The sequence below is a fragment of the Bacillus sp. M6-12 genome, assembly GCF_002860285.1.
Taxonomy (GTDB): Bacteria; Bacillota; Bacilli; order Bacillales; family DSM-1321; genus Peribacillus.
Map to the genome: position 1 here is coordinate 1 of NZ_PGVF01000011.1, position 57671 is coordinate 57671.

The 57671-nt window shown below is 41.0% G+C and carries 55 protein-coding genes and 3 pseudogenes (1 of these 58 running past the window's edge); 47 read left to right on the forward strand and 11 right to left on the reverse strand.

What is annotated here, in order from left to right:
- Window positions 1–694: 694 nt before the first annotated feature.
- From CVD28_RS13345 to CVD28_RS13495, 32 genes and pseudogenes are all read left to right on the forward strand, one after another.
- The gene (locus tag CVD28_RS13345) at window positions 695–2128 is read left to right on the forward strand and encodes a sigma-54 interaction domain-containing protein (RefSeq protein ID WP_374702529.1); all 1434 of its coding nucleotides are present in this window, start codon (window positions 695–697) and stop codon (window positions 2126–2128) included.
- A gap of 135 nt (window positions 2129–2263) precedes the next feature.
- Complete coding sequence (ablA, locus tag CVD28_RS13350) at window positions 2264–3694, forward strand: lysine 2,3-aminomutase (RefSeq protein WP_101592869.1); 1431 nt, start codon at window positions 2264–2266, stop codon at window positions 3692–3694.
- A gap of 15 nt (window positions 3695–3709) precedes the next feature.
- On the forward strand, window positions 3710–3979 hold the full coding sequence (locus tag CVD28_RS13355; RefSeq protein ID WP_101592870.1) for a YokU family protein: 270 nt from the start codon (window positions 3710–3712) through the stop codon (window positions 3977–3979).
- A 1076-nt stretch (window positions 3980–5055) separates the two neighbouring features.
- Window positions 5056–6153, forward strand: a complete 1098-nt coding sequence (locus CVD28_RS13360; protein ID WP_101592871.1) for a TAXI family TRAP transporter solute-binding subunit — start codon at window positions 5056–5058, stop codon at window positions 6151–6153.
- 94 nt (window positions 6154–6247) lie between these two features.
- Window positions 6248–8257, forward strand: a complete 2010-nt coding sequence (locus CVD28_RS13365) for a TRAP transporter permease (RefSeq protein WP_101592872.1) — start codon at window positions 6248–6250, stop codon at window positions 8255–8257.
- 21 nt (window positions 8258–8278) lie between these two features.
- Window positions 8279–9721, forward strand: coding sequence for an aldehyde dehydrogenase family protein (locus tag CVD28_RS13370; RefSeq protein WP_219621197.1), 1443 nt, complete (start codon window positions 8279–8281; stop codon window positions 9719–9721).
- 11 nt (window positions 9722–9732) lie between these two features.
- Window positions 9733–11463, forward strand: a complete 1731-nt coding sequence (locus tag CVD28_RS13375) for a thiamine pyrophosphate-requiring protein (RefSeq protein WP_101592873.1) — start codon at window positions 9733–9735, stop codon at window positions 11461–11463.
- 35 nt (window positions 11464–11498) lie between these two features.
- The gene (locus CVD28_RS13380) at window positions 11499–12701 is read left to right on the forward strand and encodes an MFS transporter (RefSeq protein ID WP_101592874.1); all 1203 of its coding nucleotides are present in this window, start codon (window positions 11499–11501) and stop codon (window positions 12699–12701) included.
- 27 nt (window positions 12702–12728) lie between these two features.
- Entirely contained in the window at window positions 12729–13091 is a 363-nt protein-coding gene (locus CVD28_RS13385) for a Rieske (2Fe-2S) protein (protein WP_180954160.1), read from the forward strand.
- Between the two features lie 14 nt (window positions 13092–13105).
- The gene (locus tag CVD28_RS13390) at window positions 13106–13420 is read left to right on the forward strand and encodes a hypothetical protein (RefSeq protein WP_101592876.1); all 315 of its coding nucleotides are present in this window, start codon (window positions 13106–13108) and stop codon (window positions 13418–13420) included.
- Window positions 13421–13438: 18 nt separating this feature from the next.
- Window positions 13439–14629, forward strand: a complete 1191-nt coding sequence (locus CVD28_RS13395; RefSeq protein WP_101592877.1) for an amidohydrolase family protein — start codon at window positions 13439–13441, stop codon at window positions 14627–14629.
- Window positions 14630–14817: 188 nt separating this feature from the next.
- Window positions 14818–16047: an FAD-dependent oxidoreductase gene (locus tag CVD28_RS13400; protein ID WP_101592878.1), complete on the forward strand. Its 1230-nt coding sequence runs from the start codon at window positions 14818–14820 to the stop codon at window positions 16045–16047.
- An 86-nt stretch (window positions 16048–16133) separates the two neighbouring features.
- Complete coding sequence (locus tag CVD28_RS13405; RefSeq protein WP_101592879.1) at window positions 16134–17588, forward strand: aldehyde dehydrogenase family protein; 1455 nt, start codon at window positions 16134–16136, stop codon at window positions 17586–17588.
- Window positions 17589–17590: 2 nt separating this feature from the next.
- A complete protein-coding gene (locus tag CVD28_RS13410; protein ID WP_101592880.1) occupies window positions 17591–18694 on the forward strand; it encodes an NAD(P)-dependent alcohol dehydrogenase in 1104 nt (367 codons plus the stop codon).
- A 27-nt stretch (window positions 18695–18721) separates the two neighbouring features.
- Window positions 18722–19936 carry an ABC transporter substrate-binding protein gene (locus CVD28_RS13415; RefSeq protein WP_101592881.1) on the forward strand — a complete coding sequence of 405 codons (1215 nt, stop codon included), beginning with the start codon at window positions 18722–18724 and terminating at the stop codon, window positions 19934–19936.
- Window positions 19937–20008: 72 nt separating this feature from the next.
- Window positions 20009–20875 (forward strand): branched-chain amino acid ABC transporter permease, encoded by an 867-nt coding sequence (locus tag CVD28_RS13420; RefSeq protein ID WP_101592882.1) that lies wholly within the window; start codon window positions 20009–20011, stop codon window positions 20873–20875.
- A complete protein-coding gene (locus CVD28_RS13425) occupies window positions 20875–21861 on the forward strand; it encodes a branched-chain amino acid ABC transporter permease (protein WP_101592883.1) in 987 nt (328 codons plus the stop codon). Before CVD28_RS13420 ends, CVD28_RS13425 begins: the two co-directional genes overlap by 1 nt.
- Complete coding sequence (locus tag CVD28_RS13430) at window positions 21858–22613, forward strand: ABC transporter ATP-binding protein (RefSeq protein WP_101592884.1); 756 nt, start codon at window positions 21858–21860, stop codon at window positions 22611–22613. The genes CVD28_RS13425 and CVD28_RS13430 overlap by 4 nt, the downstream gene beginning before the upstream one ends.
- Window positions 22606–23310 carry an ABC transporter ATP-binding protein gene (locus tag CVD28_RS13435; RefSeq protein ID WP_101592885.1) on the forward strand — a complete coding sequence of 235 codons (705 nt, stop codon included), beginning with the start codon at window positions 22606–22608 and terminating at the stop codon, window positions 23308–23310. Before CVD28_RS13430 ends, CVD28_RS13435 begins: the two co-directional genes overlap by 8 nt.
- Window positions 23311–23456: 146 nt before the next feature.
- Complete coding sequence (locus CVD28_RS13440; protein ID WP_101592886.1) at window positions 23457–24257, forward strand: IclR family transcriptional regulator; 801 nt, start codon at window positions 23457–23459, stop codon at window positions 24255–24257.
- A 202-nt stretch (window positions 24258–24459) separates the two neighbouring features.
- Window positions 24460–25036 (forward strand): annotated as a pseudogene (locus CVD28_RS13445) (transposase); the annotation flags it as partial.
- A gap of 130 nt (window positions 25037–25166) precedes the next feature.
- Window positions 25167–25339, forward strand: a pseudogene (locus tag CVD28_RS13450) (YokU family protein); the annotation flags it as partial.
- A gap of 107 nt (window positions 25340–25446) precedes the next feature.
- Window positions 25447–25647, forward strand: a complete 201-nt coding sequence (locus tag CVD28_RS13455; RefSeq protein ID WP_257985864.1) for a hypothetical protein — start codon at window positions 25447–25449, stop codon at window positions 25645–25647.
- Window positions 25648–26099: 452 nt separating this feature from the next.
- Complete coding sequence (locus tag CVD28_RS13460; RefSeq protein WP_257985865.1) at window positions 26100–26321, forward strand: YozE family protein; 222 nt, start codon at window positions 26100–26102, stop codon at window positions 26319–26321.
- Between the two features lie 123 nt (window positions 26322–26444).
- Window positions 26445–26651, forward strand: a complete 207-nt coding sequence (locus CVD28_RS27540; protein ID WP_142384777.1) for a hypothetical protein — start codon at window positions 26445–26447, stop codon at window positions 26649–26651.
- 138 nt (window positions 26652–26789) lie between these two features.
- Window positions 26790–27491 carry a hypothetical protein gene (locus CVD28_RS13465; RefSeq protein WP_101592890.1) on the forward strand — a complete coding sequence of 234 codons (702 nt, stop codon included), beginning with the start codon at window positions 26790–26792 and terminating at the stop codon, window positions 27489–27491.
- A gap of 143 nt (window positions 27492–27634) precedes the next feature.
- On the forward strand, window positions 27635–27805 hold the full coding sequence (locus CVD28_RS13470) for a YozD family protein (protein WP_101592891.1): 171 nt from the start codon (window positions 27635–27637) through the stop codon (window positions 27803–27805).
- Between the two features lie 222 nt (window positions 27806–28027).
- A complete protein-coding gene (locus CVD28_RS13475; protein ID WP_101592892.1) occupies window positions 28028–28798 on the forward strand; it encodes a sporulation protein in 771 nt (256 codons plus the stop codon).
- A 329-nt stretch (window positions 28799–29127) separates the two neighbouring features.
- Complete coding sequence (gene deoD, locus CVD28_RS13480) at window positions 29128–29829, forward strand: purine-nucleoside phosphorylase (RefSeq protein WP_101592893.1); 702 nt, start codon at window positions 29128–29130, stop codon at window positions 29827–29829.
- Between the two features lie 28 nt (window positions 29830–29857).
- Window positions 29858–30718 carry a M15 family metallopeptidase gene (locus tag CVD28_RS13485; protein WP_101592894.1) on the forward strand — a complete coding sequence of 287 codons (861 nt, stop codon included), beginning with the start codon at window positions 29858–29860 and terminating at the stop codon, window positions 30716–30718.
- A gap of 56 nt (window positions 30719–30774) precedes the next feature.
- Entirely contained in the window at window positions 30775–32247 is a 1473-nt protein-coding gene (locus CVD28_RS13490; RefSeq protein ID WP_374702530.1) for a S41 family peptidase, read from the forward strand.
- A 197-nt stretch (window positions 32248–32444) separates the two neighbouring features.
- A complete protein-coding gene (locus CVD28_RS13495) occupies window positions 32445–33362 on the forward strand; it encodes an LCP family protein (protein ID WP_101592896.1) in 918 nt (305 codons plus the stop codon).
- Window positions 33363–33483: 121 nt separating this feature from the next.
- Here the strand turns inward: CVD28_RS13495 and CVD28_RS13500 are convergent, their stop codons facing one another.
- Both CVD28_RS13500 and CVD28_RS13505 read right to left on the reverse strand, forming a co-directional pair.
- Window positions 33484–34092 (reverse strand): GNAT family N-acetyltransferase, encoded by a 609-nt coding sequence (locus CVD28_RS13500; RefSeq protein WP_101592897.1) that lies wholly within the window; start codon window positions 34090–34092, stop codon window positions 33484–33486.
- Between the two features lie 575 nt (window positions 34093–34667).
- On the reverse strand, window positions 34668–36113 hold the full coding sequence (locus CVD28_RS13505; RefSeq protein WP_101593031.1) for a PQQ-dependent sugar dehydrogenase: 1446 nt from the start codon (window positions 36111–36113) through the stop codon (window positions 34668–34670).
- A 258-nt stretch (window positions 36114–36371) separates the two neighbouring features.
- On the opposite strand from CVD28_RS13505, the gene CVD28_RS13510 reads away from it, so the two are divergent.
- Window positions 36372–37037, forward strand: coding sequence for a hypothetical protein (locus CVD28_RS13510; protein WP_101592898.1), 666 nt, complete (start codon window positions 36372–36374; stop codon window positions 37035–37037).
- A gap of 338 nt (window positions 37038–37375) precedes the next feature.
- Here CVD28_RS13510 and CVD28_RS13515 read toward each other — a convergent pair whose 3' ends face one another.
- The gene (locus CVD28_RS13515; protein ID WP_101592899.1) at window positions 37376–38086 is read right to left on the reverse strand and encodes an AlbA family DNA-binding domain-containing protein; all 711 of its coding nucleotides are present in this window, start codon (window positions 38084–38086) and stop codon (window positions 37376–37378) included.
- Between the two features lie 261 nt (window positions 38087–38347).
- Between CVD28_RS13515 and CVD28_RS13520 the strand changes: the two genes are divergently transcribed.
- A complete protein-coding gene (locus CVD28_RS13520; RefSeq protein ID WP_101592900.1) occupies window positions 38348–39265 on the forward strand; it encodes a CobW family GTP-binding protein in 918 nt (305 codons plus the stop codon).
- Window positions 39266–39335: 70 nt separating this feature from the next.
- On the opposite strand, the gene CVD28_RS13525 is transcribed toward CVD28_RS13520, so the two are convergent.
- A complete protein-coding gene (locus tag CVD28_RS13525; protein ID WP_101592901.1) occupies window positions 39336–39581 on the reverse strand; it encodes a DNA alkylation repair protein in 246 nt (81 codons plus the stop codon).
- A 91-nt stretch (window positions 39582–39672) separates the two neighbouring features.
- On the opposite strand from CVD28_RS13525, the gene CVD28_RS13530 reads away from it, so the two are divergent.
- From CVD28_RS13530 to CVD28_RS13540, 3 genes are all read left to right on the forward strand, one after another.
- A complete protein-coding gene (locus CVD28_RS13530; protein ID WP_101592902.1) occupies window positions 39673–39951 on the forward strand; it encodes a hypothetical protein in 279 nt (92 codons plus the stop codon).
- Between the two features lie 378 nt (window positions 39952–40329).
- Window positions 40330–41106 carry a CAP domain-containing protein gene (locus CVD28_RS13535; RefSeq protein ID WP_101592903.1) on the forward strand — a complete coding sequence of 259 codons (777 nt, stop codon included), beginning with the start codon at window positions 40330–40332 and terminating at the stop codon, window positions 41104–41106.
- Window positions 41107–41578: 472 nt separating this feature from the next.
- The gene (locus CVD28_RS13540) at window positions 41579–42043 is read left to right on the forward strand and encodes an SAM-dependent methyltransferase (RefSeq protein ID WP_101592904.1); all 465 of its coding nucleotides are present in this window, start codon (window positions 41579–41581) and stop codon (window positions 42041–42043) included.
- Between the two features lie 392 nt (window positions 42044–42435).
- On the opposite strand, the gene CVD28_RS13545 is transcribed toward CVD28_RS13540, so the two are convergent.
- Window positions 42436–43791 carry an MATE family efflux transporter gene (locus CVD28_RS13545; RefSeq protein WP_101592905.1) on the reverse strand — a complete coding sequence of 452 codons (1356 nt, stop codon included), beginning with the start codon at window positions 43789–43791 and terminating at the stop codon, window positions 42436–42438.
- A gap of 133 nt (window positions 43792–43924) precedes the next feature.
- On the reverse strand, window positions 43925–45043 hold the full coding sequence (locus tag CVD28_RS13550) for a mechanosensitive ion channel family protein (RefSeq protein ID WP_101592906.1): 1119 nt from the start codon (window positions 45041–45043) through the stop codon (window positions 43925–43927).
- A 171-nt stretch (window positions 45044–45214) separates the two neighbouring features.
- On the opposite strand from CVD28_RS13550, the gene CVD28_RS13555 reads away from it, so the two are divergent.
- From CVD28_RS13555 to CVD28_RS28115, 3 genes are all read left to right on the forward strand, one after another.
- A complete protein-coding gene (locus CVD28_RS13555) occupies window positions 45215–46294 on the forward strand; it encodes an undecaprenyldiphospho-muramoylpentapeptide beta-N-acetylglucosaminyltransferase (RefSeq protein WP_374702533.1) in 1080 nt (359 codons plus the stop codon).
- Between the two features lie 65 nt (window positions 46295–46359).
- The gene (locus CVD28_RS13560) at window positions 46360–46509 is read left to right on the forward strand and encodes a YflJ family protein (protein WP_101592907.1); all 150 of its coding nucleotides are present in this window, start codon (window positions 46360–46362) and stop codon (window positions 46507–46509) included.
- Between the two features lie 142 nt (window positions 46510–46651).
- Window positions 46652–46807, forward strand: a complete 156-nt coding sequence (locus tag CVD28_RS28115; RefSeq protein WP_180954161.1) for a hypothetical protein — start codon at window positions 46652–46654, stop codon at window positions 46805–46807.
- Between the two features lie 73 nt (window positions 46808–46880).
- Here CVD28_RS28115 and CVD28_RS13565 read toward each other — a convergent pair whose 3' ends face one another.
- Both CVD28_RS13565 and CVD28_RS13570 read right to left on the reverse strand, forming a co-directional pair.
- Window positions 46881–47441: a GNAT family N-acetyltransferase gene (locus CVD28_RS13565; protein WP_101592908.1), complete on the reverse strand. Its 561-nt coding sequence runs from the start codon at window positions 47439–47441 to the stop codon at window positions 46881–46883.
- A 389-nt stretch (window positions 47442–47830) separates the two neighbouring features.
- The gene (locus tag CVD28_RS13570; protein WP_101592909.1) at window positions 47831–48613 is read right to left on the reverse strand and encodes an undecaprenyl-diphosphate phosphatase; all 783 of its coding nucleotides are present in this window, start codon (window positions 48611–48613) and stop codon (window positions 47831–47833) included.
- 159 nt (window positions 48614–48772) lie between these two features.
- Here CVD28_RS13570 and CVD28_RS13575 point away from each other — a divergent pair, with 159 nt between their 5' ends.
- From CVD28_RS13575 to CVD28_RS13600, 6 genes and pseudogenes are all read left to right on the forward strand, one after another.
- Complete coding sequence (locus CVD28_RS13575) at window positions 48773–49093, forward strand: DUF4870 domain-containing protein (protein ID WP_101592910.1); 321 nt, start codon at window positions 48773–48775, stop codon at window positions 49091–49093.
- A gap of 102 nt (window positions 49094–49195) precedes the next feature.
- Complete coding sequence (locus tag CVD28_RS13580; RefSeq protein WP_101592911.1) at window positions 49196–50005, forward strand: hypothetical protein; 810 nt, start codon at window positions 49196–49198, stop codon at window positions 50003–50005.
- 68 nt (window positions 50006–50073) lie between these two features.
- A complete protein-coding gene (locus tag CVD28_RS13585) occupies window positions 50074–50640 on the forward strand; it encodes a beta-class carbonic anhydrase (RefSeq protein WP_101593033.1) in 567 nt (188 codons plus the stop codon).
- Between the two features lie 228 nt (window positions 50641–50868).
- Window positions 50869–51702: pseudogene (locus tag CVD28_RS13590) on the forward strand (putative bifunctional diguanylate cyclase/phosphodiesterase).
- A 217-nt stretch (window positions 51703–51919) separates the two neighbouring features.
- Window positions 51920–53221: an NCS2 family permease gene (locus tag CVD28_RS13595; RefSeq protein WP_101592912.1), complete on the forward strand. Its 1302-nt coding sequence runs from the start codon at window positions 51920–51922 to the stop codon at window positions 53219–53221.
- 396 nt (window positions 53222–53617) lie between these two features.
- The gene (locus CVD28_RS13600; RefSeq protein ID WP_101592913.1) at window positions 53618–54877 is read left to right on the forward strand and encodes an EAL and HDOD domain-containing protein; all 1260 of its coding nucleotides are present in this window, start codon (window positions 53618–53620) and stop codon (window positions 54875–54877) included.
- An 84-nt stretch (window positions 54878–54961) separates the two neighbouring features.
- Here CVD28_RS13600 and CVD28_RS13605 read toward each other — a convergent pair whose 3' ends face one another.
- Window positions 54962–55252 carry a hypothetical protein gene (locus tag CVD28_RS13605; protein ID WP_101592914.1) on the reverse strand — a complete coding sequence of 97 codons (291 nt, stop codon included), beginning with the start codon at window positions 55250–55252 and terminating at the stop codon, window positions 54962–54964.
- A gap of 96 nt (window positions 55253–55348) precedes the next feature.
- On the opposite strand from CVD28_RS13605, the gene dapF reads away from it, so the two are divergent.
- Window positions 55349–56335 (forward strand): diaminopimelate epimerase, encoded by a 987-nt coding sequence (gene dapF, locus CVD28_RS13610; protein WP_101592915.1) that lies wholly within the window; start codon window positions 55349–55351, stop codon window positions 56333–56335.
- Between the two features lie 53 nt (window positions 56336–56388).
- On the opposite strand, the gene CVD28_RS29290 is transcribed toward dapF, so the two are convergent.
- On the reverse strand, window positions 56389–56700 hold the full coding sequence (locus CVD28_RS29290) for an Lrp/AsnC family transcriptional regulator (protein WP_101592916.1): 312 nt from the start codon (window positions 56698–56700) through the stop codon (window positions 56389–56391).
- Between the two features lie 22 nt (window positions 56701–56722).
- Window positions 56723–57671, reverse strand: the 3' portion of a protein-coding gene (locus tag CVD28_RS13620; protein WP_101592917.1) for a DNA ligase D. It continues 896 nt past the right edge of the window; the window shows 949 of its 1845 coding nt (coding positions 897–1845); its start codon lies off the right edge, out of view; its stop codon occupies window positions 56723–56725.

The window sequence follows — 57671 nt, forward strand, 5'->3', positions numbered from 1 at the left end:
TTCCGGCACTCGCTCATATACATGTAACAAGGAAAGAAAAGCGGAAGCGCCCTGGTCAGCCCCGACAAGCATAAGACGAGCGCTGACAGAAGGCGCTTTTTGCCTTCGGAAGTGATTGGCTAATGACCTCGAGGGGCTGGGCGCTGGAGCTGGACATCAGAGAAAAGCGGAAGCACCCTGGTCAGAGGAAGAACGGCTAAAGTCGCCAGTGTTGTAACTAAATTCGTGTTACAACCTTCGTCCTGTGGCAACGCCGTTCTGACCCACATCCTCACAAAGGAACGTCGACTAAGTTCTGGCACGTCCTGTGCCAATCGTCGACGCCAGCACATCCTGTGCAAGTCCGACAAGCATAAGACGAGCACTGACAGAAGGCGCTTTTTGCCTTCGGAAGTGATTGGCTTATGACCAGGGTTGCGAAGGACACTTTATCGCAACAAAAGATTGTAACGGCACTTGGTAACAACACTCGAGGCCGACTAAGATCGCCAGTGTTGCAACATAAACCGTGTTACAATCTTCGTCCTGTGGCGACGTCGGCACTAGCACATCCTCACAAAGCTGTGGCTTTGTTTCGTGCGATGTATCGCTGCCGCAGCGTTCCTTGTCCTGTGCGTCGTGGCTGGGCGCTTCCGCTAAACATCTGCACTTTAAAAGTTGTATTTTCTTATTTTGCTAATAAAGGAGTGGGATGGTGCCGGAAAAAAGTTTAAATATTACAAATGAAGTGCTGGAGGCCATTTTAAAATCAATTGACGAAGGAATCCATGTAATAGATTTACAAGGCAAAACCATTTTTTATAATGAAGTAGCGGCTCGTCTTGATGGGATGAAAATCGCCGAAGTGCTTGGAAAGCCGCTGCTTGAAGTGTTTCCTTCCTTAACAAGAAAAACCTCTACACTTCTACAGGTTATCGATAGGGGCAAGCCAATATACCATGAAAGCCAATCATATTTGAATCTTCACGGGGAAAAAGCGGAAACAATGAATACAACTTTGCCCATTTATGTAAAAGGCAAATTGATCGGTGCGGTTGAAATTGCCAAGGATTATTCCCGCCTGAGAATGCTGTCAGAAAGACTGCTTGATCTTGAAAGCAAAGTAAAGCGGAAAGAAAAGCCGAAAAGTTCAAATAATGGTGCCATTTATACATTCGATTCCATTATTACTAATGATCCTGTATTCAGAACTGTGATTTCGCGGGGAAGAAAAGCGGGAAAAACATCTTCTCCTGTTCTCGTTTATGGGGAAAGCGGAGTTGGCAAGGAGTTATTTGTCCAGGGGATCCACAACGAGTCTTATAGAAGAAAGGGACCGTTTATCGCCCAGAATTGTGCTGCCCTTCCAGAATCATTGCTGGAAAGCCTCTTATTTGGAACGGCAAAGGGCAGCTATACTGGAGCTTTGGAGAGGCCTGGCTTATTCGAACTTGCAAACGGAGGCACTCTTTTCCTTGATGAACTGAATTCTATGCCTGTGGAGCTTCAGGCAAAGCTGCTTCGAGTGCTGGAGGATGGCCAGGTAAGGCGGGTAGGGGGAGCGGTAAGTATTCCCGTAGATGTACGAGTGATTGCAGCAATGAATATCATGCCTGAACAAGCACTGGAGGAAAAGATCATCCGATCCGATTTATTTTTCAGATTGAATGTCCTGCGCTATGAGCTTCCGCCTTTAAGGAACCGCAAAAAGGACATATTGCTGCTGACCGAGCACTTTATTTCTATGTTTAACACAAATCTGAACTTGAACATTCAAGGTATAGATGAACAAGTTTCAGCAGTTTTTGTCCGCTACAACTGGCCCGGCAATGTCAGAGAGCTAAAACATACGATTGAATATATGATGAATGTATGTGAAGCTGACGTGCTTACAGCCATTGAGCTGCCCGGATCTTTTTCAGGGGCGGGTAAAAAAGCGGGGGCTGACAAGGTTTTTCCTTCACTTCGAAAAGCGCTTCGGGACGCGGAAGTTGAATTAATAAACAAAGCGCTGCTGCAAACAAGCGGAAACATTCTGCAATCAGCCAAGCTGCTTGGCATTCCGCGGCAAACGCTTCAATATAAGCTTGCGAAGCATGGGATGGAAGGGGATTCACATTACATACTGGACAGTAATTCAAAAAATTAAGTCATATTCTGCTCAATCAATATTTTGCTGATTGAGTTTTTTTATTGTAAATTTCCCGCTTTCTTAATTATTTTCTTAAACTTTGGCACGAAACTTGCATTAATAGTTAGTATCAAACCTAATGGAGGAATTGCTATGCTGCATGATTTATATAAACCAAAAAAGCACTGGAAAGAATTTGAACTTTGGAAGGATGTCACTGAAGAACAATGGAACAATTGGCTCTGGCAGCTGACCAATACAATCCGGACTATTGAGGATTTAAAGAAAATAATCAACCTTACAAAAGAGGAAGAGGAAGGAGTCAGGATATCAGTTAAAACGATACCCCTCAATATCACTCCCTACTATGCTTCGCTAATGAATCCGGACGATCCCCGCTGCCCGATTAGAATGCAATCTGTTCCGATTTCAAAGGAAATGTATAAAACAAAGTATGATATGGAGGACCCGCTCCATGAAGATGAGGATTCCCCGGTGCCTGGACTGACACACAGGTACCCGGACAGAGTTCTATTCCTTGTTACAAACCAGTGCTCAATGTATTGCAGGTATTGTACAAGGCGGCGTTTTTCGGGCCAAATTGGCATGGGTGTCCCGAAAAAGCAGCTTGATGCAGCGATTGGATATATCAGGGAAACTCCTCAGGTAAGGGATGTCTTGATTTCCGGGGGTGACGGCCTGCTTATCAATGACACCATACTTGAGTACATTTTAAAAAATCTCCGGGAAATTCCGCATGTTGAAATAATCCGGATAGGCACCCGGGCACCAGTTGTTTTTCCGCAGCGGATTACAGATAACCTTTGCAATATATTAAAAAAGTATCATCCTATCTGGCTCAATACTCATTTCAATACCAGCATTGAGATTACTGAAGAATCAAAAAAAGCCTGTGAAATGCTTGCCAATGCAGGGGTGCCGATCGGAAACCAATCAGTTATTCTTTCAGGAATCAATGACAGTGTAGCTATTATGAAAAAACTGATGCATGACTTAGTGAAAATCCGTGTCCGGCCTTATTATATTTATCAATGTGACTTATCGGAAGGAATCAGCCATTTCAGGGCTCCTGTTTCGAAAGGGCTGGAAATTATCGAGGGGCTGCGCGGCCATACCTCGGGTTATGCCGTACCTACTTTTGTTGTAGATGCTCCGGGCGGGGGAGGGAAGATCGCTCTTCAGCCAAACTACTTGATTTCACAGAGTCCAGATAAAGTAATATTAAGAAACTTTGAGGGCGTCATTACCTCCTATCCGGAACCTGAAAACTACATCGCAGGCCGTGCAGAGGACTATTTTAAAGAAGTTTATCCAGATTACGAGAATAAGAAATCGAACACCGGAATTGCGGCCGTTATGAATGAATCTAAGTTTAACTTGATACCGGAAAACCTGCAGAGATTGGACCGGCGCCATAAGTATCAGGAAGATCCGGAACATACTTCCTTAAAAGCTAAACGGGAAAAACGTGATGAAATGAAGGAAAAGAAGTTCCTGTCACAGCAGAGCAAACTTTCAGGGGCTAATAAAGCGGATGCTGAGAACATTTCAGAAACTGATTAAGGAGGCTCAAGGGAAATGAAATGTGATTGGTGTGGAAGTGAGGCAGCCAAAGGAGAAGATACAGTATATTGGGAACTTCCTGACGGAACCCGAGCGATTGAGATAACCGGGACCCCAGCCGTAATCTGTTCAGGATGTGAAATGGTCTATCAGACTGATGAAATAACAAAAGAAATCGAGGATCAGCTATTTTTAATAGATACAAAGAAGATAGATAAAGTTATTCATTATCAAAAATTGATGTCTCTTCCTAGGCTGCTGAAGAGAAATTACTTTGATTTTTAGTCTTGATATATAGATACTTCTACGAAATTATCTTATCAGACACAAACTGTATAAGAGAAGTCAGTGTCTCAATTGCCCGGGCGAGCATTAAATATAAAAAATAGAATATCAGGTATGGGGCTGTCCCGAAAGTCGGTTTATACTTTCGGACTGCTTCTTTTTTATTCAAAAAAAACACAAAAAAACCGTCACTTCTAGTAACTGTAAGTTACCACCCAAACAATCTAGAAAAGGACGATTTTTAGGAGCAATCCTATCGACTACTATTGAGAATTATACCACGCAAACCAGCCAAAAATGCATCCGGACACGAATAAGGCCACAAAATTTATGAATACGGGGATTGTACAAACTGTCCATTGAAATTACTCTGTACCAAAAGTAAGTGTAACCGCCAGGTTTTTTGGAAAACTTTATTTTAAGAAATGAAAGCAAAGGTAAGGCAGCCCCTTGAATGTGAGGACAAAGCCGCCATTTATGCCCGACGGAAGGCTGAGGTAGAAAGGGTTTTTGGCCATATCAAGGGCAATCATCGTTCTGCCAGTTTGCTCTTCGAGGACATGATAAGGTGCCTATCGAGTACGACATCGTGGCACCCGCCCACAACATGATTAAAGTGGCGGGCATCCGCCTAGCCACTTATAACTCACCGATCCCGACAAAAGAAACTGGCGAAAACGACCTGTTTTTCATCAGCTTTTTTTGTGTTTTAAGGACTTTTTAGAAACCCTTTTTTGAAATTAATAGGATAGTATTCTATCTCTTTTAAAAATGAAAAAATATTGAGGTTTTTTTTATACTAATAAAATGATTAGACAAGCTTTTTAAACTTTACTAATGTTAAAACTAATTTTTGTTGGCGTAAAAAATTATTCTTAAAAAACTAATTAATAGTTTGTAATATTAAACTTTTAAAAATATTTTGACAATTATATTTTCACCATGGTAATGTTAATTAAGAAACTAAATGTTAACAATTATAACGAGATGTTGCTTGGAGGTGTCGAATCAATAAAATGTAAGCGCTTAAAATTCCTTGACTTTGTGTTCAATTTAACTAAAAAGGAGCGGAAGAAATGGGGGCAATACTGGTTAGTAAAAAGGCGGTTGGAATTTTAACATTAATATTGATGATGATTTTTGTAACAGCATGCGGAGGGGCTAAAAGTGATACGGAGACCGCTTCAACAGAAAAAAAGAACTCATCAAAAAGCGGCAACAAGGTTCTCAGTATTGGTACTACTCCAGTTGGCGTGTCCTATAATTCAATTGGAAATGGGCTGGCTAAAGTCATAAGCACAAATTCATCGCTTAAAGTTTCAGTAAAACCATCAAACGGCGTAAGCGCTTGGGGACCGCAAATGAATAAGGGCGAGATTGAATTGGGAGTTGGTTCCGGGCCGGATATGGTCTGGGCATTTAAGGGGGAAAATGGTTATAAACGAACTGAAAATATGCGGCTGGTTGTCAGGGGGAATTACCTGGGTGTAACAGGGGCAGCAGTTCGAAAGAATTCCAATATCAAAACGATTGCTGACTTGAAAGGGAAGCGGGTAGCAGCTGACTATCCTGGTTCAGCAATTGCAAAGATGGTCCTTGAAGCGACGTTAAAAGCTAACGGTCTTTCCTGGGATGATGTGCAAAAAGTGCCGATTCCTACTACTGCTGCAGGAATAGAAGCTCTTCAGGATAACAGAGTGGACGCGGCGTTCGCACTAACCCCAACTACACCAATTGTTCAGGAAGTCCATAACGCGGTCGGTTTAAAATCGATTAATTTCATTGATGATGTAAAACCTGAGGCGATTACAGATATTCCACAGGAAAAGGTGGATGAAATCACATCGGTAGTACCGGGAGTAAGATTGGCTGTTGTAAAAGCGAACGGTTACATTGCAGAAGATGGAGTCGGAATTGAATACCCTTCCCAGCTTGTTGCTGCTGCTCAGTTGTCAGACGAATCAGTATACGAACTGATGGAAACATTGTGGGAAAACTACAAAGAGCTTCATCCAATCCATCTTTGGTTAAAAACATGGGTTCCTGAAACAATGTTCGATCCGAACCCAACTATCCCGTACCATCCGGGAGCTGTTAAGTTCTTTAAGGATAAGGGTCTCTGGAACGATGAAGTAGAGAAAATCCAGCAGGAGCTGCTAAAGCAAGCTGAATAAAAGATTTACAGCCTTAAGGTACGAATAAAAAAAGGAATAGTGTCGGCCTGCCTAGATTTAGGGGGTCGACATTTTATAAGAAAGGAGTTTAAACATGACGGCCAATAATGCAAATAGTAATGAAGAATCTGGCCAAGTCCTATTGGAGCCGGATATAGAATTTCGCAAATACCGTGTTTTCAAAAGCAGGTCAGTTAAAAATTTGTGGAATATCTTATTAGCTTTAATTCCTGTATCTGGTCTGCTCTATATTTTAGGTATTCATCAAAGATTGGGTCTTAGTTTATACGCTGAGCAGTATATTGGTTTATTTTTTGGTTTATTTCTTTCCGCAATCTTTCTGAGTGTTCCAATTAATAGCCGGGCATCCAAGGAAAGTGTACCTTGGTATGATTGGATTCTGGCAGCCCTCGGTTTAAATGCAGGGTTATATATAGTGATCTATTATCCTACCATTGTTCTCGATATCGGAACAGTAACAACTGGCCGTTTTATTTTAAGTGTAATTGCTATTCTATTAATATTAGAAGCCATTCGCCGTGTCCTCGGTAAAGGATTATTGATTGTTGTGCTTATTTTTATGGCATACGGTTTCTTTGCCCCTCATTTTCCAGGAGTTTTTAAAGGTACAGGCACTTCTGTAGAACAATTATTCAGTTATATGTATCTGGATTCTAATAGTTTACTAAGCATGCTGAACGTTGCTGCAACATTAGCCCTAAGTTTTATCTTTTTCGGACAAATATTGCTGTTGTTTGGCGGAGCAGATATTCTGAACGACATTGCCATTTCTGCATTTGGAAGATTTAGAGGAGGGCCAGCGAAGGCCGCCGTTCTTGGATCAAGTCTGGTTGGGACGATTACGGGGGGACCGGTGGCCAACGTTATCCTAACCGGAAATGTCACGATTCCTTTAATGAAGAAAAATGGCTATACAGCTGCACAGGCTGGGGCGGTGGAGTCCGTTGCGTCAACTGGGGGGCAAATCATGCCGCCTGTAATGGGTATTGCGGCATTCATCATTGCCGAAACACTGGGTGTACCATACACGGATGTGGCTTTAGCTGCACTCGTTCCAGCTTTGATGTTTTACATTTGTTTATTTTTCCAGGTGGATTTTATTGCTGGCCGAAGACAGTTAAAACGATTAAGTAAAGAGAATATTCCAGTCTTTACTCAAGTAATGAAAAAAGGGTGGATGATTGTACCTACTTTAGGTTCTTTGATTTACTTCCTATTTTTTCTCGGTACTTCTCCAGCGATTGCAGGTCTTTATGCTTCCGGGATTGCAATTATCTTTTTGTCATTTGAGAAAACGACAAGGCAAAAAATCGTCAGCCTTATTCCTCAAATGTTTGTAGATACCGGAAAAACGATGCTGGAAATCGGTATAGTGCTGGCGGCCGCCGGTTTAGTAGTAGGGATTACCGGTGTAACAGGTTTAGGTTTCAATCTTGGACTGATTTTATCCAGCTTTGCAGAATATGGTTTATTTGTACTTCTGGTATTAAGTGCTATTGTTTCAATTATTTTGGGGATGGGTATGCCATCGGTTGCAGCATATGCACTTGTGTCAGTATTGGTGGCTCCTACTCTAGTAGAACTGGGTGTCGACCAACTTTCAGCACATTTATTTGTTTTTTATTTCTCTATAGTCTCGAATTTTACTCCTCCAGTTGCAATGGCTTGTTTCACTGCAGCTCCAATCGCAAAGGAGAACCCGAACAAAATTGGGTTCCAGGCCATGCAGCTTGGTATCATAGGTTACCTGGTGCCATTTTTGTTCGTGTATGCCCCTGAAATGCTGATCCGTAAAGAGGCAATCGTACCTCTTGGTGAAAGTATTGTTACGATTGGTACCATGGTGCTTGGCTGCTACTTAATGGCCATGGCACTGGAAGGATTTTTCTTTAGAAAAATAAGTACGGTCAAACGAATTGTTGTCGCTGTATTAGCAGTTTGTCTCTTTGTCCCTATCTCAGTTTGGGAGTACAGTCATATACTTAACGGTGTTGCTTTCGTGCTAACAGTATTCTTCATGATCAATGAGTGGAGAACACGAGGAAATGTTCAGGAGGAACTGCCAATAAAAACGGTGGTTTAAGGCTGAGAGGGGGGTAAAGATTTGAGAGCGCATATGTTTATCAATAATCAGGATATAGAAACAGATGAGTATATTGAAGTAAAGGATCCGGGACGTCTTACTGATATTGTGGGCACAGTGTCAAAGGGTACTCCTATGCATGTAGACAAAGCTGTCCAAGCCGCACATCGAGCCTTTCTATCCTGGAAAAAAACGCCGCTTGAAGAACGGATTTCTCTCTTGCTTAAGGTTGCAGACAAACTTTCTGCAGAAACAGAAAAGGTGGCAAAGGTTGTTTCAAAAGAGAATGGAATGCTTGTTAACGCAACCAGATTAGAAATTGGAATGGCTGTATCAGGAATCAAAAATATTGTGGACCTTGCTGAAAATCACTTTCAGCCGAAGATATTTGAAGACGAGTCCGGCTGGGTTAGTGTAGAAAAGAAACCAATGGGTGTGATTGCAGGTATTGTTCCATGGAATGCACCTGTAGTACTGACGATGCAAAAATTGGCACCTGCCCTTATTGCAGGTAATACAATGGTTTTTAAACCTTCTCCTTTTGCTCCGATCGGGGTAACTATGATTCTGAAGATGGCGGCGGAATTCTTTCCGCCGGGAGTCATCAATGTTATCCATGGTGATGGAGATGTTGGAAATGCATTAACTGCACACCGTCTTGTGAGAAAGATATCCTTTACAGGCGGAGGAGCTACTGCTAAACATGTGATGAAAGCTGCTGCAGATACACTTAAGGGAATCCACTTAGAACTGGGCGGAAATGACCCTGCCATTATTCTGAAGGATGCCAATTTTGATGATGTTGTACCAAAAGTCGTAAACGGGGTTTTCCGCCGTTCGGGCCAATTCTGCTATGCGATAAAAAGAATTTATGTTCCCGATTCCAAGTATGATGAGTTTTTCGATAGAATGTGTGAACTTACCAAGGAATATAAGATTGGCCATCAATTAGATGAACGGACCACTTTTGGCCCAATGAATAACCGCAATCAATACGAAAATGTGCAGCATTTGATTGAAAGAATCAAGCAAAGTCCAGCACGATTGGTGGAACTTGGTACAAAGCTGGAACCTGAGAATTGGGAAAATGGCTATTACCTGAAACCTATAGTAGTAAGGGATGTAGATCCGTTACAGGAAATAGTCGCTTGTGAACAGTTCGGTCCTATCATCCCCTTAATTTCTTATCGAACAGAAAAAGAAGTTATCCAAATGGTTAATGACAGTGAATATGGACTTGGCTCTTCCGTTTGGACATCGGATTTTGAAAAAGGATTAAAGATTGCAAGGCAGATTGAAGCGGGAATGACCTTTATTAATGGTGCAGGTCAGACACCGCTGGGACATAAATATATCCCTTTTGGCGGTGTCAAACAGAGCGGGATCGGAAGGGAAAACTCGGAGATGATTTTTGATGAGTTTACCGAAACACATGGAATCAATTATCACAAGGTGATTGGCTAGGGGGAAAAGGCATGGATCAAAAGTTGACCCGTTACACGGCTTCCGATGCATTGTTGGAAGCATGTCAGGAAATAGGAGTTTCGTTTTTGTTCAGTAACCTTGGAAGTGATCATCCAGGGATTATTGAAGGTATGGCGAAAGCGAAAGCGTTAGGCAAGAAGCTGCCGCAGGTGATTATTTGTCCTCATGAATATGTGGCCTTAAGTGCGGCAATCGGTCATTATCAGGTAAGTGGTGAGGCACAGGGAGTTTTTGTACATACGGATGTGGGCACCCAGAATCTTGGAGGAAGTTTGCATAACGCGGCCCGTACACGTGTCCCCGTATTCATCTTTTCAGGTGAAACACCGAGTACAATGGAAGGGGAACTGCCAGGAAGCCGCAATTCACACATTAATTATCTGCAGAATGTATACGATCAGCGGGGAATTGTCAGGCCTTATGTAAAGTGGGAATATGATATCCGTACCGGGAGAAATGTCAAACAGCTGGTTTATCGTGCGATGCAGATAGCCAATACGGAACCCAAAGGGCCTGTCTATTTGACTGGTGCAAGAGAGGTTCTGGAAGAGGATGTTCCTATCACTGAAGACAAATCCCGAAAATGGAGGCCTATAGAAAGAGTGCCACTCTCTGATGAAGGTGTGGAACAAATTGTAAGATCCCTAGCAAATGCAAAAAATCCTGTGTTGGTAACATCCTATCTAGGCAGAAATACAGAAAGTGTGGAACTGCTTGTCCGTTTTTGTGAAAAACTGGCTATTCCTGTAATTGAAGTAAATGCAAGCTATATGAACTTTCCAACTGATCACTCCCTTCATTTAGGATTTGAGGGAGGAGACCTTATTTCCAATGCGGACGCTGCCCTTGTGATAGATTCAGATGTTCCGTGGGTCCCGACTGTAAATAAGCCGGGTGAAGAGTGCAAGGTATTTTATATAGATCCGGATCCGATAAAATCGGATCTGCCCCTGGCGTATATTCCTTCAGAAGGTTTGTTTCAGGCCGATTCATACCGGGCGCTTATCCAGCTTAATGAATATGCAGATTTGATGGATATTGACAGGGAATCTATTAAGCAGCGGTTTGAACAATTGAAAAAGCGGCATCTGATGCAGCGTGAAAACTGGAAATCGCTTGCGATACCTTCCTCTAATGGTGTAATTACTCCGGATTGGGTCACAGCATGCCTAAATAAGGTAATAGATGAAGAAACGATTATTCTAAATGAAACTATTACTAACTCCGGGTCTGTGTCGCGGCAAATTGACCGCAACCAGCCTGGAACGATGTTTGGTAATGGCGGATCGTCTCTTGGATGGAATGGAGGAGGCGCTTTAGGAGCAAAACTGGCAAAGCCAGATAAAACGATCGTCAGTCTTACAGGTGATGGTTCTTATTTGTTCAGTGTTCCGGCCTCTGTTCACTGGATGTCACGAAGATATAATGCACCTTTTTTAACAGTAATTTTTAATAACCAGGGATGGAATGCCACCAAAAATAACACTCTGAAAATCCATCCTGACGGGATTGCAAAGCGTGATGACCAATTCTGGGTGAATTTTGACCAACCAGCAGATTTGGCGAGGATTGCTGAAGCAGCAGGAGGAGCACTGGCATTAACGGTTTCAGATCCCAATGGGGTCGAGGAAGCGTTAAGAAGCGGTATCGATGCGGTTAAGTCCGGCCGTTCTGCGGTTATAGATGTAAAGATTCAGCAAATATCGTATCAGCAGGATTGACACCTTTGAATCCCAAATGGAGAGAAAGGAAACCAATGAAATGTCCAGCAGCCCACATGAGTAATCCTTTATGGACAAAGGATTTTGTCTTCACTACTTTGGCAAATTTTTTCTTGTTTTTCGGTTTTCATATGTTAACACCCACTCTGCCAGTTTATGTTATAGAGATGAACGGAACCAAGTTGGAGGCAGGATTGGTAGTCGGCATCTTCACATTATCCGCATTAATTACCAGGCCTTTTGCTGGTCGTGCATTGGATGTGCTGGATAAAAAGCATGTTCTTTTATTTGGACTGCTGGTATTCACTATTACCGTATTTAGTTGTGGATTGGCATTTTCGATAGCCTTGGTTCTGTTGCTCAGGATTTTACAGGGTGTTGGCTGGGGAGTGGCGACTACTGCGTACGCAACAATTGTGTCAGATTATATTACTGCGGAAAGAAGGGCCGAGGGTATGGGATACTTCGGCCTTTCTATTAATATGGGCATGGCGCTCGCCCCTTTGATGGGCATATGGGTAATGACCCATTGGGGTTTTACTTCTGTCTTTTTTATCGCAACCGCCTCAGTAGTACTTAGCTTTTTTTTTAGCAGATATATTTCTCTTCTAGAGCAGCCATCCAAAAGAGTAAGAGTTAAGGAAGCATCTATATTTGAAAAAAGCAGTCTATTGCCGGCGTTTTTAATAATGCTGATAACATTTGCTCATGGCGGGATCCTAAGTTCCCTTCCTTTATTTGGTTTGGAAGCAGGCATTAGAAATGTTGGATGGTTTTTTCTGGCAGCCGCCATTTTCATGATGATTACAAGGTCTATAGTTGGCAGGATAACTGACAGAAGGGGGCGTGAGTTTGTCTTGCTCCCGGGTGTGGCTGCATTAGTGTTAGGTCTGTTAATGCTTTCTATCTCTCGCAATACCCCTTTGCTGATGACCGCAGCATTATTTTACGGATCAGGTTTTGGCTCCATCCAACCCACCTTGCAGGCCTGGACGATAACCCGTGCAAAACCTGAGCGCAGAGGCATTGCAACAGCAACATATTTTTCCGCGTTCGACCTCGGCGTTGGAATAGGTGCGTTGTTTGTAGGACTCCTGACAAAATGGCTTGATTACTCTGCTACTTATAGGATTTCTATCATATTAATGATTGTCTTTGCAGCCGTTTATATCATATCCATGCTGAAAGAAAAAAAGGACGCAAGCGCAAATCCGAGTAACAGTAATGCAGTCATTTAAAAATTCAATAGAAAAGGAGTAATTGGATTGGACATTAAAGTTTGTAATTTTGATGAATTAATAGAAAAAGAACCATATACCGTCGCTTTGGAAGGAATTGAAGTCGGAATCATTAAATGGCAAGGAGAACTCTTTGCATATGAAAACAATTGTGCCCATATAGGCGGTCCTGTATGTCTGGGAGGAGTCTTCAATAAAGTCAGCCTGGTCTTAAATGAAGATAAAACAGTGGAAAAGGAGTGTGTTTCTGAAGATGAATTGCGCCTTGTCTGCCCTTGGCACGGATTTGAATATGATTTGAAAACAGGAGAGAGCGTATTTAGCAAAAGGTTTAAACTGCGCAAGTTTAACTCTTTTACAAAGTGCAATGAAGTATTTATTGAAATGTAGGGAGGGGATCCGTTTTGCAGAATGATATGCTTCTTCAGGAAATCAGCAGTAAACTATTTGAATTAAATGAGCTGCTTGAACAGGCGCTGCCTGATCAATTATTAAATAGCTTTGAAAGTGATGAGCTTAAGAGACTGCTGGATAATACTATTTTACTATATTCGAAAAAAGTCCAAAGCTCTGATGAATACGAGATTATCCATACAACCCAGCCTCTGCCGGGCAAGCATAAAATAACACAGACCGATACTGCGGTTTTTGTCGATCAGCTGCTAAAGCAATTGGAAATTGAAGTCTTTGAGCTGCAGATGTGGAGAAGCATGAAATAAACGTTAAGGGGTAGAGATATGCCGTCTTTAAATATTAATGATCATTTTTTGGATAATGCCCAGAAACAAGCGATAAAAAAAGGGATGTACGATTTTCCGATTTTCGATGCAGATTGCCATTATTTTGCTACGCCATTAAAGGAAGTTGCGGAGTTTGTTGACGAACCCTGGAAGCACCGGCTTAAGTATGCAGGTATTGGCGCTGCAACAACAACATTGCCGGCTGATTTGGGGGACCGTACACTAGGTGGCAGGACAAAGGTTAAAGAACATTTCAATACATTCCCAAAGCCAGACAGTGAATTATTGCCCCGTCAGATTTATCCGCTCCTGGACAGCTCCCGGAAAATGGGGATTGACTATAGTATTGTTTTTCCGACTGACCTCCTTACGCTAGGACTGCATCCGCAGACAGAGATGGAGGTGGCAATCGCATTTGGTTATGCTAGATGGATGACAGAAGCAATATTGCCATTTGATGATTCGTTAACCACAATGCTGTACCTGCCATTTTCAGATCCAAAAGCTTGTATAAAACTTGTTGAAGAATTTGCTGATAAAAAAGGCGTAATCGGTTTTATGGTCACAAGTGTCCGTTACCAGCCAGTCCATCATAACAGCTATATGCCTCTTTACGAATTGCTTGAGCAAAAGGGGATGCCACTTGGCTTTCATACAGTTTCACACTGGCAGGAAAAGCCTTTTACCCAATTTAACAATTTTCTTTCAGCTCATGCCCTTGGCTTCCCGCTCTACAACATGATACAGCTTACAAATATTGTGATTAACGGCATCCCGGAACGGTTTCCTAAATTAAAAATCATTTTCATTGAAGCAGGGGTATCCTGGATTCCGTTCATTATGAGACGTCTTGATAGTGATTATATGCTCAGATCATCTGAGGCTCCGCTTTTGAAAAAGCTGCCAAGCGAATACATTAAAGATTTTTATTTCACTTCCCAGCCCCTTGAATACTTTGAAAATATGGACGAAATGGAAATGGTATTTAAGACTTTTGATGCTGAAAACCAATTATTATATGCTTCGGATTATCCACATCAGGATTTTGATACACCAAGCACCATTTATGACCTTCCGTTCCTTAGCGAAAAAGCAAAAAGAAAAATTTTGGGAGAGAATGCCTTACACTTATTTGGAATAAAGGACCCTCAATTACACGCTAGAAAAGGCATGCCCGTTTATAAATGATTTGAAGATAAATCTACTTTTACGCTTGCCTACAGGAATGCGTTTACATAACAGAAAATAATTTTTCAGAATTTTCATAATTAACATTAAAAAAGTTGACGGGATGATTGGCAGGTGATATGGTATTTTTAATGTTAACGTAGTGTTTATTTCGTTAACACACAGATAATAAAGAGAGGAAGATTTTAATGGTAAAAAATCCTGTAGTGATTGTGGGAGCGGGTCCGGTCGGATTAACAGCAGCAGAAATCCTAAGTCAGCAAAGTATTCCAGTTCTGGTTATTGAAAAGAATGATTCTCCTAATAAGGAATGGAGGGCTTCGACCTTCCACCCTGGCACAATGGAACTGCTGGAACCAACAGGGCTGGCCGACGAATTGTTAAAAAGGGGACTGAAGGCTCCTATCATCCAATATCGTGATAGACAAACAGGTTTATATGCTGAGTTTGACGCAACCTTATTAAAAGATGAAACAAAGTATCCATTCAGATTGCAGTGCCCTCAATCAACATATACCCAAGTTGTTTATGAACGCTTGCAGGAACGTCCTGGCGCCACAATCATCTTCAATTCGGAAGTAATAGGATTCACGCAGGACAAAGATGGCGTTAATATTAAAATCCTTACGCCTGAAGGAGAGCAGGAAATGCAGGCATCCTTCCTTCTTGGTGCAGACGGTGCAAGAAGTTCTATAAGAAAACTATTAGGCTTAACTTTTGAGGGCTATACGCTTGAAGAAAGATTTCTTCTATCAGGTACGCCGGTTTCATTTGAAAAATATCTGCCTGATCTTGCTTATGTGAACTATATTTCTGATCCAGATGAATTCCTCTTTATTTTAAGAGTTCCGGAAGCATGGAGATTATTATATCCAATTCCGCCATCTGTTTCGGATGAAGAAGCTCTCAGTGATGAAAGAATTCAGCTTCAATTTAAAAAGGCTCTGAAAACGGAGGATACTTTCCCAATCGTTGAACGGATGATTTATCGTGTACACCAGCGGGTAGCAGAAAAGTTTTATGAAGGCCGGGTAGTATTGATGGGGGATGCGGCTCATATCAACAGTCCGCTTGGAGGCCTTGGTTTAAATAGCGGTATACATGACGCCGTTGATTTAAGCAGAAGGCTGGTACGGATATTGTCAAGCGAAAACGAAGAGCAGCTTGAAGAAGAACTTCAAATCTATAATAAGGTTCGCCGTCAGGTAGCTCTTGATTATGTAAAAGAAATTACGGAAAAGAATACCAGTTTAATGAAAGAAAAAGATCCTGAATATCGTCTGAAAATGCAAAAGCAAATGGCTGATACTGCTGCAAATCCGGAAAGTGCTAAAAAGTGGCTACTTCGTGCTTCACTTATATCGGCAGTCCGTGAGCAAGGGATTGGAGAACCCCCTAAGGCAACGCAAAACAGCTAAACGGCAAAAAAAGCAGAGAAAACAAAATGTTGCACTAGTTTCCAACGTTTTTATAAGTTCAAATCAAAAAATCCCCGGAGGTACCTATGATTAAAACGGATATTGAAAAACTTTTTATTAATCATATTGAAATCGTTTCCAAAGAAGCGGTCAAAATTTATAATCCAGCCTCTTTAAACGAGATTGTTGGAGAAATGTCGTTAGGTACGGAAGAGGATGTAGACCTGGCGGTTGAAGCTGCAGAGGCTGCCTGGAATAGTTGGTCTATAACTGCCCCTAAGGAACGTGGAGAACTTCTAAAAAAAATTGCTGACAGTATCGAAGAGTACAATGCTTCACTAGCGGAAATCCTAGTCCGGGAAAATGGAAGAGTCCTTTCTGAGGTAAAGGGTGATATTTTGGGTGGAGCGAATGTTCTCCGCTATTACAGCTCACTTACTGAGGAAGTCAAAAAAGAGGAAATTATTGAAAATCATCAAGGAAAGATGGTCCTGGCAAGACAGCCAATGGGTGTTGTTTCCATTATCGTTCCCTGGAACTCACCTGTTTATCTAACCTGTCTTATGCTTGGTCCGGCATTGATGGCAGGAAATACAGTGGTCATCAAGCCATCTACATACAGTCCTATTGCCCTGACAAGAATACTCACCGCTGCTGCAAAGATACTCCCTAAAGGTGTGCTAAATATTGTGCTGGGATCAGGTTCAACTGTGGGAGAAGCGATGGTGAGGCATCCAAAGGTTCGAAAAATCAGTTTTACAGGCAGTACGGAAGTTGGGGCAGGAATCATCAGAAGTTCAGCTGCAACTATTAAAAATGTCAGCATGGAGCTAGGCGGTAATGATGCAGCCATTATTCTAAGAGATGCAGAAATAAATGAAAGATTGATAGATGAGCTGATAAAAGGTGTTTTTATTGGCAGCGGCCAAATTTGTTATGGAGTAAAAAGAATTTATGTACAGCGTGAAAAATACACGGATTTTGTAGATCGTTTCATAGAAGCTGCCAGCCGGATTAAAGTAGGGAATGGCCTTGATGAGCGCTCAACAATTGGCCCGGTTAATAATAAAGCACAATATAGTATGGTAAAACAGTTAATCAGCCAGGCAGAAGCAAGTGGAGCAACTGTTACAGCGGCAGGTGAACTTGTCGAAGGTACAATTGCATCAGAAGGGTATTTTATTCTGCCTACCATTATTACCGGCGTTGAACAAAAACATCCAATTGTGCAGGATGAACAATTTGGACCTATTATTCCTATTATGCCATTTGAGACCGAAGAGGAAGCAATCGAAATGGCTAATGATACCGAGTTTGGTTTAGGTAATTCTATCTGGACAAGAGATGTGAATAGAGGGTTTCAGCTCGGTCGCAAGCTTCAGTCAGGAAGTGTTTTTGTCAATATCCACCGTGTTGGTGCCTCCGCTGTAAACATGCCTTTTGGGGGTTTTAAACAAAGCGGTATTGGAAGAGGGCATGGTGTAGAAGCTTTATATGAGCAAATGGAATTACAGGCGATTATCCATAGGAGTGATATGTAAAAATGAAAATAAAAGCTGCGGTAACCTATGAGAAAGGATTAGATTTTGAAATTAGAGAAATAGGGATACAATCTCCAAAACAAGGAGAGGTGCTTGTCCGGATGGTCGCTTCGGGGATTTGCCATACCGACCTTAATGCAAGAAACCAGCATCGGCCCGTTCCGTTACCAGCAGTGCTTGGGCATGAGGGAGCAGGGATAGTGGAAGAAGTGGGGCCAGGAGTTAATTCTGTCCAAGCAGGAGACCATGTGGTTTTTAGTCAAAGCTCATGCGGTTTTTGCAAAAAATGCAGAGCTGGAAAGCCCTTTGCATGCGAGAAAGCGTTTCAATTAAACTTTCTGGGAGCCATGCCAGATGGCTCCCATCGTCTGTATCAGGAAGAACAGCCTTTGTCCCATTTCTTTGGACAATCTTCCTTTGCATCCTATTCTGTAGCATCAGAACGAAGCGTCGTTAAAGTTTCCAAAGAACTACCGCTTGAAATGCTGGGACCGCTTGGATGCGGTATCCAAACTGGAAGCGGAACAATTTTTAACCGATTAAAACCCAGTATTGGATCAACCATTGCTGTTTTCGGCTGTGGAACGGTAGGATTAAGTGCCATTATGGCAGCAAAAGTTACGGGCGCTTCCAGGATTATTGGAGTCGATGTTCATGATAACCGCCTGGTGCTGGCACGGGAATTGGGAGCTACCCATACACTTAACAGCCGGGATCAGGATATTGTAGCGGCTATTCGTGATTTGACAGGAAGCGGTGTGGATTATGCTATTGACACCAGTGCACATCCGGATGTTTTTCGGCAGGCAGTTGATTGTACCGCCCAGTCAGGTACGGCTGTAATAATTGGAGGCCCACCTTTAGGAACACAGGTTACTCTTGACATGAACCACCTGTTATATGAACGTTCGATCATCGGAGTCTTGCAGGGAAATAGTGTTCCTCAAACGTTTATACCACAATTAATCGAATTATATCAAAGTGGAATCTTTCCTTTTGATAAACTTCTAAAATATTACCCATTTGAAGAAATAAATCAGGCAGTTCATGACATGGAAAAAGGGAAAACTATAAAACCAGTCATTCTAATGGAAAACGGCTGTTAATTTAAATAGGAAATGGGGAATTGGGCAATGGCCTTTAGGAAAAGCAGTACATATAAAATGATAGCGATCTTGATCCTTATATTAAATATGCTCCTGTTAAGTGCGTGTGGCGGAGCAGCAACAGGCGGCAAGGCTTCTGCCTCAAAGGATACTGTCAAAATCGGTGTAATTTTATCTCAAACAGGTCCATTCTCAGCACTTGCTGAAAACATTAAAAATGGTTTTGAGCTCTATCTTGAGCAAAATGGAAATAAGCTCGGAGGCAAGAAGGTAGAAGTTAAGTATGAGGATGATGAAGGAAATCCGCAGGTTGCTTTAAGGAAATATCGCCAACTGGTAAAAAGTGAAAAGATTGATGTATTGGTTGCTCCAATTCTATCTTCCGTTGCTTATGCACTAAGAGATGAAGTCGTAAAAGATAAAATCATTATGATCATACCTAATGCGGCAGCAAATGATATTTCATGGGAGCAAAAAAGCGACTATATTTACCGCGTCTCATTGTCTAATTGGCAAAATGGAACTAATGCGGCTTCCTACATTGCTGAAAATTTAGGAAAGACCGCTGTGACGGTTGCTAATGATTATGCTGCTGGAAAGGAAGAAATCGCTGCATTTAAAGCGGCTTTTGAATCCTCCGGAGGAAAAGTAATCAAGGAGATTTACTCAAAAATTGGTACTAACGACTATGCACCATATGTGACAGAAATCGCAAAAGAAAAACCTGATGTTGTCTATTCCTTCTTATCAGGGAATGATGCAATTAGACTTGTACAGCAGTACAGTGATTTTGGCCTTAAAGGAAAAATTCAGTTTACTGGTGCCTGGGAATTTGGAGATATGCTGGTAATTGAGCCTAGTGGGGACGCGATAGAAGGAGTCGTTTCAGGTGTTCTTTATACTCCTATGCTGGAAAATGAGCTGAATAAAAAGTTTGTTGCAGATTATCAGAAAAAATACAATAAGACACCAAGCACATTTTCTGTAGAGGGATACGACTCAGCCATAGTTATTGATAAGGCTATTAAAGAAGCTGGAGGCACTGACGCTGAGAAAATGATTCCTGTACTCAAAGGGATCACATGGGATAGCCCTCGCGGACAGATTACGATGGATGAAAAAACAAATAATCCAATTCAGGACTTTTATATTGTAAAAAATGTTAAAAAAGATAACAAGATTATTCCTGAAGTACTAGAAACCGTGGAAAAGGTGACAATGCCGGAATCTGCACCAAAATAATTATAGCTTACTTGGGGCTTTTGCCATTCGCTTAAGCCCCATTCTTATATTCGTTAACTAGGAGGGAGAACAATGTCTTTATCGATTCTTAGTGTGCAAATTTTGACAGGGTTAGCTTATGGAATGCTTTATTTTATGATAGCGGCTGGGCTTACCATCATTTTAGGAGTTATGAATATTGTAAATTTAGCTCATGGGACTTTCTTTTTAATAGGTTCATATATAGCTTTTTCGGTTCTTAATCTTCAGATGGGTTTTTGGGCAGCTATAGCAGCTTCAGTTGCAGTTGCTGTAATTCTCGGTTTTGTAATTGAGAAACTATTGATCCGCTGGGTTTACGGAAAAGAGCTTGAACAGGTATTGCTTACTTTTGGATTGAGCTTCATCATTGTTGATATTTCAAAATGGATATGGGGTACTGAAATGCAATCTATTTCGGTTCCGGGGTTCTTATCAGCCTCCATATCAATTGGTGAGATGGTCTTCCCAGTTTACCGGTTTTTTGTAGTATTTGTCGGTCTGGCTCTAGCTTTACTTTTATGGTATTTCGAAAGCCGGACAAGGATTGGAGCGATTATCCGTGCAGGCGTTGATGATAGAGCGCTGGTTTCTGCTCTAGGAATTAATATTGGCTGGGTGTTCACCGGAGTTTTTATGTTTGGTGCGGGATTGGCAGGTTTAAGCGGTGTACTAGGCGCACCACTGTTAGGAATCTACACTGGAGTTGACTCGGAAATACTGGTTACCTCCTTGATAGTGCTTGTAATTGGGGGTCTCGGTTCATGGAAAGGATCCTTTATAGGGGCAATTGTAATCGGCCTGATTGAGACAATGGGTAAGGTTTGGTTTCCTTCACTTTCCATGTTGATTGTATTCTTGCTTATGGTTGTAGTATTAATTATCCGTCCTCAAGGGTTGCTTGGAAAAGAGGTGGCATAGTGTCCAAGAATCTTTTGTCTATCGTTGCTTTGATTGTAGGAATTGGAATGGCGCCATTTCTTCTTTCTGACTATGGTGTAAGCTTGGCTACTGAAATTTTAATTATGTCAATATTCGCAGTGAGCTTAGGCATGATTATGGGCTATGCGGGAATGGTTTCGTTTGGTCATGCAGCTTTTTTTGGAATAGGTGCCTATACAGTTGCGTTGCTGGGAGAGAAGATCCCGAGTGTGTATGCCTTGATCCTTCTATCCATTCTTATTACAGCAGTAGTGGCTTTAATAAGTGGAGCGGTTTTCATCCGTACTTCGAATTTCTCATTCCTCATGATTACACTGGCTTTCGGGCAACTATTGTTTGCATTGGCCTGGAAAATGGAACATTGGACTGGAGGAGCAGATGGAATAAAAGTTTCTGCTTACCTCGACTTCGGTTTCGGAGAGATATATAGCCCGTTAGGCCTCTATTATACGATGGCTATAGCCTTTATACTTGTATACCTTCTTTTAAGGGCGTTTGTGAACTCACCTGCCGGGAAAATTACTAAAGGTATTATGGAAAATGAGTCCCGTATGAAAGCACTTGGCTATAATGTCCGAATTTATAAGCTTATAGCTTATTGTTTTTCAGGAGCCATCGCCGGATTTGGCGGTTCGCTTTATGCTTATTTTAATCTTTTTGTAAGCCCAGATCTAACCCATTGGACATTATCAGGACAGGTTATGCTGATGGTAATAATTGGAGGGGTAGGTACATTGCTTGGACCATTTATTGGAGCTGGAGTTTTTATCGTACTTCAGAATTTTATCAGTACATATACTGAGAGATGGCCTTTAATTATGGGTATTCTATTGGTTGCTCTTGTCCTTATTGGTAAAGGGGGAGTCATTCATTGGTTTGGCTTAGCAGGAAAGCATCTGAAAAAACGTGAAAAGCCGGAACTCGAAGCTGCAACTCAACCTTTAAAAAAGGAGGTAGCTAAATGAGTTTATTGAAAGTGGACAATATCAGTAAATCGTTTAAGGATCTGCAAGTACTATCAAATGTTTCGCTGGAAGTCAAACCAGGCGAACGCCATGTGATTATTGGTCCTAATGGTGCCGGGAAGACGACCCTGTTTAATTGCATTACTGGTGTTCTCCCTCTTAATTCCGGAGCAGTCCATCTAGATGACGTGGAAATCAGCAAAATTCCTTCCCATAAGCTTGTCCATTTAGGGCTATCAAGAACTTTTCAAAAGAATAACTTGTTTGGAAATTTGACGGTAGAAGATAATATCAAGCTGGCAATTGCTGCACGCAAGCCCTATCGGTATCAGATATTAAAATCTCTCACAAATTATCAGGATATTTCAAAGGAAACAAGAGAACTTCTCGAAGAATGGGAAATCTCGCACAGAAGGAATGTGGCTGTGAACGAACTTTCCTATGGGGAACAGAGGCTTTTGGAAGTTTTGCTCGCGCTGGCTTCCAAACCGAAAATCCTTCTTTTTGACGAGCCGACGTCAGGAATGTCTCCGGTAGAAACGATGCAGACTGCTAAAATGATTCAAAGACTGCCACGCTCAGTTGCCATTCTTGTCATTGAGCATGATATGGAAGTAGTTTTTTCGATTGCTGACAGGCTTACGATGCTTCACCATGGGGAAGTAATTTTAAGCGGCAGTCCTGATCAGATTAGAAATAACCAGCTTGTTAAGGAAATTTATTTCGGAGGTGGCGCAAAGGCCCATGCTTGAACTTAAAGATGTACACTCACATTATGGCACGAGCCATATTTTGCAGGGAGTTTCATTTAAAGTACCCACTGGGAAATGTGTCGCCCTTTTGGGACGGAATGGTGCAGGCAAGACAACTACGATCCACACAATATCCGGTTTGGTTAAGTCAACTAAAGGAAGTATAGTGTTCTTGGAACATGAAACAGCTTCTCTTCCATCCCATAAAATATCACGGCTTGGCCTTGGTTTAGTTCCCCAGGGCCGGCGGATATTTCCTTCACTGACTATTCGGGAAAACTTAACAATGGCTGCCAGGGAAAATTTAAAAACAGGAAAAAAAGACTGGGGTTTGGAAAAAGTTTATGATTTATTCCCTGTATTGAAAGAAAGAGAAAAGAATATGGGTACCCAGCTATCAGGAGGACAGCAGCAGATGTTGGCCATTGGAAGGGCACTGATGACCAATCCCCAATTATTGCTTATGGATGAACCGTCTGAAGGACTCGCTCCTGTTATTATTGATCAGGTGGGAGATATCATTAATGAATTAAAAAAAACAGGTTTATCAATCCTTATGGTGGAACAAAATCTCTCACTTGCCTTTCATGCAGCTGACGAAATTTTAATCATGAATAAAGGAACCATTGTCTGGAAAGGAACGCCTGATGAACTTAGGGCAGCGGAAGACATTCAAAGCAAGTATTTAGGTGTTTAATATAATAGGAAGAAACTAGGCAGAGCCGTAAAAATGTTTTGTATAATGCTTATAATTGGCATAAATTGTTTGACTTGAGAAAACTGTAGCAATATCATCTACTTAATAGTAAGAATTGGATCAACTGTCTGGAGGAATCCAAATCCATGGAAGATAATGACAAGAATAAGCGCATACAATCAATCGAAGTGGGCTTTTCAATTTTGCGTATTTTCGCAGAGAAAAAAATGCCCCTGACCCTAAGTGAAATATCACAAGCAACCAATCTGCATAAGAGTCAAATTTATCGCTACCTAAATTCTTTTATTCAATTAGGCGTGCTTTTGCGTGACGATAGTGAAAATCCTAAATGGTATTTGGGAACCGAGTTAATATCTTTGGGCAGTGCTGCCTTTGATTCATTAGACGTTGCAAAGCAGGCTGAACCTCATCTGGCGGAAATAAGAAATGAGTTAAATGAAACTGTTGCACTAAGCATTTGGCGAGACCGGGGGCCTTTTTTCCTTCGCTATGAAAAATCTAATAAAATTATCAATGTTGGCATTGATACAGGTTCATATATTCCAATCTTCACAGCTACCGGAAAGGTTTTCCGTGCCTTTTTACCCGAAGAAATGACCAACAGGCTTTACGAACTGGAGGTTGTGTCGCCCGGTAAGATAAGCGTAGCTGAATATGACCAGAACATTGAGCGGATTCGCAGCATTGGGCTTTCAACAACAGAAAGCAGCTTGGTATCCGGTACAGCAGCCATTAGCAGCCCGATTTTTTTCCCTGATATGAAATTGGCAGGAGCCCTAACTGTAGTGGGCTTGTATGGTCAGCATGACATTTCTCCTGACTCCAGGTCCGCTAAACTGCTGCAGGAAAAATGTAATATAATCTCGAAACAGCTAGGGTTTAAAGGAAAAATAGAATTTGATAATTTGAATAAGACACTAGCCTGAGGGTTATTTCTTCACTATGTTTTGATTTATAGCCAGTTGACAAAGGCGGCTCTTAAATAAGAGTTATAGCAAGTATATGCTACTAAAGGAGCCCGCATTTGCGGGCTCCTTTATCAGGCTGTTGAAAAAGTATTTTTAACAGTCTTTTTCGCGTTCATTTTGTTTGAAACTGGGTAAATGGGATAGTAAGCAGGCGGTTAAAATGATGGGAATCCAGAAAAAAAACAGTGGAGACCAAGTCATGATTTCCATAGAAGAGTTTGTTCCACAAGATCATTTCTTGCGACATGTAGAAAGCACCATAGATTTTTCATTTATTGAAGAGAAATTAAAGCCCTCTTATTATGAGGATAATGGTCGGCCTTCCATACATCCCATTTCCTTATTTAAAATGATGTTTATTGGCTACTTTTATGGCATTCGTTCAGAACAGCAGTTAGACATGAATCTCGCCTACCGCTGGTTTCTTGGCATATCTCTTTCCGGTTCAGTACCTCATCACTCCACAATGAGCTTAAGCCGTCGCACCCGTTTCCTTCATACTAGTATTTTTGAGGACATTTTTGATGAAATTGTTCGGCAGGCACAAAATCATAATATAGTGGGTGGCCGAATCCTCATGACTGATTCCACACATATCAAAGCGAGTGCCAATAAGAATAAATTTGTCCGGAAGTTAAAAGTGGCGAGACCCAAGGCGAAAGCATACCTGTATCAATTGGAGAAGGAAGTCAATGAGGATAGATCGCCCATGGAAAAAAGAGTTGAAACCACGAAAGGTATATCGGGGAAGGACATAAGGAACATGCCAGACAAAACAAGCGAAAACCTAAAGGAAAAACCCTTTACAAGATGCGTGGGCATACAATTGAACGGAGTTTCGCTGATGTGCCAAGGAGCTCCATGCTTTTAATTTGTTCAGGATGTGAAATGGTCTATCAGACCGATGAAAAATAACAAAAGAAATTGAGGATCAGCTATTTTTAATAGATTCAAAGAAAATCGGTAAAGCTATTCCCTATGAAGAATTAATGTTGCTGCCTAAATTGCTAAAAAGAAATTATTTCGACTTTTCTTCCTAGTAATCTCAATAAATAATTTTATTTATTCACAAAAAGTTCAATATAATTCATGTTCTCCTCCTGTTCCTTTTATAAAATATAAACAGGCAATGTAAAGGGATGAAGGGGTGAGCAGGTTGTATTTTGCACTGGTCATTATGATGGTTGCCGCGATGTTTGTATTATTTTTATGCGGTTATTTTGTTGGAGTTATCAAAGAAAAATATGGGAGAAACTGGCTTTTTGCCGTACCGCTGACAATTGCAATACTTATGTTCAATATCATTTGGGCTTTAATGGAAATGTCAAAAGACGGACGCTGGCAATAATATTGCACGCCTAAGGCAAGAGGAAGGACAGCTAAGATGGTAGGATTGCAGCCTAACCGTTACAGCCCTCGACCTGTGGCCAGCCATTTTTCCTAAAGACGCACCATTACTAAGTACTGCTTTATTTCTCGGTATAGGATTCTGCCGGAGTGAACACCGCAGGTGCATCCTTCAATTATTTCCAGCAGACAAAAGCTGCTGGCGGGCTTTAGCCGAAGTTCTGTATATATTTTAAAAAGGGGTATCCTTTAAAAAGAGGGATGCCCCTTTTCCAGTGCTTCCATAATCGCTTTGTTTCCAGGTAGACGAATTGTATATCTTCCGTTATATTAATAACCAAAACATTGCACACTTATTACTATATACGGAGGGAACTGGTTTTTGGAAGCAGTCGCTGTTAAGGTCTGCCTCCGATGCCGGATCGTATAAAGAAAGAACAGGAGGCCTTGAAAGTGAAATCGTTCTATCACTTTTTAATGAGATACCGACAGCCAGGTGATAAAGCTGAAATCGCCAGGTTTGCGAATGAAGCGTATACTGATCATGCTTTTCCAAAGCAATCGACTGATTATCATGAAATCAGCAGCTATTTAGAGATGAACGGACACTATATCAACAATATGTCTACCTTTGATCAGGCGTGGGACCTCTACCTGCAGCATGAACAAGCCTGATTTATGATAAGCAAAAATCATAGGAGGAATATTAAAGCGCCGGGATAGCTTTATTATCCAGGCGTTTTTCGTATTCCTATAGGTTCATTTTTATCGTCTGCTGGTTTTTGTTAAAGATCACTGTTGATTTTTAGTACTATGCTGATTGGAGCGGAATGGGCGATACTCCGTGAAAATGCTGCGCATTTCCTTCGTGCGTTTTTTTCAATGAATGTGTACCCGGGAGAAGCGGGTAAAGGGAGACCCGGCAGACGTAAACGTGAAAGGGGGCTCCCGGACCGCGACTTGAGCGGAAATCAGCAGTCACGTTTTAAAAGAGCTAATCAATAAAAAAACATTTATATACTCAAAGGCTATCCAAAAGACATTCAACAGCACAAGGGCTGGAAGTTGGAATGGCGAGCATCGTTCATTCTGCATATACTATCATACTTACACTTCATGAACAGTGCCCGAGGGGATGTTAAAATGGGGAAAAAGAAAAAGCCAAAATTTAAAAAAGATGACACAGTCGTTATCACAATGTATGGAACGGTAGGCAAGATTACCGATGTGAAATTCATTAACGAATCGTATGTATATGAAGTTAATTTCAGTGATGGTTTATATATGGAAAACACCCTTCAGCATATTTCGGAGTTCGAGGGTGAGGTTAAGGAGCATGTTGACATTGAATATAAATTTTTCTTTGGTGATTTGGTTAAGGTAGATGGATATGGCAGTGATTACTTTAAAGTTGTCGGTTTCCGAACGGAAATTTGGCGATATAAGGAAAATGCCTGGGAAGATGTCATTTATGAACTTTCGAGAATTACTGATGGTGAATGGCTGGAAGCACATGAAGAAGAAATGACGCTGATTGCAGATGCCGAGAGGGCAGATAGCATTATTCAAAAATTAGGTCTGCTGCATCCCATTAACCAAAAGCCAGTAACAAAAGAGATAAACAAGTTTCCTGTGGTGAAGCTGAAAAAAGAGGCAGAACGGATGGATCATAAAGAGGAAAAAAAGCAGTTAATTGATGGATTGCTTGATTTGTATAATGACTATTCGATTCTTTACAAATGGTTCGGAGACGAAGAGTATAAACATGTCATGAACCTAGTGGTTATGAAAATTAAAAAGATTGCTGATGGGCTTTATCCGAATAAAAAAAATGCCGGCATTTAAAGGCTGCGGCCAAAGAGTGTTCATTATTACCAGCCACCTTTAAAAAAGGCTGGGGGACAATGAATCTCTCTTGTTGAAATATCTTCCATTAAAGGAATAAACTTATCCAGGTTCTCATACACCTAGACAAAGGGGGCGATGATATGCGGGAAATTGAGGTTTTTATTGATACAGAAGAAATAGCTGAATTTTTCTTTCAAGAACTTGTTCAACGGGGGTATGTCCCATCAAGAGATGAGCTGGAAGAACTTGCTGATATTACTTTTGAATACTTGATTGAAAAGTGCATCATCGACGAGGATATGGATGAATGACCCGCAGGCAAGCTCCAAAGAGATTTTTTTAGCCTGAAATTCTCGTCTTATGTTTGAGAGATAGATTCCTTTATCAATACGCCAGTTTATTAAGAGAGTTCTTCAAATAAACGACGGTACAGCCGTCGTTTTATTATGGCAGTTTAATAGTGAAACCTTTTAAATCCTTATCCGTATATAGAATAGAATCAGTATTTTGTAATTTCTGGAGGAGAAAGATTTATGTCATTATTTAATAAGATGCTTGCAAGTGTGGGCATAGGAAACGCGAAGGTTGACACACGTCTGGAAAAAGATCGTTTTTATCCAGGTGATTATGTGAAGGGGGTAGTGGAAGTACAGGGTGGAAGCATCGAGCAGAAAATTGAGGAAATTCATCTTAAACTTGCCACTACATATATCCGTGAGCACGATGATAAAAAATTTACTCAGACAGCCGTTTTTGATAGCTTTCGCCTTAGTTCATCCTTTATAGTAGCTCCGAATGAGAAAAAAGAAATTCCTTTTCAATTCCGTCTGCCTCTTGATACACCATTATCCTATGGGAAAACAAAGATTTGGATATCGACAGGATTGGATATTAAGAATGCCATAGATCCTACGGATGAGGACTTTATCCACATCCAGCCGGATGCACTGCTTCATTCCGTACTGCTATCCCTGACAGAGCTTGGCTTTAAGCTGAAAAATGCCGATTGTGAGGAAGCTCCTGTTCGCTTGCGCAGACGATACCCATTTGTTCAGGAGTTTGAATTTGTACCGGTAAGCGGACCGTATCGCGGAAGACTTGATGAACTGGAGCTTGTTTTTTTCCGTGATTCAGAGAATGAAGTTCAAGTGTTAATGGAAGTGGACCGAAAAGCAAAAGGGCTGGCAGGCTTGTTTGCAGAAGCACTGGAAATGGATGAAACAAAGATAAGGGCTGTTTTTAGTACATCAGATATTTCCAGCATGAAGAGCAAGGTTGATTCCATTATAAGAGCTCATGCTTAAAAAATGTAAATTAACTTTTAGAGGGCTACGCAGCTGCGGGCCCTCTTTCTTATTCGTGAATTTTTTTGGGGGTTTTGCTTAGGCCTTCTATGTTAAGCACGCCCAGAGCAAAAGTACTTTAAAAAAGTCGCCAGCCTTAAGTTCGTATACAATAATGGCTAATCAATCTTTGTGGCCGAACTGAAGTTACCGCGCCCCCCAGGTGAGTTCAGCCTTCTTACATTTAATTTCTTTAATCTTTCTTCTTTGAACGGTGGTATTAGTAGTTTTTCATCCGGCAGGCGGGTATGATATAGTATGATAGGTATACTGTTAAGGAGGAAAAGAAGATGAGTGTACATATTGGTGCAAAGGAAAATGAAATAGCGGAAACGGTATTATTGCCTGGAGATCCGCTCCGAGCTAAATATATTGCTGAAACCTTTTTAGAGAATGCAAAGCTTTATAATGAGGTCCGAAATATGTTTGGATATACGGGAACATATAAAGGAAAGCAAATTTCGGTTCAGGGAACCGGCATGGGAGTTCCATCCATTTCTATTTATATTCATGAATTGATGCAAAGCTATAATGTCCAAAACCTAATTCGCGTAGGAACATGCGGGGCAATTCAAAAGGATGTAAGAGTGAGGGATGTTATTTTGGCTATGAGCGCGTCGACTGATTCTCAGTTCAACCGCCTTACATTCGGCGGAGTGGATTATGCTCCTACTGCTGATTTCGATTTGCTGAAGAAGGCATATGATGCAGGAACTGCCAAAGGGCTTCAGCTTAAAGTAGGCAACGTTTTTACGGCAGATTCTTTTTATAACGAAAATAGTGAATTGGAAAAATGGGCGAGATATCAAATTCTTGCGGTCGAAATGGAAACCGCGGCCCTTTATACCCTTGCTGCTAAATTTGACCGGAAAGCCCTTTCTGTTTTGACGGTAAGCGATCATATTCTTACAGGTGAAGAAACGACCGCAGACGAAAGACAGACAACTTTCAATGAAATGATTGAAGTTGCACTTGACGCTTCCATTCAATAATGAGCAGATTACAAGGAGAGAAATCATCATGAAAAAAAAGGCGATTAGCTTCGTCTTGTCAATGTCGGTAGTATTGGCAGGCTGTCAGCCGTTCCATTTGAAACTGCACAACGAAGAAGGTCCTCCTGCAGAGGCAGAGGAAAGTGATAAGCGTTCAAGTGCAGCAGAGGATGGGGAAGCCATGGACGACCGTGAAAATACTTCAGTGAAAGATGAAAACCGCCCTGCTTCGGTGAATATGGAATTTTCTTTGCCCTCCGACAAGTTTAATGCTGTTGTTGAGGCAGACGGAAAAAGGCTAATTCAAAACCCGGATAACATCATGGCTCTCGTAAATAAAGAATTTACTTTACCGGAGGGGTACATTCCCGAAGATCTAGTCCGTCCGTCCATTCCCTTTTCGTTCGACAGCCAGCAGGAAGAAAAAGCCTTGATGCGGAAAGAGGCAGCAGATGCGCTTGAAGAACTGTTCCTTGAAGCTGGACAAGCTGGCATTGAAATTTTTGCCGTCTCGGGCTATCGTTCTTATGAACGCCAGAATTCTGTTTTCCGGGCAGAGATCGAGAAGAAGGGCCAGGAAATGGCTGTAGAAGCGGTCGCAACTCCAGGACAAAGTGAACACCAGACTGGCCTTGCAATGGATATTTCAAGCCAGAGCAACAAGCTGCAGTTAACCCAGGAATTCGAGATGACTACTGAGGGAAAATGGTTAAAGGAAAATGCCCACAAATACGGCTTTATCCTTCGCTACCCAAAAGGAAAGGAATCGATAACTGGTTATAAATTTGAGCCATGGCATTTTCGGTATGTCGGTATTGAATCGGCTGGCGTCATTTACGAAAGGGATTTGACTCTGGAAGAGTACTTTAAAATTGTACAGAAATTATAAAAAAAGGTGCTCTTTAATATAAAGCAGCACTAGGTAAAGAAAGTGGTGTAATGCCTGTGGAGGAAGGAACAAACCAAGAAGAAAAGAAGGACAGCTCCAAATTTATCCACATAAAGAGGTACCAGTTATTATTGTTAATCTTATTACTGGTTATCGTTACTGCCGGTATTACAGCAATCGCCCTGACATTCAAGGGGGAATCTGAGGAGTCAATTGTTCAGCGTACAAACAGTGATAAGCCTGAATTCGATAAGCTGTTTTCAACTTACGAAACGCTGACCGAGCAGTATTACAAAGAAGTCGATAAAGATAAACTGATTAACGGAGCAATAAACGGTATGCTGGATTCTCTTGAAGATCCTTACTCCGATTATATGAATGAAGAAGAAGCAAAAAGTTTTCATGAAAATATATCTTCTTCTTTTGAAGGTATTGGAGCTGAAATCCAAGAGCAGGAAGGGAAAATTGTCATTGTTTCTCCGATTAAGGGGTCTCCTGCAGAGAAAGCCGGCTTACAGCCTAAAGACATTATCCTTAGCGTCAACGGCAAAAGCCTTCAGGGTATGAGTTCAACAGAAGCAGTACTTCTTATACGGGGCAAAAAGGGATCAAAGGTGGAGCTCGAAATCCTGCGGGGAGATTCTGCTGAACCTATTAAAGTCCAGCTTACCCGGGATACTATTCCGCTTGAAACGGTCTATGCTGAAATGCTCAAGGACGGGATCGCAAAAGTACAGATCACAAGCTTTTCTGAAAACACTGCACGTGAACTGAGAACCGCTCTAAATGACATGGCAAGCAAAGAGATGAAGGGATTAATCCTGGATGTTAGGGGTAACCCGGGAGGCTTGCTCGATCAAGCTGAACAAATTGCAAGCATGTTCGTTCCACGGGGCGAAGTAATTTTCCAGGTTGAGGACAGGAACGGAGAGAAGGCTGTTTTTAAATCCAAGGGTAATGGGGAATTGGATGTCCCGGTTGTAGTGCTTGTGGATAAAGGCAGTGCAAGTGCTTCTGAAATTCTTGCGGCGGCCGTAAAGGAATCTGCCGGAATCAAACTGATTGGGGAAAAGACATTTGGTAAAGGCACTGTCCAATCAGCCAAGGATTTTAATGATAAATCAAATTTTAAATTCACCACCGCAAAATGGCTGACACCTGATGGGAACTGGATTCATAAAAAGGGGATCAAGCCTGATGTGGAAGTGGCTCTTCCGCAGTATGCACAGCTCGCCTTCATTTCCCCTGATAAGGAACTGAAGGAGTCAGATTCTTCAGCTGAGGTGAAAACCGCGGAGGAAATGCTGGAGGTGCTTGGCTTTTCACCCGGAAAGGTTGATGGGTTCTTCGACTCAGAAACAAAAAAAGCCGTTCAAGCATTTCAAACAAGTAAAAAACTTGAAACTACAGGTGTAGTAAAAGGGAAAACAACACTTCAGCTGATGGAAGGTTTAAGAGATAAAATTCTTAATAATGACACGCAGCTGAAGAAAGCACAAGAATTGCTCGGTAAGGAAATCGCGAAATAAAAGCAGAAATTCTTAAAATCAGTGTAACTATCCTGAACCCTGCCAGTTAAAAAGCTGGCAGGGTTTTTGCTGTTATTTGAAGTAATTTCCAACTATTCCGTATATATCCTGGTTTTTTGGGAAGTTTAAATCCTAATTGTTTGTAACATCGGAAATAAAACGTAACTTTATCATTGAGTCAGAACTGGGGGGGTTGGATGAGGAAAATCACCTTTCTTATTCTATGCTTTATGTTTTTAGCTGCATGTACTAATAAGCCGGACAAAATAGACAATTCCGGAGCTGAGGCATCATCTAAACCAAAGAGCAGCCAGGATATTAAAAAGAAAGAGATTGATAAAAAATCCCAGGAAACATTTCTTTTAATCGGTATTGACACAAGGGGAGAGGTTCAATCCCGTGCAGATACCATCGTAATTGCCCAATATGACTATAAAGAGAACAATTTGAAACTCGCTTCCATCATGAGGGATTGCTTTGTAGAAATACCTAGTTACCCCAAAAGACATAATAAAATAAATGCTGCGTACTACTATGGCGGCACAGAATTGCTGAAAAAAACAATCTTAGAAAACTTTAAACTGGAAATAGACCATGCAGCATCAATTGATTTTCAAGGATTTAAGCGGATGGTAGATTTATTGGCACCCGACGGGATAGAAGTCCAGGTTGATGAAGAAATGATAGATGATATGGCTATGGAAGTATCAGCAGGTTTAATTAGGCTTCACGGTGAAGAGGTATTAAAGTATGTCAGATACAGGCATGATAAAGCTAGTGATTTTGGCAGAGTCCAGCGGCAGCAGGAAGTCCTCCTGCAATTAAAGAATGAAATTGCAGGCAGGCTTGCAACCGTCGAAGGAATTACTGCTCTTCCTGAGATAATCACAGAAGGAAGAAACTTGATAGAAACAGATATAAAGGTAAACACAATCCTTGACATAGGCAGCCAGCTCATAATAAATAAGAGAGGCTCCGTACAGACCTTGCGAATCCCGATTAATGGTACCTTTCAGGATAAACTGGATCCGCATGCAGGAGCTGTCCTTGAAATTCAAATGACAGAAAACCAGCAGGCACTCTCAAAATTTTTTTCAAACAGCAGCGGGCAATAGAGGACCTATCGAAGTAAAGTTAGGACTGTTAATTGTTAAAGCAAGGGTATTTAATAAAACATTCCTTGTTTCTTAAAAATTTACACCTTCTCTCTCGCACGGAAACCCGCTATAACTTTATTCATTTATGGCGGGTTTTTACTGGTTTTCTTAAGGGGAAATTCATTTGCAAAGACATTTCGTTTTTATTTAATGTATAGTGATAATGCATTTTGTTATTAATCTCTATTTCGCCTGCATAACAAAAGCCGCATTTTTGAATTACTTTATTGGAACCGGCATTTTCTATTTGTGCTAGTGCATTCAGTGTTTCAATGTTTGTTTCCTTGAATAAATAATCTATTAACGCCTTGGCTGCCTTAGTGACATAACCGCGGCCTTCATAGTCTTTTGAGATGGCATAAAATATTTCTGTATTTGGTTTGGGTAATTCATCTTTTGGTCCTGCACAGCACCAGCCGATAAATTTACCTGACTCTTTTAAAACAATTCCCAGCCGAAAATAACCTTCTGGAACTTTACCCTCTGAAATTGTTTTAAAGAAAGCTTTATTGCCTGGTATTTCCCAATCTCTTACCCATATTAGCCTCTGTTCTCTGGTGGTCCTCCATTCGGGTAAGTAACGATATATTTCTTCTTCTAATGCAAGGTTATAAATAGAATCTGCATCTTCAAGTATGTATTCACGCAGTATAAATTCACCGCAGTCAATCGTAAATATGTTACTCATGGTTCAATCCTCCATAATCATTTTTAGATATACTTAATTGTAACAAATAATCCGCTCTGATTCTGGGAAATTTTAGTTATTTTGAGAGATGTTAAGGGAGAGTTTGCAGAAGTAAGAAAAAATAATTTCTGGTTAAATAAGAGAATCATAGTGAAAAAAAACAATAGAAAAGTGAAGGGGATTTAGAAACCATAAGCGTTACGATTAGCTCAAGAAATTTAAAAAACCATACCTGGATGACCTGCATTTTATTACAACTAATAATAGTCCTGAGCGGATAAAAGGATGGGAAATGAAGATATCCTTTAACAAAGAAGAATTAGTTGATTTCAAAATAAAATACATCAAAAGAAGCAGGAAGAAAAAATACCAGCGTTTAAAAAACGTTCGTGCATTTTTTAAAATGCACGATTTGCTCTTCCAAAATCGTCTGGATAAATAGTCCAACAAATTGGGAGGCCCATTGCTTATCCATACAATCTCATAATTCCTCATGTCTTCAGCGTGTTTTTGTTTTGATAAGGTCTTCCGGTAGTAAGGCATCGAAGGTATTAAGTCGAATTTTATAGTCTGAATCACGGAATAATTTCAAAAACAGTACCTTGGTTAATATCTGACACATTCATAGAACCATAAACCCCTAAATATAGTCTGGTTTGACTCATATTCGTTCCCAAACTAACATAATAAGCTGATTGAGATCCAAAATTATAATCGGTTTCAATAATACTAAAATCATTTAGTTTACAATCTGTTCTTACCTTGGTATAAGCAAGAACCCCTCTAACCGGAGGTTGAGATTCTTCATTCCGGGCAAAATCGGTAAACACAACGCTTCCTGTTAAAGCGGGAATTCCATTCCCCAAATAGACTTGCACTCCTGTAAGTGCAGTCCCTCCAAACTTATCGGGTCGGGGTTCTTTATGAAAATAACTAGTAAGAGGCTGAAGACGCCGCACTGAAGTTTTTACTGCTTCATTGTAATAAGCAATTGTTTTCTCATCCAAAGCTGGATTTGCAGAGCAGCCCCTTATAATCGAAGTAGGAAAAGCACCTTCCCACCCTCGCCAGCCAAAGTTAATAAATCCTTCTTGGTCAGGTTCAGATTTAATTAAAGAAGCTTGAATAAGCTGAGTAACCGGTATTGGTTTATAATGAACGAATGAAAAAAGTGACTCTGCCAGATCCTGTCCGACATTTCCCACATATTTGATATACTGATTATAAAACCTTTGAAATGAAATGCCAGGAATATTGCGTACTCCTTTGGCAATTACTGTAAGTGTTTCCTGAATAGGTGGGGGAAGTTCATTAAAACGTGTGACTACGGGTGGATTATTGATAAATGTATTCTTACCTACATCAATTTCTATAATTTTACCGGAGATTTCCATATCATCCTGGCTTAAATTGAATGGATCATAGCCTGATCCGCCATCTCCGGTTGTTAAAACAAGTTTTTCTGTTTCAGGTGAAAAGTTTAAGCTATTGACACCATTATGATTAAAAAATGGTCTTCTTAAGTTAAGTAATGTCCGCCGTTTTTGGGGTTGACCATTCGATTGTAAAATCCATTCTTCCACTGTATCAATATGATCATATTGAGTTTCTCTATTTATCCACCTTAGGTTTAACGTTCTCGGATCACACGGGTTAGGCTTAAAAAATTCAGGAAGAGCTTGCCTTGCAGCCTCTGAATTAGTAAGAGCCCCTGGACCTTGTGTTCCAGCTACTGAATAATGCAGATAAAACAGACCGTTATAATAAAATTCGGGATGAAACGCCAGCCCCAGCAATCCCCTTTCATCATATCCACCACCAGAAACACCTAGATTTATGATTAGCGGGCGAATATCTAAAAAAGTCCGTATAACTCCATCTCTTATGTAAAAAATCTCTCCTACCTGGGTTGCAATAAATAATGTTTCATTTGAGTCACCCGGAAGTATAGCTGTTTTTAAAACAGTCGGTAAATTCATCTTACTTACAATGGGACGTAACCTAACCTTAACTTTTATCAACAAACTTTACACTCCTTCTTACTATTTTTTATAAGAATATGATAAGAACTGTTTTATTAAAACCAAAATAGGGCCGAAGAATCTAACAAGGAATTGTCCATATTTCGCGCCAGCTTCGGAGGAATCGGGGCGGTCATAAAAAGTACTATGATTTCATAAATCAGATAGTTAAGTTGGATATAGATAAACATACAGTGATTTTTACATAAAACAGTGAATAGCATAAGGTTAGTTTACTATTTGTTGGAGGCGGGACTGATGAAGAGGGTAAAAAGTAAAGCCGTACTGTATTGGCGGAATCCTTTCTTTGGAATCAAACACGATCTTATGGAATTGTCACCTACCACAAAACTAATACTTACCGCGGTATTAAGCTCGTTTGCAGCCATATTCCAGTCAGCAGGGGGATATATGCCCGGCATCGGGTTTTTTGTAAGTGCCATGACGACTTTACCATTATTTTTAGCTGCGATTGTATCCGTCAGGCACGGATTCCTTTCATATTTTGTTACGATTCTCCTTTTATTGTTTATCCAGCCTAGTGAACTAATTATTTTTTCCTTCACAACGGGTATTCTAGGATTGGTACTTGGATTTTCCATCAATAAGTTGATAACAAGAACTTTGGTTGTTTTCTTGGCGGGAGCTACCTTATTTATGGGAATTATAGCGATCATTTTTATTTTCCGCTTTCCTCTGTTAGGTTCAGGTGTTGGTACGTCTTTTCATTTTCGTCTTTTATTGCTCGTAGCGATATTCAGTATTCTATATGCATGGATGGCAGCAGAAGCTTGTTCATTTGCTCTGAAAAGGTTGGCTCGTACCCCGCCGGATAAAGTAATCATACCGGTATCTGACCAGCAGGAATTGAAACATCTTGAGGATGAATCAGTTAAGAAGGAAAATGCCGAAGCAGGGAAATAGAGCCGAAACGGATCTGCTTGGGCTCTATTCCTGTGATACGATAAGTTAAATGGCTGGTTTATAAAGAATCGAATTAGGGGTTGTTCGAGCATGCAATGATAAGAAATAGAAGTAATACTCCCGCTTTTTGAATCAATTCGATTTACCCCCAAAAAATGTATAAAATACCTAATGGCTTCTAGTTCGATTTGTCGTTGACAGATCATCTTTATTACATATCCATGAAAATATTGTTTTTTTATTTATTCAGCGTGAAAAAATCAACTATATAATCAAGTCCGCCATTCTATAACAGGTGAATAAAAACCAGATGTACTGCCATCTGGTTTCTATTAATATCAGTCATTCTGCAAATCAAGCAAGGATAGAATCTTCTGTTTCTTTTTTTCAATCATATCAGTTACAAACTCGATATACCCTGCGTTTGGCAGGCTGTTGGCTTCCTCATAGAGCTCCTTCAGCTGATTCAGGTGTTCTTTCAATGACAGCTCATGATAATCAGACCCCCCGGATTCCGCTTTCCTTAGGATGATTTCAACCAGCTTATCATTGCTGGCTTCAATTGTTTTTGTTCCCTGCCTGACATAAATGGCGCCATATGTGAGTTCTCCGCGGGTGATTGTGGATGTATACGGTACATATTTCGGGTCATATTCAATGATCATCACCTGGAATCGCTTGCCCTGAAGGAGGGCATGGGTCCGCTTAGGAAAAATAAAATCCTCTGTATGGTATTTGAGATACTTAGGCAATAGATTTTCGAGCTTGTTATCCACGTCCGCTTTATCAAGAAACTCCCTTTCGGAAAGCCCGTCAATGCTAATTTTTCCATCGTCTGTCTGGTTCACACCGACAATTATGCATCCGCCGCCGGAATTGGCAATGGCAAGGATATGCTTCGCCATTTTCGTAAAATCGATCCACTTCCATTTGAAATCAAGAAAATCTGTCTCTCCAGTATTATGGAGAAGTAATTCCTTAAGCTGGTCATGGCCGGGCTGGATAAGGAAATCCTTCAATGCATGCGGACGTATGTTTGAATAAAACATCTAAATGACCCTTTCCTATTCAAGATTTTCCTTTTTTTATTATAATTTCATTTCATTCAAATGGCTGATGAATTGCGGATAAAATGATAGAAAATTAGTATTCCAAGAAGAAAAACTGGATTCGGGGAAAATTTTTTTTGAATTATACTATAGGATATGTTTATTAAAGATCTGTGTTCACCTTAGAACGGTTAGGGAAAGTTTAATTAGTTAAGTGTATAATGGTGTAAAACGTTAAACAGTATCAGGAGTGTAAATGGAATGAAAAAAGTTGAAATATATATTTTAGGCGGATTTTTGGGAAGCGGCAAGACGACGCTGCTCCGGAATATCGTAAAACAGGAAAAGGCAGCAGGAAGGAAAATCGCGGTGCTGTTAAATGAAATGGGAAGCATCTCGATTGACAGTGGTTTGATCGAGGATGATGTACCTTTAAAAGAGCTGTTTGACGGCTGTATTTGCTGTACCATTCAGGACAAGCTGGAAAGCCAGCTTCAGGAGCTTTTGTTAAATGAACTGGATGCTATTTATATAGAGACAACAGGAGCAGCGCATCCAGTGGAAGTGCTTGATGGCATTTTATCTCCTTTATTTGCTGAAGGGCTTGAGTATAAAGGAATTATCACCGTGGTGGATATGCTTCGCTGGAGAGACCGCAATAGCCTTTCTCCGCAGCTAAAACAGCTTTTAATAGAACAAATCAGGCATGCAGATTACATCCTGTTAAATAAGCAGGATTTAGTAAGCGAGATGGAGGCAGCCCAAATAGTTTTCAGCATTGATGGCATTAATCCCGAGGCAACGGCTGTTCTGACCTGCCACTCAGCCGTTTCTCTGGCAGATTTGCAGGCTATAAAAATGAAGAAAAAAACGGGCCATGCAAAAGCTGAGATAGGCCGTCATCTAAATTTAAGTGCTATCGTGCACCACTTTGCAAATGCGGTCAGCAGGGAAGACTTTGAATTGTGGCTCAGAGATCTTCCCGAAACAGTGTACCGAATGAAAGGATATATTTCTTTTACAAATTCACAATATCCATATTTGTTTCAATACTCATATGGGATGCCTCTTTTCATGCGGGAATCAATGAAAATGCCGCTGAACCTTGTTATTATTGGAGAAAATCTGGATCCTGATGTCATCATCCGGGAGCTTCAGGATATGGAGGGAAGAAACTAAAGCAGGAAATGCATGAGTCCAAAATAAAAGGGAAGTGGCGCAGCGGCCATTCCCTTCTTGTTTGTTTTTGTTAGGACTTCATGCTTCCAAAAGCCAAAAAAGTCCGTTCATCCTCAATATTGCCGCAAGTGCCGCATTGGATACGATATTCAGGTCCCCGATAAGGCATATGGAACGGCTCAAGTGCTTCATTTGAAAGCTGCTGTAGTACTTCACCGGAAAACGGATCCAATTTTACAGGGTAGGCAGTCTGCTGAATGATATTAAAACGGGATTTGTTTGTTTTACAATTTGGACAGCGGTATGGGCTCGCCATTTCTTTCACCTCTTGTGTATATTGTATTACTACTATGTTTTGTATAATTCCGGAAAATATGTATAGCTTTTTGTGAAAGGAGCGCATCGTTATGAGTAAGAATTCTGAAGAAAAGTCCTTGCTGGACATATATCAAAGTATTTGGAACAACCGAATAGTTATGAATGAGGAAATGAGCGAGGAAGAGATTCTTTTTGAGCTTGTAAAAAGGGAATTGCTCGATGAAAATTCCCACCCGCGTGCACGCAAAGGCCGGTATGAGAAATTCTATATGAGCATTGCTAGAATAGTGGACTCATCACTTGCAGAACAAGAGAAAATGGAGCTCATCACTTATTATTCTCAAATGATGGAAGGTTTGGGAGCGTAAACCTCACCTCCAGCAATATATGTCACGTTCTTTACATCTGCTCAATCTTGTAATCTTGCTGTAATATTTGTCATAGAAAGCTACCTTTCTCCAGGTATGTCAATAGAGTTTTATTAGTAGAGTTTTGGAAACATAGGCTTACCGTTTCCATAGAATGTGAGAACACGGCAAAAAAGGGAAATTACACCTATATGGCTCAATCGTGCAATATAATAAGCTTTATACTAATATAACTTTTTGAATCAGAAGTATATGAAAATCGGTTTATTTATTATTAAACCTCCTGGAAATACTTGGTCCCTTTATTACGAAAAACGCATGTTATCATGAGTTTGTGAGAAAGCGAGACAAAAAAACTATTTCAGGAGGCTATATATTATGAAAAAGAAAATGCTACTTTCCGCAGCAGCTGCTGCCGCTATCATTTTTACAGGTGCAGGTGCTAATCAAGCTGATGCAGCGTCAAATGACTGCAAGGTATACACTTACACATACAAGGTTAATAGCCAGCAAGATTATAATGAAGTTTTAAAACAGCTTCAATCAAAGTATGGTATTAAGGCTCCAACATATAAGTATCAAACTGCAAAACCTTCAACTGCACAGCAGACTGCTCCCGCAAAGCCTGCAGCACAACCAGCTGCGGCCCCGGCACAACCTGCTGCGGCTCCAGCACCAGCTAAGCCTGCGGCACAACCTGCAGCAGCTCCAGCTAAACCAGCTGCACAACAGACTACAGCTGCACCGCAGCAAGCTCCTACAGCTAACGCTTCCGCAGTAAGTGCATATGAGAAGCAAGTGGTTGAGTTAACAAATGCTGAAAGAGCAAAGCAAGGACTAAAAGCCCTTCAATTGGATACTGAGCTAAGCAAGGTTGCCCGCACTAAATCTCAGGATATGAAGGATAAAAACTACTTTGACCACAACAGCCCAACTTACGGATCTCCGTTCGACATGATGAAGAAATTCGGAATCCAGTACAGCTCAGCTGGCGAAAACATTGCTCAAGGCCAAACTTCTCCACAGCAAGTAGTACAAGCTTGGATGGACAGCCCTGGACACCGTGCAAACATTATGAACTCCAGCTACACTCACATTGGTGTAGGCCATGTATCAAGCGGTAACTACTGGACTCAAATGTTCATCGGAAAATAATTCGAATAAGACAGAGAAGCCTTGCTGCGGATTGCGGCAAGGCTTTTCTATATTACATAGCATTTAGCTGAGTGCCGAGCAGCTTTTATAAAATATAAACAAAGGGGAGCCCCCGTTGGCTGAAATAGTTCACTTACATTTGTAAACAATAGTGCTTTGTTCTCTGTTCAGCAACCTTTCTGTCTTAAACCATAAGCAGACTCGAGGTTATATTTATTGTAAGCATACTGCATAAAGTTATGTAACTTTGAAGTTGAAGTTGTTCTTGAAAAAATAACATCAAAAAGGATCACCAACGTTTTCCGCTATGGAAGTTTTAACCCATCCGTATATTTAGGGGTTTATCATATATCCAAATTACCTTGGAATTATCTTAGATAATAAGGAATGTTTATGACATATAATAAACAATTTGTAATAGCAGATGAAATTTGGGAATGTTATTATTTTCCTATAAAAGGAGTGGTGACATATGAACAGTTTTTCAGTCAGCGCTATTGGGGCAGTATGCAATGAACGTAAAACTCCAGTTGATGATTACTGGGGAAAAGTCCTTTCGGAAATAAAGCTTGATCAAGAACTGGATATAAGTTGTTTGGATGGTATTGACTCTTTTAGCCATTTAGAAATAATATTTCTGTTTCACCTCATTGAAGATGATAAGATTCAATATATTTCAAGGCATCCCCGAAACAATAAGGAGTTTCCTAAAGTAGGTATTTATGCACAACGGGGCAAAAATCGCCCAAATAAAATTGGGGCTACAATAGTTAAATTAATCAAGAGAAAAGGGAGATCCTTATTTGTCAGTGGATTAGACGCAATTGATGGCACCCCGGTATTAGACATCAAACCGGTTATGAATGAATTTTTACCAAAGGGAGAAATTAAACAGCCTCAATGGTCCACGGAGCTAATGGCTAATTATTGGGAGTAGTCAGGCAAGAGTGGATGGGAAATACTCAGTACCGGCATTAATCGATGGAACTGTTCAGCAATATGAGAATAGGTTAGTTTTACCTAATGTACTAATATATAATGCTGACCCTGGGAGATCGTTTGTAATTGAATCTGCTTCGGGTCAGCTTTTTTGATTGTTAGGAAATTATTTAATTCCAGAGTTTTGGATAGCGGAACTAGAGTATTATCTCCAGCTCCGACGCAAAGAAACAATGAACACTGCGGCAGCGATATATCGCTCGACAGCTTTGTGAGGAAGCGGGTCAGGACGGCGTTTGCCATAGGATGAAGGTTATAACATGGTTTTTGTTACCACACTGGCGATCTTAGCTGTTATTCCTCTTAACTAGGGCACTTGCGCTTTTGATCTTAGAAATCACGCTTGTATCTAACCCTTTGGATGTAATACAAGCGGCTGGACATCCCGATAGCTCCAACGGCCAGCCCGGCTATTAAGCCTATCCAGTAGCCTGAAGCGCCTAAGTCACTGAATCGGGTGAAAAGATAGCCGGTTGGAAGCCCGATTACCCAAAAGGAAATAAAAGACATCAGAAAGGTAAAATTAACATCCTTATAACCGCGCAATGCCCCTTGGATTGGTGCCTGGATCGCATCAGATAACAGGAAAAAAAGCGCATACGCCAGGAAATGAGCTGTCATGGCGAGTACATCAGGCTCATCGGTGTAAACAGAGGCAATTTGTTCCCTGAAAAAGAACAACACAACCGCGGATAGCGCAGCAAGAGCTACAGACATGAAAATGCCGATTAGGCTGTAGGTTCTGGCATCCTTCAGGCGGTTCGCCCCTACCTCAAATCCAACCACAATGGTTAATGCCATGGATATGCTTAGTGGAACCATATAGAGAAAAGATGAGAAATTAAGGGCAGACTGGTAAGATGCTATGGTCACTGTGTCAAAAGCGCTCATTAACAAAGTAACCGCAGAAAAGATACTGGTTTCAAAAAAAATCGCAAAGCCGATAGGAACTCCAATTTTTAAAATGGCCTTCCATTCTTTTAAAGAAACTTTGTAGAAGGTCCGGAAGATTTTATATTTTGAAAAACTCTCTATCCTTATAATTACAGCTGCAGCTATGAATGTTATAAGCCAATACGTTATCGCAGTTGCATAGCCGGTTCCCGCCCCTCCCAGGCGAGGAAAACCCCATTTTCCATAAATCAGAATGTAATTTAATAAAGCATTAATTGGAAGTGAAAGCAGTGTTATTATCATGGAAATTCTCGTTTGCCCAAGGGCGTCAATGAATGAGCGAAGCACATTGTAAATAAATAAAGCAATCATTCCAAAAGAAAGACCAACCAAAAAGTCATAAGCTACCGTTCGCACTTTATGATCCAAATTCATGCCATCCAAAATGGGGTTGATCACGAAAGCTCCGATAATGATTACAATAAAAGACATAAGTACTGCCAGGTAAACACCCTGTGTTACTGAAAAAGGAACCAGTTTGGTGTTCTTGGCACCGACCAGCTGTGAAACGATTGGTGTGATCGCCAGCAGGATCCCGCTCAATCCAGTAAAAACCGGCACCCATATCGAACTGCCGATAGCAACCCCAGCGAGATCAGGAGCACTGAACCTTCCCGACATCATTGTATCTAAAAAGTTCATGGAAAACATACCGAGCTGAGTTACCAGGATCGGGACTAGAATCATAATAAACTGATTAAACTTTTCTTTTTTAGAAAAGGTTTGCTGCATAATTTTATACCTCAGCCTTATAAATTTCGGTGAATGAAATTATATCATCTTTTATTACTAACATGATCCTATTTTGCCCCATTATAGAAAAAACTGCCGGCAAAATGCTGGCAGATTGATTAATGTGATTCTGTTAGCTTTGTTGACGGGACTGCTTAACCAATTCCTCTTTCACATCCATGGAGGCATTCTGGACAACAAGAGTTCTAGTAGGAAAAGCAATACTCACGCCTTCTTCCTCCAATATATCCATAATCCTAAAATTCACAGCTTCTTTTATATTCAGATAATCTGCAAAAGATGTTGCTTTGGTAAAAAAGTATAGATAAACATCAAGGCTTGAATCATTAAAACGGTCGAACCGGGCGAGGATGGTATCGTTATCAACTTCCTCATTTTCACTCAGCATCCATTCAATCCGCCTTACAACCGTTTCCAGCTTTTTTCTGGGGGTATCATAAGTCAGCCCCAGATGGAAGGCGACCTGCCGTTTGCCCATTTTGGACCAATTGGTAATGGACTCATTAGATAGTGTTGCATTCGGGACAGTAACGAGTGCCTGTGCAAATGTTCGAACCGCCGTACTCCTGAACGAAATATCCTCCACGGTACCCTCGACGCTTGGAGTTTTGATCCAGTCCCCGATAGTGAATGGTTTTTCTGTGATGATAACTAATCCTCCGAAAAAGTTGCTTACTGTATCTTTGGCTGCAAGTGCGAAGGCAAGACCGCCAAGTCCCAGTCCCGCAACGAAACCATTCACATTAAAACCCCATTCCTCGGCAATAATGCTGACACATAATGTGAAAAGGATCAACTTCATCAGCTTTGTGAAAAATGGCAGTACGATCTGATCCACTTCCAGATCGAATCGTTTGATGACCCTTGGAAACAGGATTGCCCATATAGAACTGATATTAATTAGACCCCATGTTCCCAAAATGATAAAAACGGATCGGAATAACTTAGTTATTGTAGAATCGGATATGAATTCAAACGGGAAATACTTAATGGCCAGCATGATGCCAAGGAATGCAATTAGCCAGCGGAACGGTTTTTCGAAAGCGAGCAGGATTTGAGCAAGAGTTTCAGTATTCCTCGTTTGGGCATAACGCAGGATCATCTTAAATACATATGTAGTGAATATCTTTCTGATAGCCAAAAACAAAAAGAATACTCCAAGAGAAATACCAATGTCTAACCATACTTGCGCATTATTTAAGACACGAATGGACTCTAATGCTTGGTTCATAAACAACACCTCTTTATTGATATGCAATGAAATTTTTATCATATCAGAGTTATCGCAGTGTTTCTAGTTGGAGATTCTGGAAAAATTTACGGGTAGTATGGAAGAGAATGTCAGTTTGGAGTAACAAAAAAAGCACAGAAGGAAGAAAGGTGCGGATGTATTGTGGGCATGCTGCGTAAAAAGGCGGTTTTTACTGGAGGAGGTTCTGCAGGTCACGTTACAGTTAATGCAGCGCTCATTCCTGAGTTCCTCAAAAATCAATGGGATGTAATATATATAGGATCCAGGACAGGAATTGAAAAAACAATAATTGAAAAGGAATTTCCGGATATACCCTACCATTTCATTTCGGTTGGGAAGCTGCGAAGGTATTTTTCACTGGAAAATGTGAAAGATCCATTTCGGGTAATGATTGGGGTTGCCCAGGCCTTTCACATCTTAAAACAGGAGTGCCCCGACTTTGTATTTTCGAAAGGCGGTTTCGTTTCCGTACCGGTCGTACTTGCTGCAAGGCTTCAAAAGATTCCAGTCATTATTCATGAATCTGATATTACGCCTGGCTTGGCGAATAAAATTGCTTTTCCTTTTGCAGAGAAGATTTGCACCACTTTTAAAGAAACGGAAAGCTTTCTTCCGAAAGGAAAAACAGTTCATGCAGGAGCAGTGCTTCGGAATCAAATTTTTAAAGGAAATGCGGCCAAAGGAAAAAGGATCTGCGGATTTATAAAGGATAAGCCAGTCCTGCTTATAATGGGGGGGAGCTTGGGCGCAGCCAGGATAAATGAAGCGATCATCGATATATTGCCACGGCTGCTAACGGATTTTCAGATTATCCATATCTGTGGAAAGGGAAATGTCCGCAGTGAGTTGATTCGGCCAGGGTATGCCGCTTTTGAATACGTACATGAAGAGATTTACGATCTTCTGGCGGCGTCAGATATCGTCGTATCACGTGCAGGCTCCAATTCAATCTTTGAGTTCCTGGCCCTTCAAAAGCCTATGCTGCTCATCCCGCTGAGTCCCAAAGCCTCAAGGGGTGACCAGGTCCTGAATGCTAAATGCTTCGAACAAGCAGGTTTGGCAATGGTTCTGCAGGAAGAAGAGCTAAGTTCAAGATCGCTTCAGGCTGGAATCTCCGAGTTGTTTAGCCAAAGAAACGAATTTTTTGTAAGAATGAATTCATACCGATCCTTTAAAAGAGCCGATGATATGTATAAAATCCTGGTTAGACTTATTCAGCCAAGAAAATAAACTGTCATTTTTTATCTTTTCCCCGCATATCGTTATAGAAGACAAGCTCTCGAGGAGGAAAAGATATGGCGTACCAATATTCCAAAGGCTGGTTCATTCAGCAATTAAAAGCGGTCGGGATCACAAAGCATCCTATTGAAAGAAGAAAGCTTGAATCGTATAAAACATACATATTAAGAAACCTGTATGCTGAAAAAATTGAAAAAAAGCAGTGAATCCTAAAAAGCCTGAAACCGTTCACAACGAGTTTCGGGCTTTTTAAAATCTGATAAATATAAAATTTAGACAGTATACTTATGAAAATGCTCTCCTTTGTGGAAGATAGAATCAAGAACCTTATGGAGGGAGGAGTTTACGATGGAATTTTCGCTAAATCGGATCAATCCTAACCAGACTCAAGTTATTTTCTCTGATGGACGTTTTGAAACACTAACAAATGAAGAACTGGAACATTTGATGCTAACTGAAACCTTTGACGGGGGTTCAGGGAAGGGTGAATATTTGGATCTTTGAACTAGCGGAGAACAAGAAACCCTGCCGGCTGTCCGGCAGGGTTTGGCTGTGCGATAAAATGGAACTCTGGAGGTCATGCCTCAAGCAGCTGCTGTGAGTCATCCTGGCTGCTGTCCTGGCGCATAATGTATAAGTGAAACAGGTCTCGGGGGATTTCGTATAAATCATAAATCTCTTCAGAACTATTGAGCCTTTCATACAGTGACTGCCTTGATTCATTTGCTTTTACAACATATGGGAGTTTTTCAGCAGCTTTAATTGAGCGCACATTTACTTTCCTGATTCTCATGAAAATTGTTTCTATATCAAGTTCAAAAAATAATTCATTAAAGAATGCTTCCTTGGCAATAGAATTATAGCCCCTGCCATGAAACGGTTTTCCAAGCCAAGTGCCAAGAAATCCAGCTTTATCCTCTATATCATAAAGGGAGATCGTGCCGATCGGTGATCCCCATTCATCAAGGATCGTCCGGGATATAAGTTCGCCGGCTTCTTCCTGCTCTATGGTTTGTTTTGTAACGAAAACATATTCTTCGTAAGAATGTGCTTTATGGCGCACGAAAGGGAAGACATCTGGATGCTTCATAAAGTCATAAAGAACATGACAGTCGGCGAATTCTCTCTTTTTTAACATTTTTTCCCCTCCAAAAATGAGGGCAGTCCTTATGCGTCTGCCTCCCACCCTCGAAATTTTTTAAACGAGCATCAAAAAATTTCGGGGTGGGAATCGAACCCACTAGAACCGGAGAATCCGGTGGCGCACCATTTGCCTTCCCTATATTGTTTGTAATCAATATTGAAATGTTGTAATAAAAAAATATTTCCTAGAAGGTATAATACTAAAAAAAATAAAAAAAGGAAATAGGTATTTTACTATTTTTTTTCGTCAAATTTTGCCCATTTTATGAAGCTGGCGGAGGGGTATTTTTTTTATTTCCTTTTCCCAAATTCAGTCAGTTCCAGTTCCTTTACCGCTGTAGTGAAAAAGGGATGTTTTTAGAGAAACGAACGTTTTTTGGAACATTAAAATATCCCCGTAAATTGAAGTGCAAGGACTATCGCTCCCAAAGCCCAAACATATATTGAAAAAACTTTCAGTGACTTCTTTTTAAGATAGGAGATCATCCAGACCACAGCAATGTAGCCGAAGAAGGCAGAGGACAATGTAGCAACAAACAGCCCGGTAAAGCCAACTTGTTCCGTTTGCCCGCTAAGCACATCGCCAAACTGAAGAACTATTCCGCCTGTAATAGCCGGAATTGATAAAAGGAATGAAAAGTAGGCTGCTGTGGCCCGGTCGAATTTGCATAATAAGCCTGCAGCAATCGTTAAGCCTGAACGTGACAATGCCGGCATAATCGCCGCAGCCTGAAAGGTGCCGACAATCAGTGCGTCCTTAACTGATATGTCTTCCAATTGTTTTCTTCCCTTCTTGGCGCTGTCAGCGAACCAGAGAATGAACCCTGTGGCGAGGAACTCCCAGCCGATTGTGACGCCGGTTTTAGATAGGGAATCGAACCAATCGCCAAGCAGCAGCCCGGCAATGACCGCCGGAATGGTTCCGGCAACTAGAAGCAATGTCATCCTGGAAAATGGTTTTTTCAACAGCGAGAAAAGATCGTCTTTGTAGACTGCGATTAGTGCAATCAACGTTCCGATGTGCAGCATCGTATCCAATGTGAGACCGGCTTCATCCAGCCCGAACAAATGCCTCCCTAAGTACAAATGGCCGGTACTGGAAATGGGCAGGAACTCTGTAAGCCCTTGAATAATTCCGAGTATAAATGCCTGAAATTCAGATAACAATCCCTTCACCTAATTTCCTATAAATTTGGACATCCTTTTCCCATTTTTATGCATAAGCTTTCTTAACATGCTTATATTTCAGGTAATGTGGAACAAAGTGAAACCTCGGAAAGGAGTTATCCGTAATAAAATCAGAAAGAAGAAAGCGGGGGAATAGTAATGGCAGATCAAAATGAAAAGTTGCTTGCTGCGGCCATTTATGTAGTCAGCTTCTTTACGGCTTTCATCGGGCCGCTGGTTATTTGGCTTATCAAGAAAAATGAATCAGCCTACATTGATTATCATGGAAGAGAGTATTTAAATTTCCTGATTTCCTATTCACTGTATGGCTTTGTTGGCGGCATGCTGACATTGATTTTTATCGGCTGGCTGATATTGCCGGCCGTAGCGCTTCTCGGTTTCATTTTTACCATAATCGGAGCTGTCAAAGCTGCTGAAGGAGTGAAATACAGAATTCCATTTGTGTTCAGGATTCTGTAGGTCCTGCCTTTCTAAAGACAGGAACTTGTACTAATTTTCTGCCGCGGCTCATATCATGATATGAGTAACTATCTAAACCTTTGGGCCTGTGGGGAGTGAGTTATGAATATAAGGCAGTATTACAGAAAAATCTCTCATATTTGTTTTCAAGCGGCATGGATTTCACTCACGCTGTCTATTTTATTCTTCTTTTTACATGCGGCAGGCGTTCTGTCAGGTCATATCCTGGCGATTGTGCTGCCGTTTATTATGATAAGCATCGGAAATTATATTAGCTTCAGGGTATTCGATACAAGGGCCCAGGAGCTCCCAAGTGGATGGCCTCTTTTGAATGAGGAAAGCAAGCTTTTTGATGAGCGGCATCTTTTATTTGCATTTATGCCGGCACCAACACTGCGGGCGGTTCTTTTTTCTCCAAATGGGAAGGCTGTCGGGGAAATTAGGGATCAAAACATGAAATGGTATATGTGGATGATTCCTAATTCGCTGTCACTGCTTCTTCCCAAAAAGTATGGTTTATATAATAGCGATGGTACGCTGGTTGGCGCGTACATTTTTAAATGGGGACTTTTTCAAAAAGCTTCAATAAAGGATCAAAACGGTAAAGATATAGGATATTATCGGGAATCAAGGAAGGTATCTTTATTCAGGCTGAAGGGAATGATAGTTAGTCCGGATGGTAAACCTTGGTTCGCCATCGATGCGGGCGGCCTTTTGCAGGATTTTCAGCTGACAAATGCTGTTGGGATTCCGCTGGTAACATATAAAAAAGGATGGATGCCGCTAGAATGGGGAAACCGGTTTAAGGATTCCAATACGCCAATAATCTCCTTTCATGATAGTGCAACGGCTAACGATAAAATTGCGGCACTCGGCTTTTGCGCGGCGGCCCTTCACCACCGGAGCAACTAAAGCCTTCTTGGAAGATTTTTTTCGTGGGGTTTGTTATAATTAAAAAAATACATAAATGTGGTGATAATATGACATTACTTAGTGAAATCCTTGACTACAATGAAGCGTTTGTGAGAAAAAAAGAATATTTGGAATACAGTACAGACAAGTTCCCGGACAAACGGATGATCATTATCAGCTGTATGGATACCCGTCTAGTGGAACTTCTTCCAAAATCAATGAATATTCGAAATGGCGATGTGAAATTCATTAAGACTGCCGGTGCTGTTGTTTCTCATCCTTTTGGAAGCGTAATGCGAAGTGTTTTAGTAGCTGCTTATGAATTAAAAGCGGATGAGGTATTCGTTATTGGCCATTATGATTGCGGGATGTCTGCTATCAATGCAGATGTTCTCCTGGAGAAAATGACAAACAGGGGAATCTCAAAGGAGACGATCTCTACGCTTGAAAACTCCGGTATTCATTTAAAGCACTGGCTAAGAGGCTTTGATAATGTGGCAGATAGCGTGCAAAACAGCGTCAGCATAATCAAAAACCATCCGCTGCTGCCAAAAGATGTGGCCATCCATGGACTGGTGATTTCGCCGCAAACAGGGAAACTGGATGTAATTGTTGATGGGTATAAACAAGATTAATTAACACAGTCTGCGTTTATACATAAGCGGTATTAGCCTTCAAAGTGTATACCAATAAAAGGACGGCCCGTACTGAAAGAATATTACGGGGCGTCCTTTTTATTTTTAAGGCTCTGTTAAAGGTTAATGTTGATATTTAAAGAAACAACAGAACTTCAATAAAGCTGGAAGTTCCGTTGTTTCTATAACGATATTATTTTCTTCGAATTAATTAACGCCGATACAGCCATGTATCATACAAAAAAACTTAAAAGGGACTGTTATACAATCTATTCGGAAGAACTCGATTTAAATGCTTCATACAAGCTTACAATCGAACAGGATCTGAAACAAGCTATCGAGAAAAATGAACTTGAATTATACTATCAGCCGATAAAAGATTTGAAGACTGGAAAAATTATATCTGTCGAGGCATTAATTCGCTGGCATCATCCAAAACTTGGTTTGGTGCCGCCGAGCGATTTTATCCCGGTTGCCGAGGAAAGTGGCCAAATTATATCCATTGGAGCGTGGGTGTTAAAAGCAGCATGCCGCCAGAATAGAATATGGCAGGATTCAGGAATAGGGCCTTTTAAAGTAGCTGTAAATATATCAACCAAACAATTACAGTACTCCAGTTTTGTGGATACTGTGATACAAGTGCTGGAAGAAACGAATCTGGCGCCGAAATGGCTGGAACTTGAGGTAACGGAAAGCATCTTATTGGATGATAGCGACTTTATAAAAGATAGTCTTTCAAAGTTAAAAGAAGTGGGCCTGGCCATATCCATCGATGATTTTGGAACAGGATATACTTCTCTAAGCTACCTTCGCCAATACCCGTTTGATAAAGTGAAAATTGACCGCTGTTTTATTGATGACATCAATCGGGACCTAAATTGAAAAAGGATAACATCAGCGATTATCTCGCTTGCGCATACATTAAATATGAATGTAGTTGCGGAAGGGATAGAAAACGATGTTCAACTGAACTATCTAATGGAGGAGAGCTGTGATGAGGGACAGGGATACTTCTTTAGCAGGCCACTTCCGGTCCACTTAGTTAAACAGAACTTAACATGACGTAAAAAAGAAGCTGCTTTCGTTTCAGCTTCTTTTTTTAAGCTCTTTAAACAGGATGATACAAATGAAAATAATAATGATGGGCTGCAAGGGGACACTAAATAATAAAAATATAGGCATTCTTCTTGCTAACCGTTTATTTTCTGCTAAAATCACAAGGTGTGGTTTGTCACTTAAACAAACGGGTGGGAGAGGGATACATTAAATAAGGTGCAGCATGAAAAATTCATTATTAGAGCGGGTATTCAAGTTAACGGAGAGCGGCACAAGCCCCGGGCGTGAAGTACTTGCCGGTTTCGTCAGCTATTTTACGATTGTGTATATAGCAGTGGTGAATGGTCTGATACTGTCAGAGGGCGGCATCCCCATGGAGGGGGCGATTCTGGCAACAGTCCTTTTATCTGCTGTCAGCTGTATTTTGGTTGGCTTTTGGTCGAATGTTCCGATTATCCTTGTTCCAGGAATGGGTCTAAACGCTTTCTTCTCTTACACTATGGTGCATAGCATGGGACTTTCCTGGCAATCGGCGCTCGGTGTAGTTTTTGTCTCCGGATTGATTTTCACGTTCCTGTCTTTTAGCCGGTTTTCAATATTGCTTAGCGAATCGATACCTGATTCTTTAAAAGAAGCGATCACGGTTGGGCTCGGTTTATTTTTAATTTTGCTCGGGCTTGAAAAGGGAGGAATCGTGGTAAAGGGAGAAGCGACGATTCTGGCGCTCGGAGATTTCAGCCAGCCGCAAGTAATCGCTTCAATTCTTACGGTATTGGTGGCGTTTATTCTTTTTATCAGAAATGTGCGCGGGAATTTTTTAATCACTATCATAGCGGGCTGCGGAATTGCTTATGGGCTTGGAACACTAGACCTTTCTCAGCTATCGTTTCAGCAGTCCGATTTTAAGGCATACGGTGAAGTCTTCGGAGCTTTTTCGTTTGAACAAGCAGCCGGCGTTCCGTTCTGGACTGCGGTTTTCTCATTAACAATGGTATTGGTGTTTGAGAACATTGGCCTTGTACATGGACATGTGAACAGCATCAAAAAACCGGAATTATATCAAAAGGCGTTCCAGTCTACCGGCTTATCAGTCCTTTTATCCGGAATTTTCGGTTCCAGTCCTACGGTAGCAAGCGTGGAAACGGCAGCAGGAGTAGCTTCTGGGGGACGTACAGGATTGACTGCCATAACAACTGGGGTTTTGTTTGCAGCATCCATCTTCTTCATTCCGCTGATAAAAATAATACCGGATAGCGCCATTGCTCCGATTTTAATCATCATCGGGATTTTGATGCTTCAAAACATTAAGAATTTAGAGCTGAAGGATTTTTCGGAAGCCATTCCAGCCTTTCTGACCATCACGCTCATTCCCTTTACTTACAGCATTGCTGATGGAATGGCAATCGGGTTTATCGTGTACCCGTTATTAAAGATCACGCTTGGCAAAGGAAAAGATGTATCGATTATCATGTATATCATAGCAGGATTGTTTCTGGCCAATTTCTTTGTGAATATAATGGGCTAACTTTACGTAAAGCATAGTGCTGACAGGATTTCTGTCTGCGCTATGCTTTTTTGCATTTAGTAAAATAGGCTAGTTTCTATGAACTGCTATTTGATGCTCTTGATTGGGTTATTTCAGTTAGGACATATTAAAGCTCATTATTGATGCTGCCGCTATGTTGATTGGAGCGCCTCTCGCTGCAATCAGCAGCCAAGTTTAAACAGAGCCCTCGCTAAAATGCAACATTCTCTGTAAACCAGTATATAAAATGTGTATTAGCCCTAACTTACACCGGAATGGGGAGATATTAACAGACATTTTTTTTGACACTTTTCAAATTTCGACAAAAAATAAAATGTTTATAGGGTAAAATGGCAGCAATAGTTCGAAAGTTGTGATTTTGGTGGAGGTTTTTTTATGGAAGTTTTCGTAGCCAGGCAGCCTATTTTTAATCGCAGGGAAGAAGTTCATGCTTATGAGCTTTTATATAGAAGCAGTATTGTGAATTCTTACAACAGCGTTAATCATGACCATGCCACTGCTGATGTGATTATAAATAGTTTTCTAAATATAGGCATAGACCAGCTTTCTAACGGAAAGCCATGCTTTATCAACTTTACGGAAAAACTGCTGCAGCTGAGGCTGCCAACGTATTTCCGCACGCGCGATATTGTGGTTGAGATATTGGAGTCTGTCCCGCTAAACGAAGAACTTTTAAAAATTTGCAGAGAATTAAAATCTCTAGGCTACCGAATCGCTCTTGATGACTATGTGTTTAACGAGAATAACCCTTATTCGCAGCATTTGCTGCGCTTTGCTGATATTATTAAGGTCGACTTCCGAAACTCCAGCAGTGAAACCCGAAGAAAGATTGAGTCTTACGGCAAACTGCTGCATTTAGAGCTGCTTGCTGAAAAGGTTGAGACCCGAGCTGAGTTCGAGGAAGCGAGAAAAAGCGGTTACCATTACTTCCAGGGATATTTCTTTTCCAAGCCGGTTATTGTGTCGACACATGATGTTCCTACCTATTTTCATTCCTACTACGGAATCATCCAGAATCTGTCGATGGCCGAGCCAAGCATTGCTGAGATAGCAGAACTGATTGAACAGGATTTATCCCTTTCTTATAAATTATTGAAATTAATAAATTCACCGGCGTTTCGTCCAAGAAATAAAATTAATTCAATCCGGCAGGCAATTGTTCTGCTCGGATTAATTGAAATTCAAAAATGGATATACGTATTGTCAGTCAGGGAAATGACAGGAGATAGGCCAAAAAGCTTTAAAGAAACAATACATATTTGCCTGGCCCGGGGGAAAATGTGTGAAAGCATTGGAAAGCAACTGAAAAAAACGGCTGTAGGAGCTGGGTATTTCATGACTGGGATGTTTTCGCTTATGGACACGATCCTCTCATTGCCAATGGAAGCCGTGTTAAAGGATTTGCCGCTCCATGAGGACATTACGCAGGCGCTGCTTGGGGAACAAAACTTACTTAGAAACATACTCGATTTGGTTATAGATGTCGAGCAAGCAAACTGGGACGGAATTGAGAATAAATGCTTTGGCTTAAATATAACGGAAGCTGATGTATTTAATTACTATAAGGAATCGCTGGACTGGGCAAACCTTTTGCTCAATATAGAAAACAGGGGAGTGGCCAGCAATTCTCTTTAAAAACATGTCTCAATCTCAATTTTTGGTTTTGCCGATTGGCTATCCTTCCTTTTCGAAGCCAGCCATTTTTGTGTGGTATCACTTTTATAAAAATCGCCACTGTGGCTTGATATAGCGGCGAAGTTCGATCATCAGCGTCTTTTTCATTGAGTCCGGGCCATCGACCGCCTGCAGGTCTCCGGGCAGCGGAAAAATGCCGAATTCATTGAAGGATACCCTGATATGGCCCGACCAGATTTCCTTGCCTGAAGCCGAATGGATAGAGGTTTTGACAACGGCGTGCTTTGAATCAGAACTTGACGCAGGTTCAACAATATCTGTTACAAAGAAATTAAATAAGTAAACAGACTTTTTCCATTTTGAATAAACTTTCACGTTGGCACTTCCTTTGGCATGATGCTATTATCAATTATTATAGATGGATTTAAAGCTGCAAACAGCAAAAAGATTAGCAGACAGGGAGTAATACAGATGAATATTGAATTAGTGAAATGCCATGGCTCTGGAAATGATTTCATTATCATTGACGAGATGGGGTCGAAAATTGCCTTTAATGATGATGAAAGAAGCCGCCTTGCTATTGCTCTATGCAGCCGTAACAGCGAGCTCGGTGCAGACGGGATTCTGTTCGTCATGCCAAGTGAACAGGCTGATGCCAGAATGAGAGTGTTTAACACGGATGGATCTGAAGCCTCTATGTGCGGAAACGGTCTACGCTGTGTCGCCAGGTACGCTTCCGATAAGTTTAACAAAACTAAATTAATCATTGAAACAATGAAGGCTGACTTGGCTGTTGAAAAAACAGAAGAAATTTTTAAGGGCATTCCAACCTTTAAGGTCGAAATCTCTCCAGTATCGTTCGATGTTAAAGATTTACCACTAAATCTCACCACGGAAACTTTGGAAAATGAGAGAATTGATGAGCTTTCTGACAGCTTGGTCTTTACAGCGCTGGCTGTTCCTAATCCTCATCTTGTTTCCATTGTGGATAGTGACATTCTTCAGTCGTCCGTTCAGAAGGATATCTCTACAAGGGTAAACGGCCCGAATGAACTGTTCCCTGACGGAGTAAATGTCAGTTTCGTCCATGAGCTGGAAAAAGGCAGTATTTTCGTGAGGACCTTTGAACGCGGGGTTGGTTTTACTAATGCATGCGGAACGGCAATGAGTGCTTCCAGTCTTGTAACATGCCTTAATGGCTTAAATGAAGCGGAAACAGAGATATCTGTTTATAATGACGGCGGTATGGTGAAATGTATGGTCCATCAAAAGGATGGAGGTTTCTCTATCGACCTTATCGGGAATGGGACATATGAATATAAGGCAGTCATTGAAGCCGACCCGGAAGACTATAAGAATTTCAAGCTTATTAACAAAGAAGTTTTTGAAGAAGAAATCAGCCAATATGCCAAGCTGCAGGAGTATGCAAAGCAATATGTGGCAGCACATCTGAAATAGCATTAAAAAGGCGGACTCCCAGATGATCGGATGTCCGCCTTTTTAATGCTGTACTAAATGTCCTGATTCAAAACGCTTTTGTTGGAATGATCTATCTTAACCTCGGAAAATATAATATGGGTGACTGTGCAAGCGAAGGGCATCAATGCATTGATAAACTCCTCTACTTCCTCCAGGGAAACTGCTTTTAATTTTGCAATATAGCAAGCCTTACCTGCGATTCGATAGCAAAACTCAATTTTAGGCATTGATTGAATTTTCACTTGGAAGCTTTTATAATTCTCATTTGTGACGGTGATTTCTAGAATGCAATTGATGGAGAGACCCGATTTCTTATGGTTGATTTTAATCGAATACCCCTCAATGACTCCTGCACTTTCTAGCCTTCTAACCCTTTCTGTTTAGAAAATTTATGATCTCTGAAAATGGCTGCTCACTTCTTGCAGTTTCCATTAAGGCAAAAGGACAACCTGCTGTGCGAAGCCGCTTAGGGACTGTATACACATTATAGTCTGCAAGATTCAGGCCCTCGTTCACCTCGTCCCAATGTAAAGGTGCTGCTACACCGGCGAACTCGTTTCCCCTTGGTGAATAGGGAGCGATAATCGTTTTTCCTTCACTGTGCTGTACAAAATCCAGGTACAGCCTATTTCCCCGGTTCTTCTTAAGCCTTTCGATTGTAAAATCATCCGGGAACTTATTCGTTAAAAAGTCGGCCAGAAAATCAGTGAATTTCCTTGTCTCACTGTATGTAAACGTATTGATGGGCAGAGGAATATATACCTGAAGACCTCTGTTGCCAGATGTTTTAATAAATGTGTGCAGGCTAAGTGAATCGGTAATCTTGCGAATTTCTAAAGCAGCTTTTACAGCCAGGCCGAATTGTTCCTGGGTTGGCGGGTCAAGATCAAGGACAATGTCATCAGGAGTCACTCTGCCTGCTTTTTGGAATGGAACATGAAATTCAATGGCAAGCTGGTTTCCGAGCCACAGCAAAGTCTGCATGTCATTAACTAAAATGTATTCAATATCATGCTCTACATAGGTCTTAATAAAATCTGGTGCGTATTCAGGAACATTTTTCTGATAAAAACGCTCACTGCCAGCACCATGGGGATAGCGGATTAACGTTGCCATCCTATTCTCCAAGTTCGGCAAAAACCAGGGAGAAATCTGTCTAAGGTAATGGAGATATTCTATTTTTGTAAAAATCTCCGGTCCTATCCTCCATATCGGTTTGTCCGGAGAAGTAATTTTTACAGACTCAGGAAACGTGTACTGGCTTGTGCAAAATTGCTCCCAGGTACAATCTTCAGGCCTCGTATCCATAAGGAAT

Excerpts from the sequence above, each read along its gene's own strand:
- CVD28_RS13355 (WP_101592870.1), top strand. The coding sequence starts at position 3,710 with ATGAAATGTGATTGGTGTGGAAGTGAGGCAGCCAAAGGAGAAGATACA.
- ablA (WP_101592869.1), top strand. The coding sequence starts at position 2,264 with ATGCTGCATGATTTATATAAACCAAAAAAGCACTGGAAAGAATTTGAA.
- CVD28_RS13500 (WP_101592897.1), bottom strand. The coding sequence starts at position 34,092 with ATGAGTAACATATTTACGATTGACTGCGGTGAATTTATACTGCGTGAA.
- CVD28_RS13475 (WP_101592892.1), top strand. The coding sequence starts at position 28,028 with ATGTCATTATTTAATAAGATGCTTGCAAGTGTGGGCATAGGAAACGCG.
- CVD28_RS13415 (WP_101592881.1), top strand. The coding sequence starts at position 18,722 with ATGGCCTTTAGGAAAAGCAGTACATATAAAATGATAGCGATCTTGATC.
- CVD28_RS13510 (WP_101592898.1), top strand. The coding sequence starts at position 36,372 with ATGAAGAGGGTAAAAAGTAAAGCCGTACTGTATTGGCGGAATCCTTTC.
- CVD28_RS13435 (WP_101592885.1), top strand. The coding sequence starts at position 22,606 with ATGCTTGAACTTAAAGATGTACACTCACATTATGGCACGAGCCATATT.
- CVD28_RS13485 (WP_101592894.1), top strand. The coding sequence starts at position 29,858 with ATGAAAAAAAAGGCGATTAGCTTCGTCTTGTCAATGTCGGTAGTATTG.
- CVD28_RS13575 (WP_101592910.1), top strand. The coding sequence starts at position 48,773 with ATGGCAGATCAAAATGAAAAGTTGCTTGCTGCGGCCATTTATGTAGTC.
- CVD28_RS13405 (WP_101592879.1), top strand. The coding sequence starts at position 16,134 with ATGATTAAAACGGATATTGAAAAACTTTTTATTAATCATATTGAAATC.
- CVD28_RS13600 (WP_101592913.1), top strand. The coding sequence starts at position 53,618 with ATGGAAGTTTTCGTAGCCAGGCAGCCTATTTTTAATCGCAGGGAAGAA.
- CVD28_RS28115 (WP_180954161.1), top strand. The coding sequence starts at position 46,652 with ATGGAATTTTCGCTAAATCGGATCAATCCTAACCAGACTCAAGTTATT.
- CVD28_RS13535 (WP_101592903.1), top strand. The coding sequence starts at position 40,330 with ATGAAAAAGAAAATGCTACTTTCCGCAGCAGCTGCTGCCGCTATCATT.
- CVD28_RS13580 (WP_101592911.1), top strand. The coding sequence starts at position 49,196 with ATGAATATAAGGCAGTATTACAGAAAAATCTCTCATATTTGTTTTCAA.
- CVD28_RS13380 (WP_101592874.1), top strand. The coding sequence starts at position 11,499 with ATGAAATGTCCAGCAGCCCACATGAGTAATCCTTTATGGACAAAGGAT.
- CVD28_RS13375 (WP_101592873.1), top strand. The coding sequence starts at position 9,733 with ATGGATCAAAAGTTGACCCGTTACACGGCTTCCGATGCATTGTTGGAA.
- CVD28_RS13520 (WP_101592900.1), top strand. The coding sequence starts at position 38,348 with ATGAAAAAAGTTGAAATATATATTTTAGGCGGATTTTTGGGAAGCGGC.
- CVD28_RS13400 (WP_101592878.1), top strand. The coding sequence starts at position 14,818 with ATGGTAAAAAATCCTGTAGTGATTGTGGGAGCGGGTCCGGTCGGATTA.
- CVD28_RS13430 (WP_101592884.1), top strand. The coding sequence starts at position 21,858 with ATGAGTTTATTGAAAGTGGACAATATCAGTAAATCGTTTAAGGATCTG.
- CVD28_RS13420 (WP_101592882.1), top strand. The coding sequence starts at position 20,009 with ATGTCTTTATCGATTCTTAGTGTGCAAATTTTGACAGGGTTAGCTTAT.
- CVD28_RS13540 (WP_101592904.1), top strand. The coding sequence starts at position 41,579 with ATGAACAGTTTTTCAGTCAGCGCTATTGGGGCAGTATGCAATGAACGT.
- CVD28_RS13550 (WP_101592906.1), bottom strand. The coding sequence starts at position 45,043 with ATGAACCAAGCATTAGAGTCCATTCGTGTCTTAAATAATGCGCAAGTA.
- CVD28_RS13465 (WP_101592890.1), top strand. The coding sequence starts at position 26,790 with ATGGGGAAAAAGAAAAAGCCAAAATTTAAAAAAGATGACACAGTCGTT.
- CVD28_RS13470 (WP_101592891.1), top strand. The coding sequence starts at position 27,635 with ATGCGGGAAATTGAGGTTTTTATTGATACAGAAGAAATAGCTGAATTT.
- CVD28_RS13560 (WP_101592907.1), top strand. The coding sequence starts at position 46,360 with ATGGCGTACCAATATTCCAAAGGCTGGTTCATTCAGCAATTAAAAGCG.
- CVD28_RS13530 (WP_101592902.1), top strand. The coding sequence starts at position 39,673 with ATGAGTAAGAATTCTGAAGAAAAGTCCTTGCTGGACATATATCAAAGT.
- CVD28_RS13440 (WP_101592886.1), top strand. The coding sequence starts at position 23,457 with ATGGAAGATAATGACAAGAATAAGCGCATACAATCAATCGAAGTGGGC.
- CVD28_RS13595 (WP_101592912.1), top strand. The coding sequence starts at position 51,920 with ATGAAAAATTCATTATTAGAGCGGGTATTCAAGTTAACGGAGAGCGGC.
- deoD (WP_101592893.1), top strand. The coding sequence starts at position 29,128 with ATGAGTGTACATATTGGTGCAAAGGAAAATGAAATAGCGGAAACGGTA.
- CVD28_RS13495 (WP_101592896.1), top strand. The coding sequence starts at position 32,445 with ATGAGGAAAATCACCTTTCTTATTCTATGCTTTATGTTTTTAGCTGCA.
- CVD28_RS13395 (WP_101592877.1), top strand. The coding sequence starts at position 13,439 with ATGCCGTCTTTAAATATTAATGATCATTTTTTGGATAATGCCCAGAAA.
- CVD28_RS13565 (WP_101592908.1), bottom strand. The coding sequence starts at position 47,441 with ATGTTAAAAAAGAGAGAATTCGCCGACTGTCATGTTCTTTATGACTTT.
- CVD28_RS13515 (WP_101592899.1), bottom strand. The coding sequence starts at position 38,086 with ATGTTTTATTCAAACATACGTCCGCATGCATTGAAGGATTTCCTTATC.
- CVD28_RS13525 (WP_101592901.1), bottom strand. The coding sequence starts at position 39,581 with ATGGCGAGCCCATACCGCTGTCCAAATTGTAAAACAAACAAATCCCGT.
- CVD28_RS13410 (WP_101592880.1), top strand. The coding sequence starts at position 17,591 with ATGAAAATAAAAGCTGCGGTAACCTATGAGAAAGGATTAGATTTTGAA.
- CVD28_RS13585 (WP_101593033.1), top strand. The coding sequence starts at position 50,074 with ATGACATTACTTAGTGAAATCCTTGACTACAATGAAGCGTTTGTGAGA.
- CVD28_RS13365 (WP_101592872.1), top strand. The coding sequence starts at position 6,248 with ATGACGGCCAATAATGCAAATAGTAATGAAGAATCTGGCCAAGTCCTA.
- CVD28_RS13545 (WP_101592905.1), bottom strand. The coding sequence starts at position 43,791 with ATGCAGCAAACCTTTTCTAAAAAAGAAAAGTTTAATCAGTTTATTATG.
- CVD28_RS13360 (WP_101592871.1), top strand. The coding sequence starts at position 5,056 with ATGGGGGCAATACTGGTTAGTAAAAAGGCGGTTGGAATTTTAACATTA.
- dapF (WP_101592915.1), top strand. The coding sequence starts at position 55,349 with ATGAATATTGAATTAGTGAAATGCCATGGCTCTGGAAATGATTTCATT.